73 protein-coding genes and 1 pseudogene (1 of these 74 only partly in view) are annotated in these 55,059 nt (G+C 40.0%); 14 read left to right on the plus strand and 60 right to left on the minus strand.

The features are described 5' to 3' along the window. From ACTFWY_RS12960 to ACTFWY_RS13125, 34 genes and pseudogenes are all read right to left on the minus strand, one after another. Window positions 1-241, minus strand: a pseudogene (locus tag ACTFWY_RS12960) (phage portal protein); the annotation flags it as partial. Window positions 242-258: 17 nt separating this feature from the next. Next, entirely contained in the window at window positions 259-1,941 is a 1,683-nt protein-coding gene (locus ACTFWY_RS12965) for a terminase TerL endonuclease subunit (RefSeq protein WP_252651056.1), read from the minus strand. Next, the gene (locus tag ACTFWY_RS12970) at window positions 1,938-2,249 is read right to left on the minus strand and encodes a P27 family phage terminase small subunit (protein ID WP_252651066.1); all 312 of its coding nucleotides are present in this window, start codon (window positions 2,247-2,249) and stop codon (window positions 1,938-1,940) included. Before ACTFWY_RS12970 ends, ACTFWY_RS12965 begins: the two co-directional genes overlap by 4 nt. A 138-nt stretch (window positions 2,250-2,387) precedes the next feature. After that, window positions 2,388-2,912 carry a hypothetical protein gene (locus ACTFWY_RS12975; RefSeq protein WP_311809952.1) on the minus strand — a complete coding sequence of 175 codons (525 nt, stop codon included), beginning with the start codon at window positions 2,910-2,912 and terminating at the stop codon, window positions 2,388-2,390. Further along, entirely contained in the window at window positions 2,906-3,220 is a 315-nt protein-coding gene (locus ACTFWY_RS12980) for an HNH endonuclease (RefSeq protein WP_311809951.1), read from the minus strand. Before ACTFWY_RS12980 ends, ACTFWY_RS12975 begins: the two co-directional genes overlap by 7 nt. After that, complete coding sequence (locus tag ACTFWY_RS12985; protein WP_311809950.1) at window positions 3,217-3,528, minus strand: hypothetical protein; 312 nt, start codon at window positions 3,526-3,528, stop codon at window positions 3,217-3,219. Before ACTFWY_RS12985 ends, ACTFWY_RS12980 begins: the two co-directional genes overlap by 4 nt. Before the next feature lie 186 nt (window positions 3,529-3,714). After that, on the minus strand, window positions 3,715-3,798 hold the full coding sequence (locus tag ACTFWY_RS12990; protein WP_277814692.1) for a putative holin-like toxin: 84 nt from the start codon (window positions 3,796-3,798) through the stop codon (window positions 3,715-3,717). A gap of 1,210 nt (window positions 3,799-5,008) precedes the next feature. Then, window positions 5,009-5,428, minus strand: coding sequence for an ArpU family phage packaging/lysis transcriptional regulator (locus ACTFWY_RS12995; protein ID WP_129194888.1), 420 nt, complete (start codon window positions 5,426-5,428; stop codon window positions 5,009-5,011). 75 nt (window positions 5,429-5,503) lie between these two features. Next, the gene (locus tag ACTFWY_RS13000; protein WP_129194887.1) at window positions 5,504-6,208 is read right to left on the minus strand and encodes an ORF6C domain-containing protein; all 705 of its coding nucleotides are present in this window, start codon (window positions 6,206-6,208) and stop codon (window positions 5,504-5,506) included. A gap of 68 nt (window positions 6,209-6,276) precedes the next feature. Beyond that, a complete protein-coding gene (locus ACTFWY_RS13005; RefSeq protein ID WP_154731721.1) occupies window positions 6,277-6,414 on the minus strand; it encodes a hypothetical protein in 138 nt (45 codons plus the stop codon). Window positions 6,415-6,417: 3 nt separating this feature from the next. Then, on the minus strand, window positions 6,418-6,606 hold the full coding sequence (locus tag ACTFWY_RS13010) for a hypothetical protein (RefSeq protein WP_439927347.1): 189 nt from the start codon (window positions 6,604-6,606) through the stop codon (window positions 6,418-6,420). After that, the gene (locus ACTFWY_RS13015; protein ID WP_439927348.1) at window positions 6,596-6,925 is read right to left on the minus strand and encodes a hypothetical protein; all 330 of its coding nucleotides are present in this window, start codon (window positions 6,923-6,925) and stop codon (window positions 6,596-6,598) included. The genes ACTFWY_RS13010 and ACTFWY_RS13015 overlap by 11 nt, the downstream gene beginning before the upstream one ends. Before the next feature lie 38 nt (window positions 6,926-6,963). Next, window positions 6,964-7,167 carry a hypothetical protein gene (locus ACTFWY_RS13020; RefSeq protein ID WP_192189550.1) on the minus strand — a complete coding sequence of 68 codons (204 nt, stop codon included), beginning with the start codon at window positions 7,165-7,167 and terminating at the stop codon, window positions 6,964-6,966. Further along, window positions 7,167-7,478: a hypothetical protein gene (locus ACTFWY_RS13025; protein ID WP_439927349.1), complete on the minus strand. Its 312-nt coding sequence runs from the start codon at window positions 7,476-7,478 to the stop codon at window positions 7,167-7,169. Before ACTFWY_RS13025 ends, ACTFWY_RS13020 begins: the two co-directional genes overlap by 1 nt. A gap of 109 nt (window positions 7,479-7,587) precedes the next feature. Beyond that, complete coding sequence (locus ACTFWY_RS13030) at window positions 7,588-7,791, minus strand: hypothetical protein (RefSeq protein WP_439927350.1); 204 nt, start codon at window positions 7,789-7,791, stop codon at window positions 7,588-7,590. Between the two features lie 41 nt (window positions 7,792-7,832). Beyond that, complete coding sequence (locus ACTFWY_RS13035; protein WP_439945135.1) at window positions 7,833-7,991, minus strand: hypothetical protein; 159 nt, start codon at window positions 7,989-7,991, stop codon at window positions 7,833-7,835. Continuing rightward, window positions 7,991-8,350: a hypothetical protein gene (locus ACTFWY_RS13040; protein ID WP_439948499.1), complete on the minus strand. Its 360-nt coding sequence runs from the start codon at window positions 8,348-8,350 to the stop codon at window positions 7,991-7,993. Before ACTFWY_RS13040 ends, ACTFWY_RS13035 begins: the two co-directional genes overlap by 1 nt. Window positions 8,351-8,369: 19 nt before the next feature. Then, window positions 8,370-8,528 carry a hypothetical protein gene (locus tag ACTFWY_RS13045; protein WP_439945135.1) on the minus strand — a complete coding sequence of 53 codons (159 nt, stop codon included), beginning with the start codon at window positions 8,526-8,528 and terminating at the stop codon, window positions 8,370-8,372. Further along, complete coding sequence (locus ACTFWY_RS13050) at window positions 8,528-8,905, minus strand: hypothetical protein (RefSeq protein ID WP_439927091.1); 378 nt, start codon at window positions 8,903-8,905, stop codon at window positions 8,528-8,530. Before ACTFWY_RS13050 ends, ACTFWY_RS13045 begins: the two co-directional genes overlap by 1 nt. Next, entirely contained in the window at window positions 8,898-9,056 is a 159-nt protein-coding gene (locus ACTFWY_RS13055) for a hypothetical protein (RefSeq protein ID WP_439927090.1), read from the minus strand. Before ACTFWY_RS13055 ends, ACTFWY_RS13050 begins: the two co-directional genes overlap by 8 nt. A gap of 156 nt (window positions 9,057-9,212) precedes the next feature. Continuing rightward, entirely contained in the window at window positions 9,213-9,365 is a 153-nt protein-coding gene (locus tag ACTFWY_RS13060) for a hypothetical protein (protein WP_439927088.1), read from the minus strand. Between the two features lie 47 nt (window positions 9,366-9,412). Then, window positions 9,413-9,598: a helix-turn-helix domain-containing protein gene (locus ACTFWY_RS13065; RefSeq protein WP_060815534.1), complete on the minus strand. Its 186-nt coding sequence runs from the start codon at window positions 9,596-9,598 to the stop codon at window positions 9,413-9,415. Between the two features lie 5 nt (window positions 9,599-9,603). Then, a complete protein-coding gene (locus ACTFWY_RS13070) occupies window positions 9,604-9,915 on the minus strand; it encodes a MazG-like family protein (protein ID WP_439927086.1) in 312 nt (103 codons plus the stop codon). Further along, window positions 9,903-10,118: a hypothetical protein gene (locus ACTFWY_RS13075; protein ID WP_060815515.1), complete on the minus strand. Its 216-nt coding sequence runs from the start codon at window positions 10,116-10,118 to the stop codon at window positions 9,903-9,905. The genes ACTFWY_RS13070 and ACTFWY_RS13075 overlap by 13 nt, the downstream gene beginning before the upstream one ends. A 28-nt stretch (window positions 10,119-10,146) precedes the next feature. After that, complete coding sequence (locus ACTFWY_RS13080; protein WP_156424255.1) at window positions 10,147-10,299, minus strand: hypothetical protein; 153 nt, start codon at window positions 10,297-10,299, stop codon at window positions 10,147-10,149. Continuing rightward, window positions 10,300-10,665: a hypothetical protein gene (locus ACTFWY_RS13085; RefSeq protein ID WP_060815516.1), complete on the minus strand. Its 366-nt coding sequence runs from the start codon at window positions 10,663-10,665 to the stop codon at window positions 10,300-10,302. 53 nt (window positions 10,666-10,718) lie between these two features. Further along, a complete protein-coding gene (locus ACTFWY_RS13090) occupies window positions 10,719-11,561 on the minus strand; it encodes an ATP-binding protein (RefSeq protein ID WP_439927092.1) in 843 nt (280 codons plus the stop codon). A 19-nt stretch (window positions 11,562-11,580) separates the two neighbouring features. Continuing rightward, a complete protein-coding gene (locus tag ACTFWY_RS13095) occupies window positions 11,581-12,390 on the minus strand; it encodes a Lin1244/Lin1753 domain-containing protein (RefSeq protein ID WP_082709594.1) in 810 nt (269 codons plus the stop codon). A gap of 42 nt (window positions 12,391-12,432) precedes the next feature. Then, window positions 12,433-13,374 (minus strand): recombinase RecT, encoded by a 942-nt coding sequence (locus tag ACTFWY_RS13100; RefSeq protein WP_060815518.1) that lies wholly within the window; start codon window positions 13,372-13,374, stop codon window positions 12,433-12,435. 1 nt (window position 13,375) lies between these two features. Further along, a complete protein-coding gene (locus tag ACTFWY_RS13105; protein ID WP_060815536.1) occupies window positions 13,376-14,317 on the minus strand; it encodes a YqaJ viral recombinase family nuclease in 942 nt (313 codons plus the stop codon). Window positions 14,318-14,401: 84 nt separating this feature from the next. Then, the gene (locus tag ACTFWY_RS13110) at window positions 14,402-14,740 is read right to left on the minus strand and encodes a hypothetical protein (protein WP_439927084.1); all 339 of its coding nucleotides are present in this window, start codon (window positions 14,738-14,740) and stop codon (window positions 14,402-14,404) included. 274 nt (window positions 14,741-15,014) lie between these two features. After that, window positions 15,015-15,212 carry a hypothetical protein gene (locus ACTFWY_RS13115; RefSeq protein ID WP_409534348.1) on the minus strand — a complete coding sequence of 66 codons (198 nt, stop codon included), beginning with the start codon at window positions 15,210-15,212 and terminating at the stop codon, window positions 15,015-15,017. A gap of 2 nt (window positions 15,213-15,214) precedes the next feature. Further along, the gene (locus tag ACTFWY_RS13120) at window positions 15,215-15,676 is read right to left on the minus strand and encodes a hypothetical protein (protein WP_409534349.1); all 462 of its coding nucleotides are present in this window, start codon (window positions 15,674-15,676) and stop codon (window positions 15,215-15,217) included. 24 nt (window positions 15,677-15,700) lie between these two features. After that, window positions 15,701-15,922: a helix-turn-helix domain-containing protein gene (locus ACTFWY_RS13125; RefSeq protein ID WP_409534350.1), complete on the minus strand. Its 222-nt coding sequence runs from the start codon at window positions 15,920-15,922 to the stop codon at window positions 15,701-15,703. A 103-nt stretch (window positions 15,923-16,025) separates the two neighbouring features. On the opposite strand from ACTFWY_RS13125, the gene ACTFWY_RS13130 reads away from it, so the two are divergent. Then, window positions 16,026-16,238 carry a helix-turn-helix domain-containing protein gene (locus ACTFWY_RS13130; protein WP_409534351.1) on the plus strand — a complete coding sequence of 71 codons (213 nt, stop codon included), beginning with the start codon at window positions 16,026-16,028 and terminating at the stop codon, window positions 16,236-16,238. A 19-nt stretch (window positions 16,239-16,257) separates the two neighbouring features. Here the strand turns inward: ACTFWY_RS13130 and ACTFWY_RS13135 are convergent, their stop codons facing one another. Next, window positions 16,258-16,407, minus strand: coding sequence for a hypothetical protein (locus ACTFWY_RS13135; protein ID WP_409534352.1), 150 nt, complete (start codon window positions 16,405-16,407; stop codon window positions 16,258-16,260). A gap of 77 nt (window positions 16,408-16,484) precedes the next feature. Between ACTFWY_RS13135 and ACTFWY_RS13140 the strand changes: the two genes are divergently transcribed. Beyond that, window positions 16,485-17,027, plus strand: coding sequence for a hypothetical protein (locus tag ACTFWY_RS13140; RefSeq protein ID WP_368264746.1), 543 nt, complete (start codon window positions 16,485-16,487; stop codon window positions 17,025-17,027). 154 nt (window positions 17,028-17,181) lie between these two features. On the opposite strand, the gene ACTFWY_RS13145 is transcribed toward ACTFWY_RS13140, so the two are convergent. Genes ACTFWY_RS13145 through ACTFWY_RS13155 form a run of 3 tightly spaced genes read right to left on the minus strand, consistent with a single transcriptional unit; the run spans window position 17,182 to window position 17,861 of the window. After that, on the minus strand, window positions 17,182-17,376 hold the full coding sequence (locus ACTFWY_RS13145; RefSeq protein ID WP_439927081.1) for a hypothetical protein: 195 nt from the start codon (window positions 17,374-17,376) through the stop codon (window positions 17,182-17,184). A gap of 12 nt (window positions 17,377-17,388) precedes the next feature. Further along, on the minus strand, window positions 17,389-17,670 hold the full coding sequence (locus ACTFWY_RS13150) for a hypothetical protein (protein WP_439927079.1): 282 nt from the start codon (window positions 17,668-17,670) through the stop codon (window positions 17,389-17,391). Beyond that, window positions 17,670-17,861, minus strand: a complete 192-nt coding sequence (locus ACTFWY_RS13155) for a helix-turn-helix transcriptional regulator (protein WP_060815527.1) — start codon at window positions 17,859-17,861, stop codon at window positions 17,670-17,672. The genes ACTFWY_RS13150 and ACTFWY_RS13155 overlap by 1 nt, the downstream gene beginning before the upstream one ends. 315 nt (window positions 17,862-18,176) lie before the next feature. Between ACTFWY_RS13155 and ACTFWY_RS13160 the strand changes: the two genes are divergently transcribed. From ACTFWY_RS13160 to ACTFWY_RS13175, 4 genes are read left to right on the plus strand one after another with little or no spacing between them, the layout of a single operon-like run. Continuing rightward, window positions 18,177-18,527: a helix-turn-helix domain-containing protein gene (locus ACTFWY_RS13160; protein WP_439927077.1), complete on the plus strand. Its 351-nt coding sequence runs from the start codon at window positions 18,177-18,179 to the stop codon at window positions 18,525-18,527. After that, window positions 18,528-18,968 carry an ImmA/IrrE family metallo-endopeptidase gene (locus tag ACTFWY_RS13165; RefSeq protein ID WP_249024295.1) on the plus strand — a complete coding sequence of 147 codons (441 nt, stop codon included), beginning with the start codon at window positions 18,528-18,530 and terminating at the stop codon, window positions 18,966-18,968. A gap of 38 nt (window positions 18,969-19,006) precedes the next feature. Further along, window positions 19,007-19,324 carry a hypothetical protein gene (locus ACTFWY_RS13170; RefSeq protein ID WP_060815532.1) on the plus strand — a complete coding sequence of 106 codons (318 nt, stop codon included), beginning with the start codon at window positions 19,007-19,009 and terminating at the stop codon, window positions 19,322-19,324. A 7-nt stretch (window positions 19,325-19,331) separates the two neighbouring features. Next, complete coding sequence (locus ACTFWY_RS13175; RefSeq protein ID WP_439927076.1) at window positions 19,332-20,489, plus strand: tyrosine-type recombinase/integrase; 1,158 nt, start codon at window positions 19,332-19,334, stop codon at window positions 20,487-20,489. An 85-nt stretch (window positions 20,490-20,574) separates the two neighbouring features. On the opposite strand, the gene rpsI is transcribed toward ACTFWY_RS13175, so the two are convergent. Together rpsI and rplM are read right to left on the minus strand one after the other, a co-directional pair. Beyond that, a complete protein-coding gene (gene rpsI / locus ACTFWY_RS13180; RefSeq protein ID WP_003128901.1) occupies window positions 20,575-20,967 on the minus strand; it encodes a 30S ribosomal protein S9 in 393 nt (130 codons plus the stop codon). 15 nt (window positions 20,968-20,982) lie between these two features. Next, the gene (gene rplM / locus ACTFWY_RS13185) at window positions 20,983-21,429 is read right to left on the minus strand and encodes a 50S ribosomal protein L13 (RefSeq protein WP_301337271.1); all 447 of its coding nucleotides are present in this window, start codon (window positions 21,427-21,429) and stop codon (window positions 20,983-20,985) included. Between the two features lie 399 nt (window positions 21,430-21,828). Between rplM and ACTFWY_RS13190 the strand changes: the two genes are divergently transcribed. Then, window positions 21,829-23,043, plus strand: coding sequence for an argininosuccinate synthase (locus tag ACTFWY_RS13190; protein ID WP_003128896.1), 1,215 nt, complete (start codon window positions 21,829-21,831; stop codon window positions 23,041-23,043). Between the two features lie 59 nt (window positions 23,044-23,102). Continuing rightward, a complete protein-coding gene (argH, locus tag ACTFWY_RS13195) occupies window positions 23,103-24,482 on the plus strand; it encodes an argininosuccinate lyase (RefSeq protein WP_041120323.1) in 1,380 nt (459 codons plus the stop codon). A gap of 318 nt (window positions 24,483-24,800) precedes the next feature. Here the strand turns inward: argH and ACTFWY_RS13200 are convergent, their stop codons facing one another. The 11 genes from ACTFWY_RS13200 to ACTFWY_RS13250 all read right to left on the minus strand — a co-directional run bounded on the left by ACTFWY_RS13200 (window position 24,801) and on the right by ACTFWY_RS13250 (window position 32,994). Continuing rightward, a complete protein-coding gene (locus ACTFWY_RS13200; protein WP_003128893.1) occupies window positions 24,801-25,397 on the minus strand; it encodes an SIS domain-containing protein in 597 nt (198 codons plus the stop codon). A 15-nt stretch (window positions 25,398-25,412) separates the two neighbouring features. Continuing rightward, window positions 25,413-25,886: a PTS sugar transporter subunit IIB gene (locus ACTFWY_RS13205; RefSeq protein WP_005469787.1), complete on the minus strand. Its 474-nt coding sequence runs from the start codon at window positions 25,884-25,886 to the stop codon at window positions 25,413-25,415. Beyond that, complete coding sequence (locus ACTFWY_RS13210; protein WP_003128888.1) at window positions 25,879-26,964, minus strand: PucR family transcriptional regulator; 1,086 nt, start codon at window positions 26,962-26,964, stop codon at window positions 25,879-25,881. The genes ACTFWY_RS13205 and ACTFWY_RS13210 overlap by 8 nt, the downstream gene beginning before the upstream one ends. A gap of 82 nt (window positions 26,965-27,046) precedes the next feature. Continuing rightward, window positions 27,047-27,937, minus strand: coding sequence for a 4-hydroxy-tetrahydrodipicolinate synthase (gene dapA, locus ACTFWY_RS13215; protein ID WP_005469785.1), 891 nt, complete (start codon window positions 27,935-27,937; stop codon window positions 27,047-27,049). A gap of 3 nt (window positions 27,938-27,940) precedes the next feature. Continuing rightward, window positions 27,941-28,357 (minus strand): PTS sugar transporter subunit IIA, encoded by a 417-nt coding sequence (locus ACTFWY_RS13220; protein WP_003128886.1) that lies wholly within the window; start codon window positions 28,355-28,357, stop codon window positions 27,941-27,943. Continuing rightward, window positions 28,354-29,301, minus strand: coding sequence for a phosphoglycerate dehydrogenase (locus ACTFWY_RS13225; protein ID WP_003128885.1), 948 nt, complete (start codon window positions 29,299-29,301; stop codon window positions 28,354-28,356). Before ACTFWY_RS13225 ends, ACTFWY_RS13220 begins: the two co-directional genes overlap by 4 nt. Window positions 29,302-29,322: 21 nt before the next feature. Next, complete coding sequence (locus ACTFWY_RS13230) at window positions 29,323-30,162, minus strand: PTS system mannose/fructose/sorbose family transporter subunit IID (RefSeq protein WP_003128884.1); 840 nt, start codon at window positions 30,160-30,162, stop codon at window positions 29,323-29,325. Beyond that, complete coding sequence (locus ACTFWY_RS13235; RefSeq protein ID WP_005469783.1) at window positions 30,159-30,908, minus strand: PTS mannose/fructose/sorbose/N-acetylgalactosamine transporter subunit IIC; 750 nt, start codon at window positions 30,906-30,908, stop codon at window positions 30,159-30,161. Before ACTFWY_RS13235 ends, ACTFWY_RS13230 begins: the two co-directional genes overlap by 4 nt. Before the next feature lie 18 nt (window positions 30,909-30,926). Further along, window positions 30,927-31,412 (minus strand): PTS system mannose/fructose/N-acetylgalactosamine-transporter subunit IIB, encoded by a 486-nt coding sequence (locus ACTFWY_RS13240; RefSeq protein WP_003128882.1) that lies wholly within the window; start codon window positions 31,410-31,412, stop codon window positions 30,927-30,929. An 88-nt stretch (window positions 31,413-31,500) separates the two neighbouring features. Continuing rightward, window positions 31,501-32,130, minus strand: coding sequence for a ketohydroxyglutarate aldolase (locus ACTFWY_RS13245; protein WP_029487380.1), 630 nt, complete (start codon window positions 32,128-32,130; stop codon window positions 31,501-31,503). Between the two features lie 375 nt (window positions 32,131-32,505). Further along, a complete protein-coding gene (locus tag ACTFWY_RS13250) occupies window positions 32,506-32,994 on the minus strand; it encodes a Dps family protein (RefSeq protein ID WP_003128880.1) in 489 nt (162 codons plus the stop codon). A 140-nt stretch (window positions 32,995-33,134) separates the two neighbouring features. Between ACTFWY_RS13250 and ACTFWY_RS13255 the strand changes: the two genes are divergently transcribed. Continuing rightward, complete coding sequence (locus ACTFWY_RS13255) at window positions 33,135-33,785, plus strand: hypothetical protein (RefSeq protein ID WP_029487379.1); 651 nt, start codon at window positions 33,135-33,137, stop codon at window positions 33,783-33,785. Window positions 33,786-33,828: 43 nt separating this feature from the next. Here ACTFWY_RS13255 and rpoC read toward each other — a convergent pair whose 3' ends face one another. Together rpoC and rpoB are read right to left on the minus strand one after the other, a co-directional pair. Next, the gene (gene rpoC / locus ACTFWY_RS13260; RefSeq protein WP_003128876.1) at window positions 33,829-37,479 is read right to left on the minus strand and encodes a DNA-directed RNA polymerase subunit beta'; all 3,651 of its coding nucleotides are present in this window, start codon (window positions 37,477-37,479) and stop codon (window positions 33,829-33,831) included. 93 nt (window positions 37,480-37,572) lie between these two features. Next, window positions 37,573-41,190, minus strand: coding sequence for a DNA-directed RNA polymerase subunit beta (rpoB, locus tag ACTFWY_RS13265; RefSeq protein WP_005469779.1), 3,618 nt, complete (start codon window positions 41,188-41,190; stop codon window positions 37,573-37,575). 439 nt (window positions 41,191-41,629) lie between these two features. On the opposite strand from rpoB, the gene ACTFWY_RS13270 reads away from it, so the two are divergent. Further along, entirely contained in the window at window positions 41,630-42,589 is a 960-nt protein-coding gene (locus ACTFWY_RS13270; RefSeq protein WP_005469778.1) for a biotin--[acetyl-CoA-carboxylase] ligase, read from the plus strand. Between the two features lie 100 nt (window positions 42,590-42,689). On the opposite strand, the gene menA is transcribed toward ACTFWY_RS13270, so the two are convergent. From menA to pplA, 3 genes are all read right to left on the minus strand, one after another. After that, entirely contained in the window at window positions 42,690-43,649 is a 960-nt protein-coding gene (menA, locus tag ACTFWY_RS13275; RefSeq protein WP_029487376.1) for a 1,4-dihydroxy-2-naphthoate polyprenyltransferase, read from the minus strand. 13 nt (window positions 43,650-43,662) lie between these two features. Continuing rightward, window positions 43,663-44,739 (minus strand): FAD:protein FMN transferase, encoded by a 1,077-nt coding sequence (locus ACTFWY_RS13280; RefSeq protein WP_005469775.1) that lies wholly within the window; start codon window positions 44,737-44,739, stop codon window positions 43,663-43,665. A 249-nt stretch (window positions 44,740-44,988) separates the two neighbouring features. Then, window positions 44,989-45,930, minus strand: coding sequence for an extracellular electron transfer flavoprotein PplA (gene pplA, locus ACTFWY_RS13285; protein ID WP_439927072.1), 942 nt, complete (start codon window positions 45,928-45,930; stop codon window positions 44,989-44,991). Window positions 45,931-46,198: 268 nt separating this feature from the next. Between pplA and ACTFWY_RS13290 the strand changes: the two genes are divergently transcribed. From ACTFWY_RS13290 to ACTFWY_RS13305, 4 genes are all read left to right on the plus strand, one after another. Then, on the plus strand, window positions 46,199-48,142 hold the full coding sequence (locus ACTFWY_RS13290; RefSeq protein WP_005469767.1) for an NAD(P)/FAD-dependent oxidoreductase: 1,944 nt from the start codon (window positions 46,199-46,201) through the stop codon (window positions 48,140-48,142). A gap of 165 nt (window positions 48,143-48,307) precedes the next feature. Further along, window positions 48,308-48,724, plus strand: a complete 417-nt coding sequence (locus tag ACTFWY_RS13295) for a NusG domain II-containing protein (RefSeq protein WP_003128860.1) — start codon at window positions 48,308-48,310, stop codon at window positions 48,722-48,724. Between the two features lie 10 nt (window positions 48,725-48,734). After that, a complete protein-coding gene (locus tag ACTFWY_RS13300; RefSeq protein ID WP_003128859.1) occupies window positions 48,735-49,295 on the plus strand; it encodes a Gx transporter family protein in 561 nt (186 codons plus the stop codon). Between the two features lie 11 nt (window positions 49,296-49,306). Next, window positions 49,307-50,293, plus strand: coding sequence for a polyprenyl synthetase family protein (locus ACTFWY_RS13305; RefSeq protein ID WP_029487375.1), 987 nt, complete (start codon window positions 49,307-49,309; stop codon window positions 50,291-50,293). Window positions 50,294-50,453: 160 nt separating this feature from the next. On the opposite strand, the gene gor is transcribed toward ACTFWY_RS13305, so the two are convergent. The 4 genes from gor to ACTFWY_RS13325 all read right to left on the minus strand — a co-directional run. Next, complete coding sequence (gor, locus tag ACTFWY_RS13310; protein ID WP_409532041.1) at window positions 50,454-51,800, minus strand: glutathione-disulfide reductase; 1,347 nt, start codon at window positions 51,798-51,800, stop codon at window positions 50,454-50,456. Window positions 51,801-52,012: 212 nt separating this feature from the next. Beyond that, window positions 52,013-53,254 (minus strand): peptidase U32 family protein, encoded by a 1,242-nt coding sequence (locus ACTFWY_RS13315; protein ID WP_005469760.1) that lies wholly within the window; start codon window positions 53,252-53,254, stop codon window positions 52,013-52,015. Window positions 53,255-53,266: 12 nt separating this feature from the next. Then, window positions 53,267-54,187, minus strand: a complete 921-nt coding sequence (locus ACTFWY_RS13320) for a peptidase U32 family protein (RefSeq protein WP_003128854.1) — start codon at window positions 54,185-54,187, stop codon at window positions 53,267-53,269. Window positions 54,188-54,486: 299 nt separating this feature from the next. Continuing rightward, window positions 54,487-55,059 carry the end of an ATP-dependent Clp protease ATP-binding subunit gene (locus ACTFWY_RS13325; protein ID WP_081131176.1) on the minus strand. It continues 1,902 nt past the right edge of the window, so the window shows 573 of its 2,475 coding nt (coding positions 1,903-2,475); its start codon lies off the right edge, out of view; its stop codon occupies window positions 54,487-54,489.

Genomic DNA, 55,059 nt, shown 5'->3' on the forward strand with positions numbered 1-55,059 from the left:
AGAACGTAGCGGCTGACATATCCGAATTAGGACGCACATTTAAAATATAATCCCAATCGGCTGTGTTATTCTTACCTTGAAATTTCACTTCCAGTGTTGACATCGTTCTTGCTACAAAATCAAGAACAGTATTTTTCGCCATAGTTTTTAAATAAGATCGTTGCGCTAAGTTTTCTACAAACTCATAATCTAGCATCCAATCGATCTCATTATTCTTTTTAAAAATATCTAAGATTCCCAAATATTTTCACCACCTTTCTAAAAATCAATTTCATCTAACATATCGAAGGCATCATCGTAGTCGTAGTCAATGATTTCATCAGCACGCCATAAGCAGTATTCAAAAGCCTTGAATCCGTCTGTTTTACGCCGAACCTCTTCTTTCTTCTTGTATGATTTGTTGCCGTCGCCATTGGTTTTCACGAGTACATTGTTCGTATACCAGCGCATCAATGGATTATCACCAAAGATAATGTGATTATTTGCAAATGCATCTTCAATCCTTGGCGCTAGTAAATTATCAGCAGCTGTTGGATTTCTGATCACTTCGATTTCAAATCCTTCCTCCAAAAACAATGGTCTCAGTAAATCCATCCGGAAATTATCGGCTACTATTTTCGTTATGCCGTATTTTTCACGTTGCTCAACAAACCAGCCGACAACTGTTTTAGGATCGATTGTGGGTCCATCTACGACCGTCAACAATCCTTTTTCTTCCCATTCCCTTATCGGTGCGAATTTTTCTTTTGTAGTTTCAGAAGCCTTTCGTGAATACCCGTAATAAATGTCCACAAATTGCTTTCTAACAAACGAATGGGTCTTGAATACATAATCATCCCCATCTCGAAATAAAAGCCCACAGGCGGCGAAATCACGCAGACTGGCATAGTCTAAACCGCCAATGGCTTGTTTGCCGATTAGGTTTGTTGGGAATGGTCTGTTGGTTGCCAGAATCTCTTCACGACTAGCCACCGATCGTTCTAAGTCTGTGACAGGTAAATTCATACGTTTAGTCATGAACTCTTCTCGGTTGCTTGGATCGTCTTCCAAATCCTCGTATTCTTCCATAACAGTTTCGTAAAGATTGTCCGCATACTCAGATAGCGGATGATGAAACATAGGATTTGCCAACTCCCAATTGTCAGGATCATTGACCTGGTCTTCTGAATCAAGTTTGCAAATGAAAGGAAAAAGAGCATTGAAACGGACTGAACCGCTCAACACTCTTTTCGCTTTTTCTTTCATGTTGTCCAAAAATCCCTCACGAACATAACCGTCAGTACCCACATAAAACTCCCTTGGGTTCGGTCGTTTACCAAGTCCACTAATATGGACTTTTACATCTTTGTTCGATTCGTATCGATGGATTTCATCAAAAGCTACTGCTCCATCACGCAATCCATCTTTTGTATCGCCATTACTAGTACGGAATTTTATTTTACTTCCAGTCTTTTTGCTGGTGATCACTGACTTCCCATATTCGAAAGCTTTTTGTAACGTCTTATTCCGCTTGATTGTATTGTATATCTCTTCGAATGATGTTTTCGCTTGATCCTCACTATTGGCAACGATCGAAACGTTGTAGTCCATGATGCCGTGCATTTCAGTCTGAAGGAAATTCAGCACAACTGATAACAATCCGTTTTTACCTCCACCACGACCAAACATCCAAAGGAACTTACGGTAAACATTCCGATCATTCTTTTTGAAATAAAAAAAGATAAATGCGATTAAAAACTTCTGGAATGGCTGCATTGGGAAATACCATTTCTCACCATAAGCAATGCACTTATCAATCATCGCATCATCGAAGTAAACATCATCCCGACTAAGAACATCACGTTCTAAATACTCAATTAAATCTGCTCGCTCTTTGTTAAACTTTATTTTCCCCGATTTGAATTGTTCGATATAGTAATCAACGTGTTTTTGATGAATCATGTTAGATCACTCTCATCGTAATCATCTCGATTATCAGTGACTACTTTACCGTTCGAATCATCAAGGTTAAGGTCTTTACCAAGAGCAATAATTGCACGAGAAATCGTAACTTTTTGAGCGATTGCTGGGTTAGTTTTAAGATACGTTTGAGTGCCGTTAAAGCCTTCGACAATTGGTCCGTATTGCTTAACAGCTTTATCCATTTTTCGATAAAGCCTAACTAAATCAAGGTATCTCTCAACTTTTTCAAGTTCCATCTGATCGTTTACGTCAATCTGTCTCAGCAACTGTTTCTTTAAATCTGACATCTTCAAAGGCTCTCACCCCCCTAGCAAAAAAATTTTAGTCATAAATTTGGACAGTTGACCCCATCCACCGGTTCCCTAGATTGGGATTTGACTCCGAAATAATTCGACCGGGGGTATGTTTGTCCCCACTTTTATTTGTTATTTGGTCTGATTTTGGGATTTGATTTCCACGTAATCGATCGACAGCGAGATGTAATCATACGTTGCTTGTTCCCTGTCTGGTGCTGGATGAGATACATAGTAGTCTCCATCCTTGATGATTACCTGATCCTCATCGACTCGCTGCTTAAATGATATCAACTTGTCAATTGTATCTTGAATCCAAGCGCTGGATTTGTGTCTTGATTCATTTAACATTCCAACCGGTTGTTGTTTAGACTTGCCATTAATCAGTGCATCATCCATTGCATGACAGAATTGTTTTTGAAGTTCTTCAGTTGCTTTCCCAATTTGATTAAACGCCTGCTCCCATTCCTCACATCCCTTTAAAGAAAAGTTAACAGTCACATTACTTTCTGGTTCACTTACAATTCGTTCCGTAATCTCAAACCCTAATTCATCGATAACCGCTTTATTTTCCCCTAACATGATAGCTTTGTTGATTTCTCTTTCTAATCGTTTATATGATAAATAATTAATCAATGATTTAATTTTCTTTACCACCACTCATCATCCCACTTTCTTTTCTTTGGTTGCCCACGATAGTTCATTCGATCATGTCGCTTGTTGTGACAGTCTTTGCATAACGTCCTTAGATTGTCTGGATCAAACGCAAGCTCTGGATTTGTTTCCAATTCTTTGATGTGATCAACCTCCAGTATCGAATCATACTGTGTAGTCAGTCTGCCTTCTGCTTTACACCATAGGCATTCATAGTGATCTCTCTCAAGTATTTGCTGCCTTAGATTGCGCCACTTGGTCGATCCATAAAACCTTGCCCGATCCGCTTTTGTTTTGACAATCGGAATCATTTCTTTAGTTTACCAACGTAGATATTTACTAATGCTCGTTGTATTTGTAAGATTCCATCGATACCTAAATCATTGATATCAATACCCATTCGCTCTCTTAAGAACTGATCATTGTGTTTAGCTTTCAATGTTCGTTCAATAATGTAATAATTAAGGGCAGAAACTTCATCCATTTTCAATCCACAGATTCCAATGATTGTCATAAACAATTCAGCAATCTCCCCCAAATCTTTTGACTCACGAATATCTCTTAAAATTCCAAAATAGTCTGATTCTGATTTCTTTGCATGACTACTCTTCTTGTTCATTCACTAAGCTCCTTTACAACAAAAAAACACCGCCGAAGCGATCTTGATTGATTTTCTATTTTCACATGATATAATAGACATAGAAAAAGGACGTGCTGCAAACACGCCCTAAGTAGAACCGTTAAAAAGACGGTAGCTTAGTAAATAGTTTTGATAACCATCTACGCCTGCTAAAGTGTTAGATGGTTATTTTTTGTTCTTATGATCTGTAATCAGCAACACTAACGTCGCAAAAGCAATCATCAGCGTTAATGCTTCAAATACAGACATGCCTACTCCCTTCTAGGGATAAAGCTATGAACCATAGGCATCACCCCTTTGTTAAGAGATTAGCCACCATCTTTTCACTTTTCTACAAAATGTATTATATCGAAATTTTCTTTCTCAGACTAGATTAAATTGTGCCAAATCGCCTAGCCAATCTGACACGTATTTAACAATACTAGGTTGCTCGCCACTTACTGTTTCCGCAGTGTGGCTTATGTAACAAGTTTTCGCTGACAGGCAGTCGGGATAACTATAAACCCTATGTCACTGGAGTGGCACTGCCCCCCTCAGTAATACGGACTGGGACCTCTCTGCTCCGTTGATTACACTCTATATCTCGTGAATTCTCACGCCCAGATTGTGCGGATCTTCCGCCACAGTGACAAATTTAAAAACTCAAAACTTAACAGATTGTGGGCTTTTCTTCCTGCTTCATACACACTCACTGCATTCAGTCACATACTCAAAGAGGCTGAACTATCGGGAGCTACCCAATAGCTTCTCTTTGCTTTTCATGTATAGTCTAGCACGGTGGCTAACAACGTTCACCTAAACATTCAGCTTTTAAAGTATTTATTACATAAACCCATCTGTTTTTATAATAATATCCCTGAAACTGACTTAGGCTACTTGTACCAAGTTCTCTTGTTAAACCTGCATTTCTGCAGTTCTCGTCAAAGGGAGTCTTTTGAGTTTTCTAAGGTCTGCCAAGCTTCTCACACTTCACCTAACTTAGATTCTTCTCCACAGGAGCGTCTATTGTATCCCCCAAGAGTCTTGTACCTTACAATCCATGTGCACTCCACATAGCACTTAACTGATATTAGCTTTTACTAATAGTTCCTCACATGTCACCATGCAACATACCTACAATCAAAGACACTATCGCACCTTTAATCATATTCAGATTTATGCCATGCTATCCTAGCACGCTGTTCAAACGTTCTACACTAGGTTCACAATCTATTAAGTTTTCAATCTTTAAATAATGTAAAGACGCCAAGAATGAAGATAAGGAGTGAACTCAACTCCATTCTTGTTTAATTTGCTGTTTTCTGCCAAAGAAGGATTAGCGATAAGGAGCTTTCCCCCTTTCGGTTTTTGAATTATTGTGAGTAGTCCAATCACCGACCACCTACTCTTTCGACCCTATCATAATAACACGCGAAATCGCATAAAAACCCTACAATTTCCCTACAAAAACCCTACAAAATCAGCGATACTGAATAAGACTTCCTTTTTTATATGCTTCCGCAAATTCAATCAATGCGATAGATTTTAATTTCTCCACATTTTTTTCGCCATAACCACTAATTAATTGACCTATCTCGTAATTAGAGTGTTTCTCCACGTCGCAGAAACTGTAATACAAAATTTGACGGCTAATAAGACTAAGAGCCTTTAAAGCAGCTTCAATTGCGTCTCTTTCTACCTCAGCATCAACTTTTTGTATTGTTGCATTCTCTGTTTTATTACCATTAGTGGGAGTTCTAGGCATGTCAGAAATAATTGGAGATTTAAGGTTTATTGCCGAACGACCTGCAATCCGTTCTAAACGGCGGAAATTTTTGAGCACATTTCTTGCATTTGCTCTAGTCTGTTTAAAATCTACTTCTTTAATTACATCTTTCAAACCAATCCGCTCCTTTTTATGCTATAATGTCTTTATCAACCACATTTCACACAGTCGGAGCTATCCGGCTTTTTTTTATGCTGTTTCCCACAAATCAGAAACACCGTTTGCTTGATTAATTCTTGCTTGTAACTCTAATGTTGGTTGCCACCGAGGAATAAGGTCCATCGCCTCAGTAAATCTTGCTTTTGGGATATCCAAATAAGAAGCTACATCAAACACTGCTTTCAGCTGATTGTAACAACTGCTGAAGGCAGCTTTATTTATGCTTTGATTTTTATAAGCATTGCTGTTCTTGCCTCCTAATACTTTTATAACAACAGATCGAACGCTACCTTGAATCTTCCTGCGTTGACTTGAGCTAATTGTGGTTTCCGTCTCAAGCTTATCCAATCGCTCGTTAACTACTTTCAAATTACGCTCATGTTTTAGTGCAGTTTCTAAAAGCAATTCAGTATTGTTCGTTGGCAATGGAACTTCTTTCAGTTGATTTTCCATTTGATTAAATCGTTCAATATAAGCTAAGGCAAACTGAGTTCCTTTTGCTCCCGTCATTCTAGTTGCATAGAGTTCACAGCCTTTTTTCGTTAATAAGTAGTTTGGTAAGCTTCGTCCTGTTGAATCTTGATAAGCTGATTCAATAAATAAATCACTCACCACACTTTTGTGTTCAGTAAGATGTTCGATAATTTTGGCAATATCTCTCAACACTTGGTCATGTCTCCGGTCTACCATTTCTGCTACTTCATTACTCGTAATCGTTCTTTCAATTGCTTTCATCTGTTTTCTTCTCCTTCTTTAGATATTTGTTACTTATTGTTCCATTTGCCTGTGCTTTCTCCAACAGTTTACGCTTTTTCTTCTTGATTTTTGATTTCGTCTTTCCCAATAAAATCATGCTCCTTTTCATCAACAGACTTACCGATTATAATGCTTACAAAAATAATCCCAACAACTGCTACGAAGCCTAACACTATAAAAGTCATTAGTTACCCTCCTGCTTCAAACGCATCCTTAGCCAACGGATCGTTTTTGATAATTTCGTACTTCCTTTGCACTTCCTGTAACTGCTGTTCTAACTGATCAATTTGCTGTTGCTGGTCCACAATTGTATAGGATAGCCAACTCAAGCCTGCGATCGTTAGCAGTATTATTAGGATTGAGTGGCTAGTTTTCATTGACTTCCTCCTGTTCATTAAATGTTTCAGTAACAAATTCATCAAATTCTTTTAGATGCATAACTTTTTTGAAACAATTTTTGTTATCGCACTGTTCCAGCCCTTGACTTTCAAGACTTTTCCGCCAAAAATTAGCGGTGGCCTCATGGGAAGTATTGATTAGTACAAAAATGGAGATTTCTATACCTGAATACTCGTATAAACGGCAATATCCCAAAGTTATGCGTAAGTTTCCTCCTAATATGGCCTTGTTATATGCATCAAAATTATTTCTTTTGACTTCAACGTACTCAATTTTTTTCTTGAATAATCCGAACATCTTATTCCTCCATTCATTTATCGCTGACGATTGCGGAATTACTGCACACTTTTTACTAAAGACTTAAACTGATATACACTTTTGTTTGTTTGACGATAGATCAACATTATTCGGTCATTGTTAATAGCCACTAAATCTAAATATTCAAAAACGTCATCTGGATTTTTTTCTGCCTGATCTTTAAAAAAATCAGTTATCTGAGCATCAATAGATGGTGCTAAAAATTCCTTGAATTTTGTCATCACTCTTCCTCCTGTTCCAAAGCCCATTTAGCAAACACTTCTAGAACTTGGTTTTCCTCTCCAATGCTTAATTCCTGTAACGCTTCGATATGTTCCGGAATTTCCTCGCTGTACTCTTGCCAGTTATCGTTGATATTGTCGTCAACAAGACAATATGCAGTCACCATTGCTGATACGCCTAATTTCGGTGGGCACATTTCTTTTAAATACTCCAACACAATTCGCTGATTATCGTTGAGTTGCGGTTGGTCTGATTCTTCTATTTCTCGCAAATCCTTAATAGCATCGACATAGCCAACTTTTAAAGGCATTGGATATCCCCTCTTTTCATTCAATTTTTTTGTCAGTTGTAATCCGTATTCTTCACTCACATTTATTCCTCACTTTCTGCTATTTCGTTAGATAGTGGACTGATTGCTATTAAATACTCTTTAGTTTTTCGTATACTGAAATCTCCCAATCAGCTAATAATTTGACCGCTCCTAAATATAGAGGTTGGTCATTGCTGTACCAAATACCATACTCACCATCTAAATCTTTAAAAACCTTTGCGACCAATTTTCCGTCAAAATATAATTTGTTTTCAATTTCATCAAAATGAAATTTATCTTGCAATTCATTCATTATAAATTCCTCCTTTTCCTTTATCGCTGACGATTGCGGAATTACTTCTTCCGTTTTTTCGGTTTAGTTCGTTTGCTTTTTCTGATGAAAGTTGGATCTGGATTTCCACCTCTATATAGATTTATTTGTGCCATCTCCGAGTCCCAGTAGTGAAAAGTGTTTCTTCCCAGACTTGTAGCTGAAGCAATCTTTTTAGCCATCACTCTTCCTCCTGTTCCAAAGCCCATTGAGAATATTCTCGAAGGATTTCAATTTGTTCATCATTAGTTAAATTTTCGATTGCTTGGGACAATCTATCCGTAAAACTATCTCGTGTATGGTAGTAATACATCATGAAAATATTCCACATTGCTTCGTGATCGCCATTGCAATCATAATTTAGTTTCAACCACTCCAACACAATCTGTTGATTCTCGTTGAGTTGCGGTTGATCTACCATTCGCACAGTGTGTGTGCCTCCATATGACCTGTATCCACTGATTTCGATATTTCCTTTTGATCGCTTAGCATTTTCGAATTCTCCCCAAGCTTTACCTTGGATGATTAATTTCCCACCCACATTCATTCCTCGCTTTCTATTACTTCTTCCGTTTTTTCGGTTTAGTTCGTTTGCTTTTTCTGATGAAAGTTGGATCTGGATTTCCACCTCTATATAGATTTATTTGTGCCATCTCCGAGTCCCAGTAGTGAAAAGTGTTTCTTCCCAGACTTGTAGCTGAAGCAATCTTTTTAGCCATCACTCTTCCTCCTGTTCCAAAGCCCATTGAACGAATGCTTGTAGAACTTCTGTTTGGTCTTTTTTAGTCAACGCCATATACGATAAAAGTACAGAATCAATAGCTTCTCCAAGTCTTAAAAGATATATTGCATCCATTGAACTATTACCTTGATCTTCAAACGACCATTTAAGCCAATCCAGCACTTGTTGCTGATCCTCGTCGAGTTGCGGTTGGTCAAAGATTACAGACTTTGCCTTTTCATAGCCTGATTGGCTCAGGATAGAAGCGGTCATTCCGCCTTTAGTCATTGATCCAAATTTCAAACTTAGATATGCTTCCAGCTCATCTTTTGTGTATTCGTTAAACTCCATTAAGACTGCTAATTTATCACTCACATTCATGCCTCGCTTTCAATTCTTCCAAATCCTTCTCAGCATACTTTCTATTCCCATGCCATTTCGTGATAAATTCGTGGTCATTTGTTTCTAACGCTTTTTCAATCGCAGCGATTTTATTTTTTAGAATCTTTTTGGTAGTTTCGCTCATCAAACCTGCCCTCCTGTTGACATTTTTTTCGAAAAAAGGCAAAGTGTTAACATTGCACGTGGTGTTAGAGTATTTTTTTGCTTTCAGTTGCAAAACTCATCTGATTTTTGTAATTTGGTTGCAACGACACTTTCTGCTGTTTGTCGCATAGCTGACTCAATCATCATTCATATTTGCAAGTACGCTCCCCAATATATACTCGACATTTTCTGCATCTAGCTCTTCTGGAATCTTAAAACCCACTTCTTCTACACAATATTCCCCAATCTCAACATCAATTACTATTTGCTTTATCTTTTTATCAGTCATTGTTAAACCGCCTTTATTATTTGTATATTTCTTCCACTGATGAAAACCTATCTAAACCTATCCATACTGACTTCTAAAGCATCAGCGATTTTTTTAATCAGTTCAAAACTAGGTTTCTTTATTCTTCCTTTTTTCAACTCAGTGATAGTACCAGTTGAAACGCCCATTCTCTTTGCTAGTTCATATTGTGATATATCCTTTTCAATTAATATTTGTTCAATTTTATGCCACATCTTAATTAACAACTTTCTTCTAGATCACTGGATTTTACGAAAACACCATTGACCATCTGTCCAGTGCGCCCTTTGATTTCGTCATAGGCTGTTTGCAAACACTCGTATAGATCCATGTCATTTTGCAAAGCTAAAATAATCAATGTCACCGTCACATCACCGATGCCGTCACGTAGTGCATCTTGGTCATTTCTAGCTAACGCTGCCGCGACTTTACCAGTTTCTTCTACAACTTTCAGCATTTGTTTACTAGGCTCGGCTTTATCCAACCCTTTATTCCTAGACCATTGCTCAACTAATTGAATTAATTCATCCATGTTTCTTCCTCCACTTGCTCAAATAAACTGGCGTAATCATCAATACCTAAAATTTCTGCAATCTCTTGTACTTTCTTCAGTGTGATATTTGCTGTTTTGTTCTTTGCACCCGTCGTATTCCCACCCATTAACGCTGTGAATGTGACCCCTTTTTCTTCTGCTTGGTAATGAACATTGGTCCAAAATACTTCGAGAATATTCATGTTCCCGCTCCTTGTTTCGAATGCTCACCTATTGAACTTCTATGATCTTCATGATCTTGAACACACCTTGCGCTACCATCGCTTGTTTTTCGACTTCTGATCTACTGTAGCCGTGCAGATACATCACCGCATGGCGACCTTTCCAATCCACATAATCGACTCTGTATTGTCTCAGACCCATCTACATCACCTCTAACAAATCACGAACGACGCCTTTCGTTAATCCAAGTGATTTCTTCCATCGAGCTAAAGCATATGCGGTGATGTTGAAAATATACTTAATCTCACGGTCCAGATAGCCCTGTTTTTTTAGCTGTATATAACTATTTACACTCAGTTCCTCCATCGTGCAGATTGGTCGATCACTAGACAACTGTTTTTCTTGCGATCCCACTCGTTCTAGTGCTTTGCTCAGCCGTTGGACTTTCTCCACAATCTCTGGATCATTGTCCCAACCTTCTAAGTAGGTCAATTCACTGATTTTTTGACGTAAAAACCGTTTTTGATAGGTGGATCGAGACGATTGAGTTTTCTTTGCTTGCTTCATCCGGTCTTCTCCTTTACAGTTTTTGTGCCTCCTCCCTTGGTTGGTCTGTTGTTTCAAGCGCTAACTCCCTGAACTCGTTTATCAGCAGTACGATTCATCTTGATGCTAAAACCATCAGAATGGCTATATAGACGTGAAACAATTCTTGAACCGTATGATTCGCTCAGCTCTTTACTTGATAGATTCGTCGTGACTACTGTTGCACGGTCTTGACGGGCCTCAAGAAATGAATTTAACGTACTAGCTCCAAATTCGCGGCTTGTTCCAGCAGATTTTCCAAGCTCTGCGCCGATATCATCAATCACAACTAGATGAGCAGTCTTAATATCTGCAACCAAAGAGCCCTCGATCATACGCCGTAGCTCTTGATTGTTGTATGAAAATCGAATCTGTTCAAGCATCTCTTGATAGCTGATAAACAAGATTTTCTTCGCATAATTTGACCGTTTTAAAACTTCCCATGCGATCGACATCGCTAAATGGCTCTTGCCAACACCCGCTTTTCCACTTAAGACTAGATGTACAGGCTTTCCTAACAGGACAGCCGTGATATAACGTTTTGCTGTCTCTAGTGCGATTTTCGTCTCCTGATCAACAACCTTAAAATTTCTTAAACTACAATCAAAGAGCGACTTGTTACCAACGACCGATCCGTTCTTGAAAAAGCTGATTGCTCGTGCTTTCAAGCTCTCGTTATAGATACGGGCTGTTTGCTGATCTTCCTTGAGTTTGAGATCGGAATATCCGCATTGCATGCATGTTGGCGCACAGCGAGCTGATCCGTCTGGATTCTTCGTACGCCAACTATAAAGCGGCTCATTGCACTCTGGACAGACTCCTCGTTTAATTAACACTTTATCGATCAATTGACTAATCCCCAAAGCCACCGACTGCATACTCTGACACCTCCTTCGATCATAGGTCTTCGTACTCATCAAGATTCTCGTATTCTAGACCTTGATGCTTGTTTTTAGGCTTTTTGGAGTAATTCCCCTGCAAGTAATTCGTAACTTTTTCGGGCGTATCAAGCCCTTGGCTTTCCCAAGTTTTTAGGATTTTGTCGAGGTATTTGTAACTTTTCGCATTATTCCTCAGCATTTCCTTAATCGCCTCAATCACAATCAAGTCTTGTCCGTTAAAGTCACTGACCCAGTAATCGATTGATTCTAGGATCATCGGCGCTTCGACAGGGTTTACCTGATTCAACCAAAATACGCGCGCACTATCTGGATTAAGATCTAGACTAGGGATAGATGATGCTTTACTTTTATTTACTTTCCTTTTATTTACTTTCCTTTGTGGATTATTGTTGACATTAACTGCGCTTGTTTGTTGATTATTGTCTACATTAATAATGTATTTCGTCGGTTTTGGTAATTTCCGCCTTTTTGTCGCTTCAAGATAAGTGGCTTGGATATTTTCGCTAGTTAGTACCCTAACCGAGTTAAACAGTTCTTCGTTAAAGAATCCCCATGAAACCAAGCGGTTTACTATCTGGTTAATCATTTCCTTACTTGACCCGGGCAGGCGTTTCAAAAGGGTTGCTTGCGTGAGATCATCCCACAGAATGAAATATCCTCTCTTGTATATCGCACAAAGCAGTTTGATAACCGCAAGTTCTCCTTTTGTGCCAAACTCCCCGGCAATAGCCTCTATTTTCTCATCCTCGAAGATATCAACATCGAGGGGGAAATAATCAAGACCGTTCTTTTTCGGTCTTGCCATGTGTAGCCTCCTAATCTAATAAGGGGAATCATCCCCTCAATATTATTTTTCTAATGGTGGATTCATATCATCGAATAATGAATCTTGTTGTTCATTTGTGACAAATGTTTCTTTAAATTCATCAAATGCTGATGAATCATCTTCAACTTTTTCTGCTTCTTTAAGATCCTGGGGCAGTGGCTCCATGTCTGATAAATTAGTTTCTTCAATCAAATCGTTGTTTTCGTCTACTCGAAAAACTTTCTCATCCGATGTGATTGCTGATTGCATTTCAACAGATAAAATTCCCCATTTGGAAAGCATGTTGCGAAGCACTGTTTTAATCGCCATTGCGTCGTAGTTATCCGCCCAAGCACCCGTTAGACTTTGCTTGTCCTTAGACTTCGAGTGCTTAATACGATGGCTTTCGATTTCTTGCTTTGTCCAGTAAACAGTCTTTTTAAACCCATTAAGTAGTTCAAAGAATCCTACGTAACCGATTACTTCATCAGATACCTTAGCTTTGTAATCAAATGTAAATTCCTCAGTAAGAGGATTCCAATCAACCAATTGCCCTTCGTATACAGCTAGAGCATTAAACGCCTTATATTGACCGCTGCGCTGTGCTAGTTGAATGTAACCCTTGTAACCTAGAATGAATTGTGCTTCATTATGAGTAATCCAAACTTTTCCAATCTTTTCTTTTCGATTAAATGGAACAATATAGGCATATCCTAAATTTTTGTCTATCGGTAAATCCATCGTTGCTGCTTTTAAAGCTGATGCAATGATCGTCATTGGCTCGGCTTGTGATAGGTAATTATCTCCACCCACTAGGGTCATAAGCGATCCCATGAACGAATCTGATTTTTCGTGCAAGATATCATAAAACTTCTTTTTCATCGATGGTGTGTTCATCAAAGCTTTAAAGCCTAATTTCGTTGGATCAACGATCTGTGTTTCTTTTGCTGCTAATTGATTTTTTAGTTCTTCGTTTGTTGCCATATCATTTAATCTCCTTTTCCGTCAGACGTCTTGATTCGATAACGGTGTATATTTCATCATCTTTTACTACTTCAGGATATTTTTCAGCAAGTTTCTTGCTGTTCATTCTTCTAGTGGATACTAACTTCCAAGATACAATGTTCTTTGGAGCGATACCGATACTCGCATTTCTTTTACCTAGTGCGCTGATGATTTCGTTATCCACTTGGCGAATGGCTGTTTCAATCTCCTTTTTTGCTTTCTTAAGTTCTCTTTTTTGATCAACCAAATCATCAAATGAAGATGGTAATGTGATTTCTTTTTCATCAAGATTCAAATAACGATCTTTTAAAAATTCCGATGTAACTTCACTACCATCTATTGTTGGTTCTTTTCCAGCTAAAACATTTTCCTCCCAAAAACAAACTAAGCGTTCAGTAATCATATCAATTAGTTCTTGGTCACGATCAACTCGTTTCCAAATGAACTTTTGTCCACCAACCAAAACGGCAATGTAACAATATTTTTTATTTAAAACGTTCATGTAATGCTGAACCTGACACAAATAACTAAGAGGAACTTCTTCGCCTTCCCACTCTTTACCAAGGAAAGCATTGGCTGTTTTACATTCCAAAATAGCATTTTCCCCAACAACATCCCGATCGATGTTCGCTCGCAGGAACGGATGTAACGGATGCTCGAATACCTGATTTCTTCGGCGAACTTTTTTACCTGTTCTTTCTTGAAATTCTTTAGCGACAACTTCCTCTAAAACCTTCCCCCAGTACGCTGGTTCGCTCTCAGTGTGTTCTAAATCGATTTGACCAGTCTTTTCTAGCCATAATTGATATGGCGACTTCCATTTGTTTAACCCAAGGATTGTAGCAACATCTGAGCCACCTATACCCTTTCGACGATCCAATAACCATTCGTCATGAGTCATTTCAAGAGTTGATTTACTCATCATTTTCTGACTCCTCTCCCTCAGTCGGCTGTCCCCAACCAGGTGTAGTCAAATACTGATCTAAAGCACTCTCAAATGAATCCATCATTTAAATTCACCTCGCAAAGCACGTGAAATAATATCAAGCACATCGTTTGGGTTGTCTGTCACGAATGTATGCGTTTGTTTCGTTGATTCTTCTGTTTCAATGCCAAATATTCTTTTTAAGGCTCTATGCCTATGACAATTACAATCCGTTTCTAGCAACTCTCGTTTTTCTTGATCGTATTGTTCAAGAACAGCTAATGCAATAAGCGTTTTATTTCCCACTTGTGCTAATGCCATTTCGCCAGTAACATCTAATGTTGCTAAAGACAACGCAACATTTTCCTTCTTGCATTCTTCTGCTAGTTCCTCAATTAATCTTTGAATTCTTTCGTTCATTTTGTTATACTCTCCTTGAATGAATTTAATGATTTGCTGCTTAGCTCACACTAGCGGAAACTAGCGTGAGCGCTTTTTTGTTTTCCTTAGTCGTTTTTACGCAATAATGGTTACTACTTCTTTTTTAAGCAATTCATCTAATTCACTATTCAAAAACTCGTGAATATTCTCCATTGCTGATACCACTCAAAGGAACATTAATATTTTTTGACATTTTGATTTTTTCCTCCTGTCTGTGTTATACTTTTTTCGACATTTTCATTTTTTTCAGAGCTTACACTGGCGGAAAACGGTGTAAGCTCTTTTGGTTCTCCAGTTCAAATAACGCCTCATCGTAGATCATTAGCAACCACATGACGGCTGTTGGATAGCCGATTCTAACCCACATCGGTACTTGTCCTGTGATTAGTGCGCCTAATGCGAAAATCGTAAGGATGAATGCGATCCGCCGGACCCAGTAGATTTTTTTCATAGTTACACCTCCATCGATTTATCTCTATCTAATTGCATCAATCTCTCATCATACTTTTGTAAGAATAAATCTTTCAGCGCTTGATAAGTTTCTCTAACAAGCCTGTACTCTGTTACATCTAAATCTGTATTTTTTGTCGCTCCTGTAACTCCTAAAGCGAGTTTTCGTAATGCATCATGTAAATTAGTCGTTGAAACGTTATAATGTGGAGATTCATTTTTCACTAATCCATGTGCTCTTGGATGAAGCGTATAGATTCTTGAAAAAGGTAATCCTTCCCATGATTCGAGTTTCTTTGTTGTGTCGTGGTTTTGATTAATACGTAAAATATCAGCATCATCAAAAGCAATGTCTTTAAACAGCGTATTCTGAGTTACCTTTTCCATCGGACGTTTCAACAATTGGATTTCAAGTCTTAATCGTTCATTTTCTTGTTTGTATTCTTCTAAGGTTTTCGTTTCCATCTCTATTCCTCCGTGGTATACTATTTACAAATAGTTTTTCATGTAGTTCGGAACTTCCTCAGCGTTCTTCGCCAAAAGTACACGCTGAGGTTTCTCGAACAAGTCTTCTAGTGCGTTTAGCACTTTTTGAGTGGCGAATGATTCGCCTGCTTCAATTCTTTGGTATTGACGCTCGTTAATACCAATCTTCTGTGCTACCTCTTTTTGAGTTAGCTTTTTTTGTTTACGATAATTCTTTAATAACACATCAGCCCCTACTTTCTAGATTAACACGCAATTTCATGTCGTGCTTATTTACAATATACACGCTATGATATGTCGTGTCAATATATTTTTTTGGAGGAATATAATGACTAAAAGACTTTCAGAAAACCTTGCTAAACTAAGGAAAGAACAAGGTTTAAAACAAACCGATATGGCATTGTTTTTAAAAATTAATAATAGGCAATATCAACGTTATGAATCTGGGGACAGTGAACCAAAGCTTGTTACCCTCATCGCCCTAGCCGACTACTTCGGGGTCAGCTTAGATTATTTGGTCGGTAGAACCGATAAGAAATGATCGCTCAGGCGGTCTTTTTTCATTCAAACTGCGCCTCCGTCAACTCGTAGTCTACTTTTTGTTGCGCTTGTTCAAACAACTTTGCTAGATTATCCTCTGTCGCAAAAGGGATTATCTTTTCAACATTCGGAAATACCGTTTTGATAAAATCTATTTTTTCTTTTGACATTTTTATCCATTCCTTTCCGTTGTATAATTTCCTTATCAGGGTGACAGGCTGAAATATTGATAAGGAGGTGAATAATATTGGTTGCAGTTTTTATCGTTTTATATCTTTTATTTTATGGTTATCAAATACTGAATTATTTTTTGACTAAATCAAAATTTATAAGTACCATCTCCAAGTTTCAAGAAACGGATAATGAACTTAAAGAGCGTCGAAATGCTGTAGATATAAGGTATAACGGCGAATTCGAAGAAGATGCCCGTAGAATAATTTTGAAAAATCTTATGAGTGAGATGCCAAGGTTAAGAGAATTACTACCTAGTTCATATTCTTCCGGATTCAGCACTAAATATGATGCTCGCCGAATTATTACAAATTACAGTGAATTGTCTAGCGATCTAATTACCGCATATAACGAACATATCTATCGAATGAAATCTTGTTTTAATCCAATTAATCCTCTAAAAGAAATTTTTCTTATACCTAGTAAAATTTTGGCTTGGTTTGGTCTATCTTTAGATACGATTGCATCCAGAGTATTTTCGTTAATTACAATAATCTTAGGATTCATAATTAAATACTTTGGAGAAGACATTTTTAATTGGCTGAAAAATTTACTCTGACAAATGTAGATTTGCCACCAAATAAACAAGTAAATAAATTATCAAAAAATCTATATCGCCGAAGGTAAGAAAACTATCTAGAAAAAAAGTTATGATTAGCGTTAATACCGATGTTAATGCTAATCTTTTTTTACCTTTTTTAACCCCCACCTTCTCACCTCACTTCTATTTGACGATTAAGCCTGTTTTGATAAAGCAACTCTTGATACTCTCTGCATTCACGAATCAGCGCTTCTCGCTGTCTGTCGCTTATTACACTGCCTTTGCCGTAAAGCTCCTGTTGCAGGTCGCGAACTTTTTCTTTTGCTAGAGTGTTGATTAATAGTTCATGGGAATAGGTATATGTCATGCTGTGACACCCCTAAATCTTCATATTGTTTATGTGCGCTCTAATATCATCACGATCAAATCGATCTTCTTTTTTACTCCAAGGAATAACCGGAAGTCCATCTGCAATCCAATCTTTTAGCATGTCGTCCCCCATACCTAAAATAGTTTTGACTTCAGTCTTATTCGGGTATGGTGGTAGTTCCTTGGTCTTTGTCAGCATCGTCATCCTCTTTTCAAATTCAGAGACTGCTATTTGAACAAACTGAGGAATAATCTGATCTGCAACGACATCATCAGGAATACGTATCTTCATCAATCTTCCCCCTCTTTCAATGCACTTAGTGCCTCTTCAATCGGCTTAACTTGTTTATCCGGTTTTCTTTTGCCATTCATGATATCGGACATGTACGCTCGGGAAATCCCGATAGTATCCGCTAACCAATTCTGCGTCTTGTTATACTTAGCTAATTGGATTCTGACCTTTAAAATAAAATCTTGTGACATATTATTAAATCTCCTTTCTCATATAATTTGTAAGCTAATTAAATTCGCTAATTATCGTTGACATTTATTAAAACTAGTTTTAATATAGAAGCATAGCTAAATAAGCACAGAATCCCCCCGATTAAATCAACATTCTTGGCTTGGCGACGTCGAATTGTTTAATTTAAAATGGACATGTTTCTTATTGCTTGTTGGCTTATTAAATTAGCTTACGAACACAGTATATTAAATCTGGTTTTAATTGTCAATAGATTTTTCGTTTGTTTTTACATCTAGTTTTAACTGTGTTTGAAGCGATACTGGAGGATCTTTAATATGACGGCGTTTGACAGGTTAAAATTACTTTGTGAGAAACAAGGGATGTCTGTAAATGATTTAGAGGAAAAGATCGGAATTGGTAAAAACTCGTTGTATTCTTGGAAAAAGAATATCCCCAAAGGCACAAATTTATTGAAAGTAGCTGACTATTTCCAAGTATCCACCGATTATTTGCTAGGAAGAACCGATAACCCCACAGCAGGTCTATCTAAGAAACCTCAGTTCACTGTTGAAGAAGCTCTTGAATCAGTCATGAGTTGCGATGGTAAGCCTTTAACTGAGCATGACCGTAAAGTTTTGACTGGTATTATTGAAGCATATCTTGAGAATAATTCTGATACTAAATAGGTGATTTGTTTGGATTTAAATAATGAAGTAAATGAGATTATAGACGAGCTTGGCGTCACTATTATAGAAACGCCAAGGCTCGATTCTGATGCTAGGTATATAGCTATGATAAATACGATTGTGTTAGATGCTCGTCTATCTGATCATGTCAAAACGCTGAGACTACTTCATGAATTAGGCCATGCAGCTAAACATAAAAATAATTATGTACTTTACCAAAAAACTTTTGCACTTCATTCAAAAATGGAAAACGAAGCAGAAGAATTTATGATTGAGAAGATGCTTGAAGTAACAGTAAACAATCCGGACTTTGATCCTAGTTCATTTAATTATGTGAATTTTTTAGAGAGCTACGAAATCGAATTAAGATACGAACGATTTGTTAAACAATTCATGGCAAAGTATCTCGTTGGAGCCAATTCCGACAATATATTTTTTTAGCAAAAATAGAACATACATTCGAGAAAGGAAAGATTTACATGCTTTATCCAGAATTCAAAAAATACTTAGAAGAAAACGCTGACGGATATAAAATGTTTATTGAGAAAGCTTTAGAGAATGAAAAAGCTAAAAATAAAAAAAGACAACCAGCTAAACGTTGGAATGATGCAAAACTAGAAAAAAGTGTTAATGACTCATGGAAACAAGTATCGCTTAATGCATACAATCAAATTCGACCTCATGTCGGAGTACCTAAATACAATGGTAAAGAAAAGTGGATAGATTTTATGGACGAAAACAATTTTATTGAAATGTTCAATGACGGAATTGCTGAAATGGAATTTGATCAGGAGTGATAGAAATATGGCAATGATAAAACAATACAAGAAGAAAAATGGAGAAAAAGCATGGTATTTTAAAACTTATCTCGGGATCGATCCTATCACACGAAAAAAGAAATACACGACTAAGAGAGGATTCAAGACTCAAAAGGAAGCAAAAATAGCCTTATCAAGACTGGAATTAGAAATTGAAAAAAACGGGTTTTCTGTTGAGAAAAAAGAAATTCCTACTTTCAAAGAAATTTATGGTCTCTGGTACGAACAATACAAAAATACCGTCAAAGAAAGCACATTGTTTGTACAAAGAAATGCGATTGAAAAACATATTTTGCCAAAATTTGGATCGCTCCCATTAGACAAAATAACCGTTACTTACTGTCAGTCTCAGGTAAATGATTGGTTCTCTTACTATAAAAAATATTCGAATCTCATCGGGTTAACAACGAGAATAATTGATTATGGTATCAAAATAGGCCTTCTCTCAACTAACCCCATGAACCATGTCATACGCCCAAGAAAATCTGAAAGAATTGATCAAGAAAAATATGTTTCTCCTTTTTATAATAAAGAGCAATTGAAGCATTTTCTAGATATCATTAAACAGCACGAAGATGCCCAACTATTTACTATGTTCAGACTATTATCATTCACAGGTTTAAGAAAAGGAGAATTACAAGCCTTGCGATGGAAAGATTGCGATTTATCAAAAGGTACTATATCAGTCAATCAGACATTAGCCAAAAGTGAATACGGTAAAGAAATATTCCAGACCCCAAAAACGAAACATAGTCGACGAACTATTTCGGTTGACGAGGCAACACTTAAGTACCTTTTATCTTGGAAAAAAGAGCAACGAAGAAGATACCTCAAATTAGGAATTAATACTCTCAAACCTGAACAACTACTATTTACCGACATTGATAATAATCATCTTTATCTCGATTATCTGAATAATTTTATGAAATCTTTTTTGAAAGAACACAACTTAGAAAAGATTACTATTCACGGATTTAGACATACTCACTGCAGCTTATTATTTGAAGCTGGCATCAGCATCAAAGAAGTACAGGAACGAATGGGTCACACCGATATAAAAACCACGATGGATATCTATACTCACGTAACCGAAAAAGCCAAAGAACAGACCGCTGAAAAATATGCCGCGTATATGAATTTTTGAAAGTATGGTCAAAAGTATGGTCAAAACAAAAAAAGAGGCGTCTCTCGAATTGAGAAACACCTCGGAAAGCTTGATATAACAATAATTAACGTTTTGAAAACTGTGAAGCTTTACGAGCTTTCTTAAGACCTGGTTTCTTACGTTCGACCATACGTGCGTCCCGAGTAAGTAAACCAGCGCGTTTAAGAGCTAGACGGAAATCAGGATCTACTTGTAGCAATGCACGTGCGATACCGTGACGGATTGCACCTGATTGTCCAGCATATCCACCACCATTTACGTTTACAAAAACATCATATGATCCTTTAGTTTCTGTAACGCCGAATGGTTGGTTGATTACTTCACGCAGGTCAGCGTGTGGAATGTATTCTTCAACATCTTTTTTGTTAACAGTAATTTTACCAGTACCTGGTACTAAACGTACGCGAGCTACTGCATTTTTACGACGGCCTGTGCCGATATATTGAGCTTGTGCCAATGAAATTCCCTCCTATTAGATTAAGTTTGTGATGTCCAATACTTCTGGTTGTTGTGCAGCATGTGGGTGTTCAGCGCCAGCATAAACATGAAGTTTCATTCCTTGTTTACGTCCTAAAGTGTTTTTAGGAAGCATGCCTTTAACAGAAGTTTCGATCAAACGACGAGAATTTTTAGCACGTAGTTCTCCCGCAGAGACTGATTTCAATCCGCCTGGGAAGTTTGAGTGACGGTAATAAATTTTATCGCTTGCTTTGTTACCTGTTAATTTGATTTTTTCTGCATTAATGACGATTACGAAATCACCTGTATCCACATGAGGTGTGAATGTTGGTTTATTTTTACCACGTAAGATAGATGCCACAACTGCTGAAAGACGTCCCATAGGAACATCCGTTGCATCTACTACGTACCATTTACGTTCTACTTCGCCTGGTTTGGCCATATATGTTGTACGCACGATTTTTTTCCTCCAATTCAATTTCACGAATGTTTGACATACACTTGAGTTTCCGGGGCTCTCGTGGGGCAAACAATACCATATAACATAATACCGTCTTAAGCGCCACATGTCAACGTGTTTCGCAGTTTTTTTGAAATTTCCCTTCAATTCTTTTCCGAAAACTTTCAGTTGTTATTCTGACCAAACAGCCTGCACTTTTATACACATTTTGCGCATAATTTGTATACTTCCTGCAATAAGTATCTCTGGTTTTTATTATTATATCAATCTGTATCTATATCCTTGCTAAACACAAGAAGAATTCATTGTATAAATATTTACTTTTTCTCTTGATTTCTTATTTTTATTCTGTTACGATAGCTTCATCTTACTTGAACTTAAGGATGGGAGTTAATCATTATGAAAGAAAAAGTAATTTTAGCGTATTCTGGTGGACTTGATACGTCTGTTTCCATTAAATGGCTGACAGATCAAGGATATGATGTGGTGGCGTGCTGTCTGGATATTGGCGAAGGCCGTGATACACAATCAATCAAAGACAAAGCACTCGATGTGGGTGCCATCGAATCCTATGCGATTGATGCCCGAGAAGAGTTTGCCCAAGACTTTGCATTGATTGCCTTACAAGGGAATACCTTCTATGAGAACTCCTATCCGCTGGTCTCTGCCCTTTCTCGTCCATTGATTGCTAAGAAGTTGGTGGAATTAGCTATCGCTACAGGAGCGACTACCGTTGCTCACGGCTGTACCGGTAAAGGAAATGACCAAGTCCGGTTCGAGGTCGCGATTGCCGCATTAGCCCCTCACTTGAAAGTCATTGCTCCGGTTCGGGAATGGAAATGGTCCCGGGAAGAAGAGATTGCCTATGCCGCTGAAAAAGGGGTGCCGATTCCTGCCGATTTGGATAACCCTTATTCGATCGATCAAAATCTTTGGGGCCGGGCTTGCGAATGCGGGGTCTTAGAAGATCCATGGGCGACTCCCCCTAGAGGCGCTTATGCCATTACGCAAGAATTGGAAGATACTCCTGATGTACCGACGATCGTTGAGATTACTTTTGATCAAGGGATTCCTACCGCATTGGATGGCGAAACACTGAATCTGGCCGAATTGATTATGAAAATGAATCGTCTAGCCGGCGAACATGGTATTGGTCGGATCGACCACATCGAAAACCGTTTAGTGGGAATCAAATCTCGTGAAGTCTACGAATGTCCGGGAGCGATGGCTCTAATGACAGCTCATAAAGAATTAGAGGATTTGGTTTTTGTTCGCGAGTTGGCCCATTTCAAACCAATCATCGAGCAGCAACTGGCCCAAGTAATTTATGATGGCCTCTGGTTCAATCCCTTAACCGATGCCTTGATCGCTTTTCTAAAAAACACACAAGTCTATGTCAATGGGATCGTACGTTTGAAATTGTTCAAAGGCAATGTCATCTGTGAAGGACGTAAGTCAGAGAACAGTCTTTACGATGAAAACTTGGCGACTTATACGTCTGCCGATACCTTCGATCAACACGCGGCGATCGGATTCATCAAATTATGGGGACTGCCTAGCAAGGTCCACGCAGAGATTCAGGCACAACAGCAATTAACAGAAACACTGATTTAGTCAATAAGGTGACTTTTTCCTTTTGAGGGTGAAGTCAAGTTTCTTTCGAGGTGAGCAAAATGGCAAAATTATGGGGCGGTCGTTTCGACGGCAAAAATGAAGCATGGATCGATGCCTTTGGAGCGTCGATTCCTTTCGATCAATTATTGGCAAAACAGGACATCCAAGGCAGTTTGGCTCACGTCAAAATGCTGATCCACACGGGGATCATTGATGAAGCAGATGGCAACAAAATCATTCAAGGCTTGTTAGCGATCCAAGAAAAATTAGCGGATGGTGAACTGACCTTTTCGATTGAGAACGAAGATATTCATTTGAATATCGAGACCTTTTTACATGAAGAAATTGGACCCGTCGCTGGCAAATTGCATACGGCCCGGAGTCGGAATGATCAAGTTGCGACGGATATGCACTTGTACTTGAAGGATGTGGTAAAGGAAGTCATCGACTTGATTGCGGCGTTCCGTCACGTACTAGTGGAGCAAGCTGAAAGCAATATCTACACGATCATGCCCGGCTATACTCACCTGCAGCATGCACAGCCGATTTCTTTTGCCCATCACTTGTTAGCCTATTACAGCATGTTGACCCGCGATCAAGAACGGTTTACAGAAAGTCTCACTCGGATCGATATCATGCCTTTAGGCAGTGCTGCATTGGCTGGCACCACATTCCCTATCGACCGTGCCTATAGTGCGGAAGCATTAGGTTTTGGCTCGATTTACAGCAATAGTCTGGATGCCGTTAGTGACCGTGATTTTATTCTGGAATTTTTGAGTAATGCCGCGATTTTGATGATGCATCTTTCTCGTTTTTGTGAAGAGTTGATTCTTTGGTGCAGTCATGAGTTTCAATTCGTGGAATTGACGGATACTTTCTCTACAGGTAGTTCAATCATGCCGCAAAAAAAGAATCCTGACATGGCGGAATTGATCCGCGGCAAAACAGGACGTGTCTATGGCAACCTTTTTAGTTTATTGACGGTCATGAAAGGTCTGCCTTTGGCTTATAACAAAGATTTCCAAGAAGACAAAGAAGGCATGTTCGATACCACCGAAACCATTGTGAAAAGCTTGCAGATCATGACCGGAATGATCCAAACGATGCAAGTCAACCATGAGCGAATGAAACGTTCGACAGAAAAAGACTTTTCCAATGCCACTGAACTGGCGGATTATTTAGCAGGTAAAGGAATTCCTTTCCGACAAGCCCATGAAATCGTTGGTAAATTGGTGAGTGAGTGCCTCAGTAAAGGCATTTATCTACAGGATATCCCACTAGAAGAGTATCAAGCAGTCCAGCCAGTGATCGAAGCTGACATTTACGATAAACTGGACTCTTATACGGCAGTCAAGAACCGGCATTCTTACGGCGGTACCGGATTTGACCAAGTCAAACAACAGATCGAAGCCGCCAAGCAATCCTTGGCATTGGCATAAAAAAAAGGCTGCAGAAGAACTAGCTAACCAAAATAATCTCAACGATGATAAATGAATGGTGTGATCCATTACCTATTTGCGAATCGGTTCTGCTAACTGCAGAGACAATCTCATCGTTTGATTATTCTGTTTGCTGAAGGGCTTCTGTCAAAGCCTTTTTTATGTCTATCAGAAATACGAAAGCCTGTGCTTTATAAATTCTGATAGTGAAAAACTTGTTATCGTTTTCCTATACAAGTACCTGTTGGATTAAGAACAACTAACCTTTTGATTGTTACCTATCTTAATCAAAAATCATCTAATCAAAATTCGTATCCTTTAGCAATTTTCCTGCTGTATTAGCGACTCGCCAATCGCTCCCCCTGGATGCCATTGCACATACATTTCTGGGGTTAACTTTCGAGCTTCTTGCAAGAGTAGCGATAGCTTTTGTAAAACAATGATTTGTACCAAAACCGATAAGCGAGGCGGCTTGTTCAATAGATCCCCTTCTTTATGAACTGCCGCGCATAGGGAAACATCCGATAAATGACTGAGCGTAGAGTCACTTCTTTTGGAGACGCCGATAATTTTTGCACCATTATTCTTAAGTGTCTCAACTGTATAGAGTAGTTCTTTGGTTTCCCCACTGTTAGAAATAGCGATCACTACATCACCAGCTTTTACTTGACCACTTGATCCATGGACCGCTTCCGTTCCATCTAAAAAATAGCTTGGCGTACCGGTGGATGAAAGCAATGAAGCAATATATCCCGCAACATAAGAGGGTTTTCCGATCCCCGTTACATGGACGCGCCCTCCGTCAGCTTCTGTTTGGAGAATCGTCTCTTTCGCAGCTTCTAAAGATCCTTCATCGATTTTGTCCATCGCTAAAGCCAACTCATCTAGTACACACTGATCATAACTCAATCCCATTCTTTCACCTGATTTCTATTTATTGAAAACCGAATAATCTTTTGTATCCATAGGTGTCGTTTGGAAGAAAAACTTGACGCCTTTTTCTTGGATTTCTCGTATAGCTGTCATTTCTTCCTGAGTGAAATATTCATCGATTTTCTTCAAGAGAATTCGACTTGCTGGATAAGGAAGTTGCACTTCTTTTGAAGAAAACCCCTTATTCACAGCCTCTCTTAGCGCACAAATATTTTTGAAAATAATCATTACATTGCATTTTTCTTCCGTGTCCTGTGCTAAAAATTCCAATAATTGATCGACTGAGAAGATACTAACTTTACTTTTATTAGAAAAGCTAAGCTGCAAAACTTTCTCCAGGAAAGGATCATCTTTATGAGTAGGATCTACAATCGCGATATAACTAGCATTAATGAAGTTGTTCCAATTCAATGCCACTGTTGCATGCAACAACCGTTTGTCCACTCTGACTAATTTCACTTTCTTACTCATAGATCTCACCTGCCTGCTCACGCTTGTCATTATCACTTAAATAGTTAGCTAGTAAATAAAACTGGATCTTACCTTGAAAACTCCCACGAATATCGATATGAAATAGTTCCTCAAATCGTTTGATTTTATACACTAGAGTATTTTTGTGTAAAAACAAACTTTCTGCTGTCTGTGTCAGATTATAATCATTAGTGTATAAATGTCTTGCAATACTGATCAGTTCAGCAGTATCAATTTTGTTGATTCCTCCATTAAAATAATCAAACAGATTCGTTACTTCTTGGTGAGGAACTCGATTTGCTAGGTAATTAAGGACGTAGTCCCAAAAATGGTAAATCTTTTGTCCTTCCATTGCAAAATTTCTCTTCAGCCAATATGTATGTTGATAGCTTGACTGGAATAGCCGCAACTTATTTTGCACACTGCCTACATAAAAATAGCAGTCACTTAATCCCCATTCTTGCAGATCGCGAATAAAACTGTTGAGATAGTCTTTGACCGTCAGCTCCATCAAATTTTTTGGGATGACTTTAAACATAATTATCTCATTATCTGCCATCAATGAGTAAATAGTCTCATCTTCATTGATTTTGTACTTTAAGTTTGTCACTTCTTGCACATCAAAAGCTGTTCCTTTGACTATACGGATTGCTACTCTTGGCTTTGTTCCATCAATGTGCAGTTCTTGAACAAGACGCAGAACTTCGTCAATGCTAAAATTCCTCTTGGCAATCAGTGCTTTGATCAATTGTTCTTCCAAACTTAAACTTTGTCTAGCAGCTTCTTGATTCATTTCATAAATAATTCTTGTTTTAAGCGACTCTGACAGCAAATTTGCCACAATACTTAAACTATCATCCTGTCCATTTACCCATAAATAACCATAGTCTTTCTCTTCAACAGCAATTTTATAGAAGTGGTCGTCTTTACCTTGTTGACTTAGGTCGATCAAAGTACCATTTTTTCTTTTATCGCTACTGGAAATAACTTTTCCATAATTATCTATAAGGCCAATCGTATATTTGGGATTTTCTTGTACAACAAAAATAAATTCTTTAAAAATTTGCTCCAAATTCATTATATTCACCTCAAGCTAAAAAATACGGATCCAGCATAAACATAACATTTCTTATCAACAAATTTTTAAAGAATCCTCACACTTAATCAATTAAATTGTAATACTTTAGCATAGACAAAATTTTCCTGTCATCGGATGCTGTTGTTTCTTTCACTGGTCGTCGAGCGGGACCTACTTCGGCAATCGCAGCCAATTCAATTGCTCTTTTTAATATTGAAGGTACTGTTCCTAATTTTAATGCACCACGTAATTCTTCAATGTCATTTTGTAATTTCTCCGCTGATTCCCAGTTATTCCCTCTGATTGCCTGATCCAAGCTCACGATCGTTTCCGTGATTAAATTGCTTGTACCAGCAATTGCCCCAGATGCGCCTAGTTTATAGCCGGCTAAAATTTTCGAGTCAGATCCAACCAACACGTTAACCTTTGTGCCCCCAGTTACTTCTAGGTAGTCCTTTAAGTTGTTCAAGTCTCCGCTGCTATCCTTGATTCCTAAAACATTGGGTAATTTTGTCAACTCTCTCAAAACTTCTTTCGAAATATTACATCCAGTATTTTTAGGAATATTGTATAGAATGATTGGGATCTGTACACTGTTCGCTACCTTTTGATAATGCTGCAAAATTTCTTCATCAGATGGGGTTATAAAATAAGGCGTTATGACAGATAAAGCATCGGCTCCCAGTGACTCCGCTTTTTGTGATAGTTCGATCGTTTCTTTTGTAGAACATGCGCCAGTTCCAATATAAACAGGTACTCGTTTTGCCACATGATCAATGACCGCTTTTGAAAAAGCCATTTTTTCTTCTGAATTTAACACATGAAACTCCCCGTTACTTCCTAAGGGGAATATTCCAGACACACCTTTTTCAATCAGATGATCCACCAAGTTTTCCATTGCCTCATAATTGATGGTTTCAGCTGTATCTCTATGAAAAGGGGTGACAATTGGGGTAATTATTCCTTCAAACATCTTTTAGTCTCCTTCACTCAATAACTGTTCATTTGTTAAAACAACACTTTCTTTTGCAACCGTAAAACAACTCTCAACAAACGCATCCAGATCAATCGTCTCGGCAGTTGTGCCTTTCATATATAAATCAATAAACATTGGCAAGTTTACACCAGTCACCACTTTATGCTGGTATTTTTTGGTCAACGCCGTCAGTACATTGGAGGGTGTTCCTCCAAATAGATCAACTAAAGCAATCGTTGGCCCACTAATGGTTTCAAATAATTCATTGGCTTCTGCCAAAAAGTTTTCAAAAGATTTATCGGGAAGCAGTGATAGGCTATAGACATTCACCGTCTTTCCTACGATCATTTCAGCCGAACGAGTCAATTCTGCGCCAAATGATCCGTGAGTTGCCACGACTAGATTCAATTTAGTCATTTTCTCTCTCCTTCATAGTTTAGCAATTTACTCAAAACAATATCCGTTGAAATTTCGCAAGTTCTGGCTTCGGATTCAATCGTTCTGGCACCTGTATGGGGTGTTAGATAGAAGTTTTCCCTCGCAAGCAATGGGTCCTCAGATTTCGGCGGCTCTGAACTAAATACATCGAAACAAGCACTGCGAATGACTTTCCCAGCTAAAGCTTTAGATAACGCCTCCTCGTCAACAATGCCTCCTCGTGCAGTATTGATTAAACAAGCATTATCTTTCATTCTGTTTAATTCAGCAGTTGAGATTAGATTTTTAGTTTTTTCCGTTAAAGGTAAATGTAGGGAGACGTAATCCGATTCCTGCAGCAATGTTTCCAATGCTAGTTGCTCTGCATCATACTGTTTCAGCTCTTCAACCGGCACATCATAAACGTCATAAATCCGAACATGCATCCCAACACCCTGTGCTTGTCGTGCTAACTGTTTCCCAATCGCACCAAATCCAATGATACCAATTGTTTTTCCATATAATTCTCTGCCGGTAGGTTTCTGCCATTCTCCTTCTTTGACTTCACGAACCGTTTCATAAATATTTTTTGATTCACTGTAAATTAACGCCATAACATGTTCTGCGACAGCGATAGAATTAGAGCCAATGGTTCGTCCAACATAAATTCCTTTCGATTCCGCGTAAGCAACATCGATGTTGTCGGTTCCGACACCGAATTTGCAAATCACTTTTAACTGTGGGCACTGATCGATAAATGCCTGATCAATAAGATCGACACCAACAATAATCCCATCCGCATCCTTTGATAATTCAAGAAATTTTTCAGGTGAATAAGCTTGACCAGTGTTGTTATAACTCACTTGAAATCCGTGAGAACGCAGTTTGTCCAATTCCTTTTCCCCATAATTTGCAAAACCGCGAGGTGTAATGACTATCTTCATTTGCGTTTTCTCCAATCTTCCTTACAAAATACCAAAAAAGGTTAGCGCGATTGCAAAGAGCATCGTCGCAATAATGATCTGCAGGTATTTGGGTCCTTTTTTCATGATATAAAAATACATTGCCATAACTAAACAGAAAGGCAGAAAGCTCGGTAGCATACCGTCAATAATTTCTTGAACCGAGGTTGTCCCTGTTTCATTGCTAAATTCAAGAATCGTCGAAAAATTGACATACGCCGCAGACAGACACCCAATCATAAAGAGACCAACAATACTCGCAATGTCGATGACTTTTTTGATTGATCCAGAATTCAAAATATTTAATACAGAACTCTTTCCTAGAGTGTATCCTTTATTAATCAAAAACCATGACCAGCCAAAACTCCATGCGATGTAGATAACTCCTGGGATAAATGCTGCTAGAATTGATCCGTTCAAAGCCATAGGTACAAAAATCGCGAGTGGTATTGTAGCTACGATACCTTGGTCGACGCTATCACCAATCCCTGCTAAAGGTCCCATTAAACCAATTTTTAACGACTCGATGACTTCAGGTGTAATCTCTTCATTTCCATTAGCCCGCTGTTCTTCTAAAGAAATGACGATTCCATGAATAATACTTCCCCAATCACAATTCGTATTAAACATTTGTACATGTCGTTTCATCGCTGCTTGTAATTCTTCTGGGTCATCTTTATAAATTTTTTGAAGTGTCTTATTTAATGAATAGCTGAAAGCTAAAGCCTGCATTCGGTCAAAGCTAACCGGAACCTCGACAGCTAATGTCCATTTCCACCATGCTTTTAACAAATCCAATTTCGTAACCTTTTTTTCAGTAGCAACTGTCATTTCTGCACTCATGCAAATTCCCCCTCATCAGAATTTTGTTTGAATAATGAACTAATCATTGCAATACATACAGCAAAGACTGCCCCTGTCAACATTGAGAATCCTAGAACTGCATACATAAAGAACCCTAAAACGAAAAATGGTAAATATTGTTTTTTACCCATCACGACCAGAGTCAATGCAAATCCTAATGCCGGCAACATTCCTCCTGCATTGGCTAATCCATTCATTAACCATTCCGGAATAACATTTAAGAATGCCTGAATGACATTTGTGCCAAATAAGGTTGCGATAAATACCGGTGTAAAGTATAGAACACCGTTCGTTAACCAAGGAATCACGAAAGAGAATAAAGACAATTGATCATATTTATTCGCTTCAACCAACGCATCAGCACGCGTATTATAAAATGAGTTGATCGTACGACGAACATTGTTGATCAATACACCAAGTACACCGAATGGTACTGCTAAAGCAACTGCTGCGCTAGCCTCTAGACCACTAGCTAAGGCTGCTGGAATAGCGATACATGCTGCTAAAGCTTGATCGCTTGGAATATTCCCACCAGCCTCGATCCCACCCATGTACATCAACTGAATCGTTGCTCCATATAATAGTCCAGCTTGAACATCCCCATATACGAGACCAATAAAAACACCTAAAACTACCGGTTTTCTAAAGGCAAAAGAAACGAAGTAACTCGCACGACCCATTGCTAACCAATAAATTAAACCGACTAAAGCTGATTGAATAACCATGTTTTCACTCCTTACTCTTTATGCTAATTTTTTTACTGCATTTTGAAGTGTTTCTGAAGGGTAATCTGGTGTCGTTTGAAAATAGACATTGATTCCTTTAGACTCAATCGCTAATAATTGATCGGCATCTTTGCGATCAAGCGTAATGGCATTGTTGACTGCCTTTCTACCAGGGCCCCCACCTAAGCCGCCAATTTGAATTTCGGGTAATGCCAAACCGGCGTTGATCGCATTGGTCAATTCTTGAACACTTTTTAGTAAAACCAAAATACGATTTCTCTCAAATTCGCCATTTTCTTGCGCTGCGACAGCTTCTTCGACAGAAAGAATCCGAATCCGAACCCCTTTAGGTGCAGCCATTTTAAAAACATCTTGCATAAACTCATCTTTGCTTAGTGCTGTATCTACTGTCACGATTTCGTTGATATCACATTGCTTTAGCCAGCGAGTGATCACCTGTCCATGAATTAGTCTAAAATCTACTCTTGTCAGTGCAATACTCATATATTTTCCCCTTTTCTTTCCTATTACTTAGTAAGCGGTTTCTAATTGTTGCTTGTTAAATTTCCTTTACCCACTCTTTTTTCCAAAACTACTTACGGTATTTTTGGACGACAGTATGAATCGCTTCCGCATTGGTCCTAATTTCTGCCACCGTTCCTTTTGTCAATAGGCTCCCGATACCACAGACATCAACGCCACGTTGTAGCCATGTTTCTATGTTCTCAAGATTGATCCCGCCACTAGCTAAAATTGGCATATCTGGAATCGGTGTTTTAAAGACAGTTACTAGTTTAGAACCATAAAAATCCGAGATTGGAAAGGCTTTGATGAAAGCAGCTCCCGCACTCAATGAATCGACAGCCTCTGTAAAGGAAGTACAGCCCGGTGCATAAGGTATTTGGTATCGGTTACATATCTTTGCAACCTCTTTTGAATAATTCGGTGCAATAATAAACTGTGCACCATGCAGTATTGCATGTCTGGCTGTTTCGCTATCAAAAACTGTCCCTGCACCCACACATAATTGATCCCCATATTTTTCTGTCAATTTTTTTATGATGTCGCCAGCACTATTCAATGTATAACTCATTTCCATCACTGGTACACCACCGGCGATACACCCATCAGCAATTTCACACGCTCGTTCAAAGGATTCCGTGCGGACAATTGCTAATGCACCGGTTTGATAGATTCTCTGTGTAACACTCATTTTTTTCATCATTTCTCCTCACCTCACCTATAATTTAAATCGAATGGGAAAATATTCATATGTTTGAACAAACGAAAAAAATCTCCTTTTTTGGATGACAGACACAATCCACTTGATACGAAAGCGTTTTCTATCGCTTTTAAAAAGGTATTTTTTAGCAAAACAACCCTGTAGTAGTGGACTTTGGAATAAAAAATTGGAAATCGAAAGAAGCCCTGATCATTAATAAAGGACAGATTTAGCGTAAAATCGTTCATTTAACCGAACTATCTGAAGGACAGGTTCTTTAGCAAAAGAAAAAAACCGGAACAGAAGTCACACTTCTGTTCCGGTTTCCACTCTATTTATACAGTTTGATCAGAAATCTTTTTTATGCTCACTGAATCAATGACGCACACGTGATTTTGCTGGATCGATTTGAGGCGCTTCACCTAGGTGCGCTTGGATCATCCAGATACGTTTTTCAGTATCTGTTTTGAAGCCGATAAAGATATCTTGTGTTGGATCATCGCCTTCTTCACCACTGACTTCAATCCCTTTTTGGTATAAGTCAGCTAGATAACGATAACCTTCAACAAGTGTAGCTAAACGTTCTGGGATCGTACGGTCCCAGTTGCCGATTTCATCAGGGATTTGTGTATTGTCTGCCATTTCCCGTAATGTTGAGTATGGTGAGCCATCTAATGTGATCAAGCGTTCAGAGATCACATCTAATTGATCATTCAAGTCATCCATAAAATCATCCATCATTGGATGTAAAGTTAAAAAGCCAGGTCCTCGCATGTACCAGTGTGTTTGGTGAACGACCATTGCCATTTGACTTAAGTCAGCAACGAGTTGATTCAACACTTCTTTTGTTTGTTCAAATTTCATTACGATTCCTCCTTTAAATTCTCTATTTCAAGCATAGTATGAATCTAAAAAAAAGTACACCAAAACCTACTACTTGAGAAAATTTCTCAGCTTTTCACGTATTTCTTTATGAGGCAAAGGAGGAGGAGACAGTGTATCTGATGTGGGGGTATATTTTAGGTGCAGCGGTATATGCGTTTATTCAAACCATTTACTGGCAGGATGATCCAAGCGAATATTTTGATGATTTTCATAGAAAACCTCCTATTTTCTATTCCGTGGCCCAGCAGCCATTTTTTCCTTTTATCAAGCATGCTCAAGTTTTATTGGATTGCACTGCTGCTAGTTTATTGGCAAAAAGCGTTTATGCTTGGCTGATCTGGCTTGCTTTCCTACAACCATCCGTAGGGGAGTGTTGGCTGGCGTTGGTCTGGTTGAACAGTGCTTACCTCCTCACTTTGACAGATCTCTACGATTATAGTGTCAAGGGAGAGATTCTCTATCCTTCTTTGTTTTTATTGGCTTTTACCAATCTCATGAACGCACAGCCTTTTCATTGGCAGAACTTCCTGCTGCTTCTGCCATTATTCTTTTTCGTTTGGCAAGAACAGCTGGGAGATGGTGACTTATTCTTGATTGGTGGTTGGGCGCCTTGGCTGTCTACTCACCAACTCCTGTGGCTGTTGATTATCGCTAGCTGCTGCGGGCTCTTGTTTTTTTCATTGCATAAGCTGTTTGTCAGAAACCAATTACGAATGCTGCCCTTTGTTCCTTGTTTGAGTTTAGCATTAGTCATCGTGCGTTTCCTTTAACAAAAAAGCCCGCTGTTTCATTAGCGAAACAGCGGGCTTTTGTTTAGTTTTGGTTGTTCAATGCATCTTCTGCAGCCATTTGCGCTTCAATGTCGGAAATACTATAGACATTTTCACTCGCAACAGTGACTTCTTTTGGTTCCATTTCACGGTAGCGAGCCATACCAGTACCTGCAGGAATAATCTTACCGATGATAACATTTTCCTTCAATCCTAGTAATGGATCTTTCTTCCCGCGGATCGCAGCATCTGTCAACACGCGCGTTGTTTCTTGGAAGGATGCAGCAGATAAGAAGCTGTTTGTTTCCAAGGATGCTTTTGTGATACCAAGTAAGACTGGGCGGCTGGTAGCAGGAACCCCGCCGGCAACTAATGTGTTGTAGTTGCGGTCTTTAAAGTCAGCGATATCCATCAATGTTCCTGGCAAGATGTCTGAATCACCTGGATCCATGACACGAACTTTACGCAACATTTGACGAACCATTACTTCGATATGTTTGTCGCCGATTTCTACCCCTTGCATACGGTAAACGCGTTGTACTTCACGCAATAGATAGTTTTCAACAGACAAGACGTCACGTACTTGCAGCAATTGTTTTGGATCGATTGATCCTTCTGTCAATGGTGCACCACGATGGATAAAGTCTCCTTCGACCACTTTCATACGTGCGGTAAATGGTACAGTATAGGTCCGAGTATCAGTTTCCCCTTTGATCGTCACTTCTTTCGTACGAGTAGACGCATCTTCAGAGATATCGATTACTTCACCGGTAACTTCAGTGATGACCGCTTGACCTTTCGGATTACGGGCTTCAAAGATTTCTTGGACACGAGGCAGACCTTGAGTGATATCATCACCGGCTACCCCACCGGTATGGAATGTACGCATGGTCAACTGAGTACCTGGTTCACCGATTGATTGGGCAGCGATCGTACCAACTGCTTCACCAACTTCAACTTCTGAACCAGTTGCCAAGTTACGACCATAACAATGTTTACATACACCATGTTTTGTATTACATGTAAAGACGGAACGGATCGAAACAGTTTCGATTCCTGCGTCAACGATTTCTTTGGCAAGGTCTTCAGTGATCAATTGATCTGGTCCGACAATGACTGCACCAGTCTCTGGATGGATCGCTGATTTACGTGTGTAACGTCCAATCAAGCGTTCTTCCAATGATTCGATGATTTCGTTACCTTCACGAATAGCTTGAATATCTAAGCCACGGTCGGTTCCGCAATCTTCTTCACGAATGATGACATCTTGCGCCACGTCAACCAAACGACGAGTCAAGTAACCAGAATCGGCTGTCTTCAAGGCGGTATCGGTCATTCCTTTACGAGCCCCGTGAGTAGAGATAAACATTTCTAAGACAGAAAGTCCTTCACGGAAGTTTGAAATGATCGGTAATTCCATGATTTGTCCATTCGGCGCAGCCATCAATCCACGCATCCCAGCAAGCTGAGTAAAGTTGGAGATGTTACCACGGGCTCCAGAATCAGACATCATGAAGATTGGGTTTTTCGCTTCCAATGATTCCATCAGTTTCAATTGGATCTCATCTTTCGCGGCATTCCAGACACCGATTACGCGTTCATAACGTTCATCATCAGTGATCAAACCACGACGGAATTGTTTCGTGATCGTTTCAACTTGTTTGTGGGCATTTTCGATGATGTCATGTTTTTCATGCAAGTTCATGATATCTGCAATACCTACAGTGATACCGGCCATTGTAGAATGGCTATACCCTAAGTCTTTCATGCGGTCAAGCATCCGTGATGTTTCAGTGATGCGGAAACGTTTGAAGACTTCAGAAATAATATTTCCTAAGTTTTTCTTCTTGAATGGTCCGACTAGTTCTTGTTCTTTGATGAAAGCAGGAATATCTGTTCCAGCTTCGACAAAGTACTTATCTGGTGTTTGGACTGTCAAGTTGAAATCTGTTGGTTCATTCAAGTAAGGGAATTCTGTTGGCATGATCGAGTTGAAGATCACTTTCCCAACAGTCGTTACCATCAAGCGTTCTTTTTGTTCTGCAGTAAATGGTTTGTCTCCTAATGTGTTTGGATTGATCGCAATACGGGTGTGTAAATGCACGTAACCATTGCGCCAAGCAGTTACTGCTTCGTCCATGTCGCGGAAGATCATGCCTTCCCCTTCGCGGCCTTCTTCTTCCATCGTCAAGTAGTAGTTCCCTAGGACCATATCTTGAGATGGCGTTACAACTGGCTTACCGTCTTTCGGATTCAAGATGTTTTGTGCTGCTAACATCAACATCCGTGCTTCGGCTTGCGCTTCTTCATTCAATGGCACGTGGACAGCCATTTGGTCTCCATCGAAATCGGCATTGTAGGCTTCACAGACTAGTGGGTGCAAACGAATCGCACGGCCTTCAACCAATACAGGTTCAAATGCTTGAATTCCAAGTCTGTGCAACGTAGGTGCCCGGTTCAAAAGAACAGGGTGTTCTTTGATGACGTCTTCTAGGACATCCCAAACTTCATCTTCTTGGCGTTCGATTTTACGTTTCGCATTTTTGATGTTTGACGCGATTTCACGAGAAACCAATTCACGCATCACAAATGGTTTGAACAATTCGATCGCCATTTCTTTTGGCAATCCACATTGATACATTTTTAGGAATGGACCAACGACGATAACGGAACGACCAGAATAGTCAACACGTTTACCTAGCAAGTTTTGACGGAAACGACCTTGTTTCCCTTTCAACATATGAGAAAGAGATTTCAATGGACGGTTACCTGGTCCAGCAACTGGACGACCGCGACGACCATTATCGATCAAGGCATCCACTGCTTCTTGGAGCATCCGTTTTTCATTTTGAACAATAATATTCGGTGCATTTAAGTCTAATAGACGTTTCAAGCGATTGTTCCGGTTGATTACACGGCGATAAAGATCGTTCAAGTCACTTGTTGCGAAACGGCCACCTTCTAATTGGACCATTGGGCGCAAATCAGGCGGGATAACTGGAATAACATCCATGACCATCCAGCTTGGTTTGTTTCCTGAAGCACGGAAAGCTTCTAAGATATCCAAACGACGGATCGCACGTGTCCGTTTTTGTCCGGTCGCATTTTTCAATTCTTCTTTTAGTTCGGCCACTTCGCCGTCTAGATCCACACCATCCAACAATTGTTTGATGGCTTCAGCACCCATCGCTGCTGAAAATTCTTGACCGTATTGGTCACGTTTTTCACGGTATTCCCGTTCAGTCAATAATTGTTTCTTCTCAAGACTAGTGTTTCCTGGCTCGATCACGACATAAGAAGCAAAATAAATGATTTCTTCCAAGGCACGTGGGCTCATGTCTAACACTAGACCCATCCGTGAAGGAATGCCTTTGAAGTACCAAATATGTGATACAGGTGCCGCTAATTCAATGTGACCCATCCGTTCACGACGAACTTTTGAGCGAGTGACTTCAACACCGCAACGGTCACAAACGATTCCTTTATAACGAATTCGTTTGTATTTTCCGCAGGCACATTCCCAGTCTTTGGTTGGGCCGAAAATACGCTCGTCAAACAACCCTTCGCGTTCAGGTTTCAACGTACGATAGTTAATGGTTTCAGGTTTTTTTACTTCACCGTAAGACCAGCTTCTGATTTTTTCAGGAGAAGCCAAACCGATTTGCATACTTTCGAATTTATTTACATCGATCAAAAAAGGTTCCCTCCATTTCATTTCATGGACATATCCGATAGAACACGAGGTTGGGACCTCCGTCTGATTTTGACGGGTGTCCCCTCGTTTCTATTATTGCAAGCGATCTTCTGCTGTCTCGATTTGTTGGTTCAAATCATCGGCGGCATTTTTAGCTTCTGTTTGTGCTTGTTGCTCAATTTCACGAGCATTTTGTTGTTCGGCAAATTTTGTTAAGGCGTCAACGGTGATCAAGTCATCATCGTCATCATCCATATCACGCAATTCAATCTCTGCATCATCAATGTCTAAGACACGCATGTCTAAACCAAGTGATTGCAATTCTTTGACTAATACGCGGAATGATTCTGGTACGCCTGGTTTTGGAATTGGTTCCCCTTTAACGATCGCTTCGTATGTCTTCACACGACCAACAACGTCATCTGATTTGTACGTCAAGATCTCTTGCAAGGTATAAGCAGCACCGTATGCTTCCAGTGCCCAAACTTCCATTTCCCCGAAACGTTGTCCACCAAATTGTGCTTTACCACCCAATGGTTGTTGCGTAACCAATGAGTATGGTCCAATTGAGCGGGCATGTAATTTATCATCGACCATGTGGGCCAATTTGATCATATACATGACACCTACGGAGATTCGACCATCAAATGGTTCTCCAGTACGGCCATCATACAAAACGGTTTTGGCGTCGCTAGCCATGCCGGCTTCTGCAACTGTTGCCCAGACATCTTCATCGCTGGCACCATCAAAGACTGGTGTAGCCACGTGGATTCCTAATTGGCGGGCAGCCATTCCTAAGTGTAATTCCAATACTTGTCCAATGTTCATCCGTGAAGGCACCCCTAATGGGTTCAACATGATATCAACTGGTGTACCGTCTGGTAAGAAAGGCATGTCTTCTTCTGGCATAATGCGAGAAACGACCCCTTTATTTCCGTGACGGCCGGCCATTTTATCCCCTTCATGGATTTTCCGTTTTTGAACGATATACACGCGAACGAGCATATTGACACCTGGTGACAATTCATCGCCAGCTTCGCGGGTAAAGATTTTCACATCATGGACGATTCCGCCACCACCGTGAGGTACGCGCAGAGAAGTATCGCGGACTTCGCGGGCTTTTTCACCAAAGATTGCATGAAGCAAGCGTTCTTCTGCAGATAGTTCCGTTACCCCTTTAGGCGTTACTTTACCAACCAACAGATCGCCATCTTTGACTTCCGCACCAATTCGGATGATACCCATTTCGTCTAGATCTTTCAATGCGTCTTCCCCGACATTCGGGATTTCACGAGTGATTTCTTCAGGTCCTAATTTTGTATCACGAGCTTCTGATTCGTATTCTTCAATATGCACAGAAGTGTAGACATCATCTTTCACCAAACGGCGGCTCATGATGATGGCATCTTCATAGTTGTACCCTTCCCAAGTCATGAATGCGACTAGAACGTTTTGTCCTAATGCCATTTCACCATTTTCCATGGATGGGCCATCTGCAAGGATGTCGCCTTTTTCTACTTTTTCGCCAAGGGCTACAAGCGGGCGTTGGTTGTAACTTGTTCCTGAGTTAGAACGACGGAATTTCGTTACCGAATAAACATCTAATGCGCCATTGTCGCGACGAACGCGAATTTCAGCAGCATCCACATATTCGACGATTCCATCTTGTTTACACAATAATGCAGCACCTGAGTCATGGGCTGATTTGTATTCCATACCAGTACCAACCCATGGTGATTTAGGGTTGATCAATGGAACTGCTTGCCGCTGCATGTTGGCACCCATCAAGGCACGGTTGGAGTCATCGTTTTCCAAGAATGGGATACAAGCTGTTGCGACTGCGACTACTTGTTTAGGTGAAACGTCCATGTAGTCCACTTTGTCGATCGACACTTCTAAGTTTTCAGAAGTCGCACGAGCCATAACAACGTCATTCACGAATGTACCGTCTTCATTCAGCAAGCTGTTTGCTTGGGCAACGACGTAATGGTCTTCGATATCTGCAGTCAGATAGTCGATTTGATCTGTCACACGGCCAGTCTCCCGATCAACACGACGATAAGGGGTTTCGATAAAGCCATATTTATTGACTTTGGCATAAGACGCCAAGCTATTGATCAACCCGATGTTCGGTCCTTCAGGCGTTTCGATCGGACACATCCGGCCATAGTGGGAATAGTGAACGTCCCGTACTTCATATCCAGCACGGTCACGCGTCAAACCACCAGGTCCTAAGGCTGATAAACGACGTTTATGGGTCAACTCACCCAATGGGTTGGTTTGGTCCATGAACTGTGACAACTGAGAAGAACCAAAGAATTCTTTGATACTTGCTACAACAGGACGAATATTGATCAATTGTTGCGGTGTCAATGTTTCTGTGTCTTGGATTGACATCCGTTCACGAACGACACGTTCCATCCGAGCAAGTCCAATCCGGAATTGATTTTGCAATAATTCCCCAACTGAACGAATGCGGCGGTTTCCTAAGTGGTCGATATCATCAACATTGCCGATACCTTCCATTAAGTTGAAGAAGTAGCTCATAGAAGCAATGATATCCGCTGGACGTACTGTACGAACGGTCGTATCTGGATAGCCATTACCGATAACATTCACTTCTTGTTCTGGATCTTTTGGTGAAAAGACTTTGATGACTTGAACAGTCATTGGTTCTGTAACAACACCGTCTTCTGATGGGTAGTAAGTAACACTATTTAAACCATTATCGATAAAGGCACCTAATGTTTCCATCACTTGGTGAGTCAACACAGTTCCTTTTTCGACGATGATTTCGCCAGTTTCAGGATCAACCAATGTTTCTGCTAATGTCAAATTCAATAGACGTGTTTTCAAGTCTAATTTTTTGTTTACTTTGTAACGACCAACATTTGCTAAGTCATAGCGTTTTGGATCGAAGAAGCGAGCATTCAACAAGCTGCGTGAGCTGTCAGCCGTTTTGGGTTCGCCTGGACGCAGACGTTCGTAAACATCTTTCAGTCCTTCTTCTGTCCGAGAGTCGCTTGCATTTTTGTGCAAGTCTTTTTCGATTGTGTTGCGTAATGAATCACTGTCTCCAAAAATTTCAAAGATCGTGTCATCTGAACCAAACCCTAAGGCACGCACTAACACAGTCAAAGGAATCTTCCGAGTACGGTCAATACGTACATAAGAGATGTCTTTCGCATCTGTCTCCATTTCTAACCACGCACCGCGGTTAGGGATCACAGTTGAGCCGAATCCTTCTTTTCCGTTCTTATCGACTTTGCCATGGAAATAAACACCTGGTGAACGGACTAACTGAGAAACGATGACCCGCTCTGCCCCATTGATGATAAACGTACCTTGTTCCGTCATTAATGGAAAATCGCCAAAGAAGACTTCTTGTGACTTGATTTCGCCAGTTTCACGGTTTGTTAAACGCAATGTGACATGCAAAGGTGCCGAATAGTTGGCATCATGCGCACGTGCTTCTTCCACTGTATACTTAGGTTCTTTCAATTCATAGTCTACAAATTCTAGGGACAAATTGCCGTTAAATCCTTCGATTGGCAAAATATCTTCAAACATTTCTCTTAGGCCCTCATCTAAGAACCATTGGTAAGAGTCGGTTTGAATTTCAATCAAATTCGGTAATTCTAATACTTCACTGATCCGTGCGAAACTTCTACGTTCGCGGTGCTTTCCGTATTTTACTACGTGTCCAGCCAAGCTCTTCACCTCTTCATAAAGTCTTTCAAAAAGGCTATCCGATTATTTACAAAACTGTAACAAATATTAAATATAGATTACAGAAAGCATTTTTTGCGGCTTTTAGGCAAAAAAAAACCAAAAATAGAACGGATGCAATAGGCATTTTCTACTTTTGTTTCCTTATTCCCAAGCCGAAACGGACAATATTTCGTTTCTGCTTTTTTCTTTCAGATAGTTTTTGCAACTCCTTATTATACAGATGAAGCACATTGATGTCAAGCTTTCATTGAAAGTTGCAACACTTTTCCGATGCATGCAAATTCTAAGTTTTCTTTAAGAAAGGATTCTCTAAAATTAGAAAAAATGACGAGAAATTTCTTTGCATTTTCTTGTTTTCTTGCTATGCTAGCAAAAAAAGCATGAGCGTTACACGTGAAACATTTTGAAAGGAGCAACTATGACAACTAGAGAAAAGATTTTGGCATTGTTGCAACAAGAAACCTCCGTTTTATCCGGAGAAAAAATTGCCCAAAAATTGGACATATCACGGACTGCCGTCTGGAAAGCGATTAAAGAATTAGAGAAAAAAGGCTACCGCTTTGAACATTCAGCCAGCGGCTATCGCTATTTATCAGCAGATCGTTACGAACAACGCACGTTACAGGAAGCACTGCCGATGGTAGCAACGATCCAGATCGCTGACCAAGTTGAGACCACGATGAAAGAAGCAAAGCTAGCTGCTTTATCTGAACTTTCGACTCCGGCTCTATTTTTAGCAGAAACACAGGTAGGCGGGCATGGTCGATTCAATCGTCCTTTCTTTTCACCCAAAGGAAAAGGAATCTATATGAGCTTATTGCTGAAGCCAAATCATACCTTCAGCGAGTTGCCTCAATACACATTATTGGCAGCGGTAGCTGTGGCACAAGCAATCGATGAGTTGACCGGCAAAGAAACACAAATCAAGTGGGTCAACGATATTTACTTAGAAGGAAAAAAAGTCTGCGGTATTTTATCTGAAGCCACTAGTGACTTTGAAAGTGGCCGCATCGCTTCGATCGTCATCGGCATAGGCATCAACTTTGCGATCCCTCAGACAGCTTTCCCAGAAGATATCCAGCAAAGGGCAACCTCTCTCTTTCCAACTGGGGAAGCTCCTGTCAATCGTGCGCGCTTGATCGCAGCAGTATGGACACGCTTCTTTGACTTGTTGGATCAATTACCGGCTGATGATTATCTAACTATTTATCGTCAGAAATCATTTGTTCTTGGTAAAACCGTTTGCTTCACACAACAAGGCATCCGCTATGAAGGAGTCGCAGAGTCCATCACTGCTACTGGTGAATTAGTGGTTCGGACAACAGATGATGTCAAAGTCCTTTCTTCTGGTGAAATCAGTCTGGAGAAATATTCTTAGCAGCATTTTTTTCAAAAAACCAAACAAAGACCCGTCAGATCAAGAAAGACTGCTCTTACGATGCAGCCATTCTTTGTCTGACGGGTCTTTGTCTTGCTATTTAGTGAACGAGCATTTGCCAGATCAGGCATAAAATTAGGCCTAGAGCATAGCTACTGTTAAATAAAATCATGTTTTTGATTGAATAACCAAAGCTTCTTGGGTGCGGCAAACTTGCTTGATGCTCTTTCAAGTTTTGGCGAATCTTCGGTAAGGTTAGAAAGACGAGTAAGATCGGCCACTGATAAAGACCAAACAAAAATCCGATCAAAATCGCACCGTAGGATGCCAGCATCAATCCTTGGAAAAGATGAATGCCGTTGGTCCGACCAATGTAATAAACCAATGTGTACCGGTGGTTCTCAATATCTGTTTCTAAATCACGCAAGTTATTTGCCAACATAATATTGGCAATCGTAAATACAAGGGGCAAGGATGCTAATACAATGGCACATACCGCCCACAGATGACCCACTAATCCGAAGGTTCCGGTCGCAAAATCAATGTCTAAATAAAAAACTTTTTGTGTGACAGTGTTCAGATAGATGGTGATGGCAAAAATACCTAATCCCATCGTCACTCCACTAAAGACTTCCCCCAATGGCATCCGAGATAAGGGAACCGGCCCAAAGGTATAAAACACCCCGATAAAGCATACGACTAATCCCATCAGCAATAAAAGCCAGCCTGTCATCCAAGTCAGATAAAGACCGATCAACAACGTCAGCGCCAACATGCCAAAAATCATGTTCCGTACAAGGGTTTCGGGAATCTTTTCCCGACCGATCACATTTTGTTCATACTTATAAACCTTAGACTTTGCTTTTTTGAAATCCATGTAGTTATTGATCGATGTTGTCGTTAAATCAAACAAGATCATCCCTACAAAAAATATAATGGTGTTCAATGGATGGAATTCATGGAAGTATACGAGAGAAAACAAGATTCCCATAATAAACGGAAAAATACTTGCAACCTTAGTCCGAATCTCAACAACTTCTAAAAATACTGCAAGAGACACAAGATCCCTCCTCTTATTTTAAATCGGCACGATCGCCCATCGTGTAACCTGATTCTTCAGACAGCTTAAAGGTATCTTTGATTCCATCCGTAACATAGACGATCCCTTCTTTCGTGATGAAGATCGCATCTGTTCCTTTGTCGGTGTGCTGTTCGATATATTCTAAACCAGCTTTGATCCCTTTATCAAAAACCACCGTCGTCAAACCATCGCCATCGATCGACTTATCTGTGATCACAGATACACTGGCAATGTCATTGTCATACGGATACCCTGTTTCTGAATCAAAGATATGGTGATAGGTTTTGCCGTCGACTTTCAAATAGCGTTCATAGATTCCTGAAGTGACCACCGTTTTGTTGGTTTCTTTGATACTGCCAATAATGGAACCGCGGGCTTCGTTGGGATCTTGGATCCCCACATTCCAAGGTTCGTCTTCACCACGATTGCTATGTCCTAACACATAGACATTGCCGCCTAAGTCAACGATTGCCGAGGTAACCCCTTGTTCCTTCAATACTTTGACTACTTCATCCGTGATATATCCTTTAGCGATCGCTCCTAAGTCAATGATCATATCTTTGTCTTTTAAATAGACGGTCTTCTCATCATCATTGAACTCAACTTTCCGATAATCGATATGTTTTAGTGCTTCATCAATTTCCGATTGTTCCGGTTTGCGAGCATCATCAAATCCAATCCGCCACAATTGGGTGATCGCACCGATAGCCATATTGAACCCGCCATTAGATTTTTTGCTATAGTCATAGGCATCCTTCAATAGAAAATAAATATCATCAGAAACTTTGACTGGTTTGATTCCAGCTTGGGCATTGATCTCGTCAACTTCTGATCCTGCTTGGTTGATCGTAATCTTGTCTCCCAATTCTTTGATGCGGGCAAACGCTGGTTTCATCGCAGATTCTTTGCCTTCATCGTAAATTCTGATGCGTGTATACGTGCCTAATAAAAATTCTTCTTGAAAATATGGTTCGTCTCTTAATTGAACAGTTTCTTTTTCACTGCCGCAAGCGGATAATATTGTGATAAAAAAAACAATCAATGCAAAAAACGGTAATTTCTTTTTCATGGTCTTCCTCTTTTCTGTTGTATTCAATTTTATTATAATAGCTTTTTTTTTCTAAAATGAAAAGGGTTGGCGCCAGAATCTTAGTTTCTTTTGCGATTCTTTAATCTCTTCTGTTTCTTTATCAGACAGAGGGAGTCCACGTAGGAAGGTTTTCTACTAGAATTTTTTTATTATTGGTAGGTTATTTAGCGCTTTTGAACATAAAAAAAGCGGTACTCTACATCAGAATACCACTTGTTCATTTATGAATTATTCAGTGACGATGTTGTCCACTTGGATAGGTGTTTCGTCCCCTTTTTCTGCTGCGTTCAACAATTGTTGTGCATAGATCACGAAGCTGTGGAAGCTGTGTGTCGCACCAGAAACAACATCCATATCAGCAACTGAACCATCTTCAGCATTTACTGCTGTCACGAATGCTTCGTTGAAGTTTGGAATAAATTCTTCTGGGTTTGTGCCAGATTTTGCTTTCATGTTTTCGTTGTATTCCGCATCATCTTTTTTAGATTTGCCATCTTCGTTAACATAGTCATAGTTAGATTCAGACACTTTGCCGTCTTTGACAGTGATTGAGAATGCTACACGGTAGCCATTTGAATAGTTCTTTTCTTCTAAGCTATACGTACCATCTTTCAAGTCTGCACCGTTGTCGATCTCGATTGTATCTGTGTTGCCTGCTTGAGCAGCTTGGATCAATTGTTGTGCATAGTTTTGGAATGAATCGAATGAGTGTGTCGCACCAGAAACAACTTCAATTGCTGAAGGGCTTTGTGCCGCAACCAATTCTTCATTGAATTTAGGAATAAATTCTTCTGGACTGATTCCTGCTTTGGCTTTCATGTTTTCGTTGTATTCCGCATTTTTTGTTTTTGATTCGCCGTCTGCATTGATGTTGTCATATTTAGATTCAGTGATTTTGCCATCTTTAACAGTGATTTCAAAAACTACGCGGTAATCATTTGAATAATTTTTTTCTTCTAATTTATATGTGCCATCTTGCAATGGTGCTCCTGCGACTACTTTCGCTTCTGATTCAGAAGTTGCTGTTGCTGATTCGCTGCTAGCGACTTGTGAAATACTTTCTTTTGTTGACGAAGAAGCTGACGTGTTGTTGTCAGATCCACAACCTGCTAATACTAACGCTGAGAATGAAAATACCGCCATACCTACCATTAATTTCTTTGCTTTCATAATGCTCCACCTTTTACTAATTATTTTCCCACAAAAAAAGTTTGTGATTCATCTAACATTTTAAAGTAAATTAGAAATATGTCAACCGCTTCCCTATGGCTTTTGTGAATATTTTTGAACTTTTTTTGATTTTCGCAAATTTTCACGAATTTCATGAAATATCGTATTTTCCTATCAGAAAAGTTAGACAAACGATGGATTTCTATATATAATAGGAACGATTGTGTATTTATTATCATAGATTATTTTTTTTAAGGAGAGATTTGCAATGGCAAAGAAAAGCATTGTCGTTGTCGGTGCAGGGTATGCCGGTGTTTCAGCAACCAAGTACATGGCAAAAAAATTGAAAAAAGACAATGATGTAGAAATAACATTGATCGATCGTCACTCTTATCACACCATGATGACCGAACTGCACGAGGTTGCCGGGGGACGTGTCGAGCCGACCGCAATCCAATATGACTTGCAACGTTTGTTTTCACGTAAGAAAAATGTTCGCTTAGTAACCGACACGGTAACTGCTATCGATAAAGAAAAGAAAGTCGTACAAACAAAACAAGGCAGCTATTCCTTTGATTACTTGATCTTAGGTATGGGTGGCGAACCAAATGATTTCGGCACTCCAGGAGTAAAAGAACACGGATTTACTCTATGGTCATTTGAAGATTCTGTTCGCATTCGTGAACACATCGAAAAAACTGTTGCTAAAGCAGCAATCGAGCCTGATGCAGCACTTCGTAAAGCAATGTTGACTTTCGTTGTCTGCGGTTCTGGCTTTACCGGTATTGAAATGATCGGTGAACTGATCGACTGGAAAGAGCGTTTGGCTGAAGACTACAAATTGGATCCAAGCGAAATCACTTTGAAAGTGGTCGAAGCAATGCCTACGATCCTTAACATGTTGGATCGTAACGATGCTGCCAAAGCAGAACGCTACTTGAAACAAAAAAATGTCGAATTAGTTCTGAACGCACCAATCGTTGAAGTGGCTGAAGATCACATCAAATTAAAAGATGGTTCAACGATCCCAACTTATACACTGATTTGGACAGCTGGTGTGAAAGGAACGAGCGACGCTGCAGACTTTGGTCTAGAAACTGCTCGCGGTTTCCGCCTTGTTGCTAACGAATATATGGAAGCAAAAGGTTATGAAGACAAAAATATCTATATCATTGGTGACTTGGTCTTCTATGAAGAATTTCCAAATACACCAACACCACAAATCGTTCAAGCCGCTGAACAAACTGGTCATACAGCTGCATCAAATATCGTCGCAGCGATCAAAGGTGGCGAAAAACACAAATTTAAAGGAAATTACCAAGGATTCATGGTATCGATTGGCGCTAAATGGGGCGTAGCCAACTTATTCAATAAGATTCACCTTAGCGGTTTCTTAGCAATCATTATGAAACATATCGTCAACTTGAAATACTTCTTTGACATTCGTTCTGGCTACTACATGTTCCAATACTTGATGCATGAAATCTTCCATATCAAAGATGATCGGACAGTGGCGCGTGGTCATACTTCACGTTACGGAAACGTTCTTTGGAGTGTTCCACTGCGAATCTTCTACGGTCTGGTATGGTTCGTTGAAGCCTTCAAGAAAATTCTAGGTACAAATGGTGAAGTCTTTAAGCCAGGAACATGGTTTGGCGAAGGTTCTTGGTTCCAAGGAAACAGCGTATTCCCTTGGACTTGGGAATATCAAACTGTTGCTGATGCAGCAAGCGGCGCGAGTGAAGCAGCTGACGCTGCCAGTGCGGCAAGCGGTGCAGGCGATGCTGCCGGCGCAGCAGCAACTCAAGCAGCTCACTTTGGTTTAAGTTATGCCTACGGCGAACAACCAATGGTCGTGATCGAAAAATCACCAGATTGGTTTACAAAAGTGATGCAATTTATTATGCCTAACAACGATGTAGCAATGTTCTTCCAAAAATTCATGGTCTTCTTTGAAATTGCTTTAGCTTTAGCATTGATGGCTGGTTTGTTTACTTGGTTAGTGAATGCAACGACAATCGTTTTAGTCTTGACATTCTGTATGTCAGGTATGTTCTATTGGGTTAACATTTGGTTCATCCCAGTAGCCTTTGCATTAATGAACGGTTCTGGCCGTGCCGTTGGTTTGGATCGTTGGGTGATCCCATGGTTACAACGTACACTTGGTAAATGGTGGTACGGTACACCTCGTTCCTTATACGGTAAAAAATAATCGCTTTTTAAACGAGACTGAGGCAGCCTGATCCTTTGATCAATGTCTCAGTCTCTTTCCAAGTTAAGCACTTTTTTATCTACTAGAAAAACCTTCTCTTAAAAGTAGTAGAAAACCAGCGGATTATGCTAGAATGAGACACAGAACTTCAAAGGAGTCTTTCTGATGAAAGTAAAAGAATTTATCCGTCGTGCCCACCTGAAGCCTTGGGACGGGGTCATCATTCTGGTACTGATACTTAGCTCGTTTTTACCAATTTTGATTTTTGGGCAATCACAAAGTACCCCTACTGCCGCCAAACAAGCTGTTTTGCGAGTTGATGGCAAGGAGATCAAAGAGTTTGATTTGATCGAAGGACAAGATAGCTACACGTATCGATACGAAGATCCAGATGGTGATTACAATCTCATTGAAATCGCTGGTGACCGCATCCGCATCAAAGAAGCTGACTGTGGCGATCAAATTTGCGTCCGCCGCGGCTGGGCCTCAAAAAATGGCGAAACAATCGTATGTTTGCCACATAAATTAGTGATCGAAGTTCGTGCAACAGATGGGAGTGAGACAGACGATCTAATCTACTGATCGTGATACTATGAGTCGTTTACAGAAAATCATTTTCATCTCATTATTAGTTGCTCAAGGAGTCGTTATCGGTTTGATTGAAAATATGATTCCGTATCCTTTTGCCTTTGCTCCCGGAGCTAAATTAGGTTTAGCCAATCTGATCACGATCATTGCTTTGTTCACTATGCCTAAACGAGACAGTTTTTTGCTGATATGGCTACGTTTGATCTTAACTACACTCTTAGGCGGAACTGTTTCAACATTCTTATATAGTATGAGTGGTTCACTTTTGAGCTATTTTGGTATGTTGCTAGTAAAACAACTAGGACCTAAGCGCGTCAGCATTATCGGGATCAGTGCAGCTGGTGGTTTTTTACACAATGTTGGCCAATTGGTCACAGCTTCTTGGATTGCTCAATCCTGGAGTGTCATGCTTTACCTACCCGTTCTCGCATTTTTCGGTATTCTATCAGGGATCGCCATCGGCATCGCCGCCAACTATCTTTTGCAAAGAGTAGACACATTACGGCGATTTCAGCTTGATTATGAACGGCAAACCAATGTCAAGTGGCGTTCTGATTCAAAATAAAGGAGTCATTTATGAAACTTCATCCAATGTGGCAAGCATATCCTGCGTTGCAAAACGATTTATCTGAATCGCTGCAATTAATGGAACAATCCTTGAAACTAAAAAATAAAGCAGTAGAACAAGCGATATTAGCGATGATCCATTCTGGCGGCAAGATGCTCCGCCCGGCCTATCAGTTGTTGTTCTCTGAATTCGGAGAAGAGAAAGATTCTCAAAAAGCAGTAGCACTATCCGCAGCGATCGAAATGCTCCATACTGCTTCACTGATTCATGATGATATTGTTGATCAAGCCGATACTCGGCGAAGCTTGCCTACTATCCGTGCACAATTCGGTAATGATGTCGCCGTTTACGCGGGTGATTATCTCTTTGTATGCTGTTTTAAACTAATGGCGGATTACGCTGGTTCTCTCAAAAGTCTGCAAATCAATTCTCGCAGCATGGAAACAATTTTAGCTGGAGAATTAGGACAAATGAGCAAACGCTACGACCTGAATGTGACGATTGAGGACTATCTGGAAAACATTTCCGGTAAAACAGCTGAACTGTTTGCTCTAAGCTGCTTTATCGGGGCTTATGAAAGTGGGGCTTCTCTACGTTTAGCCAATCAGGCAAAAACGATTGGTCAATCCATCGGGTTAGCATTTCAAATCATGGACGATATCCTTGATTACAGCCAAAGCGAAAGTGCCTTGGGTAAGCCTGTCCTTGAAGATGTCAAGCAGGGGGTCTACTCACTGCCGTTGTTGTTGGCACTGAAAAAAGAGCGGGCAGTGCTAACACCATTACTGGAGAAAAAAGCCGAGATGACCGATCAGGAAGCGCAGCAAGTCTACCAAATCGTTCACGACAGCCATAGCGTTGAAGAAGCACATCAATTAGCTGCTCGTTATACAAAAAAAGCCCTGCAAGGAATCAAGAAATTACCTGATCCTGGAAAAAATACCAAAGACTATTTGTATCAGATCACAAACCAAATCCTAGCTCGCACAAATTGAGTGGTTTTTCTATAAATAATAGTTTGATAAGTGATTTAGAGGTAGCTGCTTTCAACTAGCTGTCTTTCAGACAAAAAAGAACGATCTCCGATTGATTAGACGACACGTCTTCTATAATCGGAGATCGTTCTTTTTCTTTACTTCACTTTCTCTTGACTGTTTATCGCATTGTAACGAACTCTTCTGCTCCAGTCGGATGGATTGCAACGGTATTGTCGAAATCTGCCTTAGTTGCTCCCATTTTGATGGCGACGGCGAATCCTTGCAGCATTTCGTCAACACCAATTCCAATACCGTGTAGACCAATGATCTTCTCTTCTTTTCCTAAACAAACAAGTTTCATTTCACATTTTTGACGATAGTCATTCAATGCAAAGTACATTGGTGTAAAGCGTGAACGATATACTTTGATTTCTTCTTCGCCATATTTTGCGATTGCAGCTTCTTCTGAAAGACCGATCGTTGCAATTGGTGGGTGCGTAAAAATGACTGTCGGCACCAGATCATAATCTAAATGTGCCTCAGTTTGACCATTGAACAATCGTTCAGACAAGCGACGACCCGCTGCAATCGCTACTGGCGTCAACTCTAATTTGCCGATCACATCTCCAACTGCAAAGATCGATTCAGCAGTCGTATTTTGGTACTTATCAACAATGACAAAGCCTTTTTCATCTAGAGAGACATCTGTATTTTCCAAACCAAGGTGTTGGGTATTGGGCACTCGTCCCCCAGCAAACAATACACAGTCCCCCGTCAGTGTTTGACCATTTTCAAAGAAAACCGTATATTGTCCATCACGTTCTTCGATCCTTTCAGCTACATAGCCGGAATAAAGGTCCATTCCTGCTTCTCGATAAATTTCTACTAAATTGTCAGTTAACATATGATCAAACGCCCGTAATGGACGTTCTTTACGATAAGCCCAAGAAACGTGACTGCCAAATTGCTGACTCATTCCGCTAAGTTCTGCCGCAATGTATCCTGCTCCTAAGACGATCATTTCTTTAGGCACTTCTTTTAAGGCAAAAAAGCCATTGGAATCAATCGCATGTTCACCACCAGGAATCGACATGACACTAGGTTTTCCTCCTGTAGCAATTAAGATCTTTGGCGCTCTGTATTCTTGTCCACCGACCGTCACAGTATGGTTATCCACAAACTGTGCATAACCGTGGATAACTTCTACTCTGTTGCTATCTAAGCCTTTTTGATATGCTGTGTGTAAAAAATCAATATATTTTTCACGGTTATCCACAAGTTGCTTGAAATCAAATTTATCCACATGTGGATAAATACCATAGCTCGTGGCATCACGCTTAATCATTTCTAACATTTCACTTGCTTGCCACATCACTTTTTTGGGTACACAGCCCACATTGACACAAGTACCCCCCAGCTCATTGCCTTCAATCAATAAAACTTTAGCTCCATGCATTCCTGCACGGTTAGCAGAAGCAATCCCGCCACTGCCACCGCCAATCACTATGTAATCATACTCTTGCATTATTGGTCTCCTCCTTAGGAACAACTTCATTTTGGTGTATATCGAAGGATTTTTCAAATCTTACAAAAAAATGCGACAGAAAGCACCGAGTCAATGATAAAGGGAGAGGAACATAACATGTACGAGATTCAAACTCGCTTTTAGCACAGTGCGCTACCCCTCGAATCTCATTATTTTTCCTTTATCAGCCTTGGATACTTCTGTCACAGTTTTTATTTTTTCTTCCGGATCATGTCGCCAACCTGAACAGGTTCAGCGACGGGCATCGTTAGAAGCATCATCGGATTTGGCGCGCGATCGATCGATTCACCGTCTTCATTATACATGACTTCCACCTTTTGATGGAAATGATGGAATCCAGGTCCATAAAACTCGATCTCGTCCCCCACCGAAAACAAATTCCGCTGCCGGATCGTGGCCATCTTTGTTGCGTCATCATAGGCCATGACTTCTCCGATAAACTTGTATTGCGGGATTTTACGCCGAGGACCAAATAATTGCTCATTTTCACTCGGTGTATGGTAATAAAATCCGGTAGCTAGTTCTCTTTGCGCTACCTTCCATAATTCATCAATCCACTCTTGTTTGCAGACATAGTTCTCTGGATCTTCCATATAACTGTCAACTGCCGCTTTGTACACATTCGCAACAGTTGAAACATAGTGGATCGATTTCATCCGTCCTTCGATCTTAAAACTATCGACGCCGTTTTCAATCAAGTCAGGAATATGTTCGATCATGGACATGTCGACTGCACTCATTGAGAATTCTTCTTCGATCGTTCCATTCTTTGTCAAACTCTTTCTTTCTTGTGCAAAAGGCATATCAAAAAGATCATATTTCCAACGACAAGATTGTGAGCAACCACCACGATTGGCATCTCGCATCGACATGTGATTGGACAATGTACAACGTCCAGAATAAGAGATACACATCGCCCCATGAATAAAAGCTTCAATCTCCACACTCGTATTTTTGCGGATTTCGGCGACTTCTTCCATGGATACTTCTCGAGCCAAGACAACTCGCTCAAGCCCTTCTTCTCGCCAAAATTCTAGCGTTTCATAATTTGTCGCGGAAGCTTGCGTTGAAAGATGGATCGGCAATCCTGGTGCTTCTGTCGCACAGATCTCGATCAAAGCAGGATCAGACACGATCACCGCCGAAATTCCCACGTCCCGCAATTGACGGAAAAATTCCCCAGCTCCTTCTTGATTGCCTTCATGGGTGACCATATTTGCTGCTACATATACTTTAGCATTATGAGCTTTAGCAAATGCAACCCCTTCAGCCATCTCTTCATAGGTAAAGTTTCCGGCACGACTGCGTAAGCCATAGGCGTTGCCGCCTATATAAACAGCATCCGCCCCGTAATGAATGGCTGTTTTTAATTTTTCTAATGTACCGGCTGGTGCCAATACTTCTGGCCGTTTCAATTTTTGTTTGACTGTCATTTCCATTGCTCCTTACTTGATATCCTCTGGATTGATCGCATAAAAACCGGTATCTAACCCCCGTTGAGCTGGATGTAGCTGACGTACTTGTTCACTCAAGCTAGCTGCTTGTTCAGCAGTCCATGTGCCTTCAGTAAGCAATTGCTTCGCCTGTGCAAAACAAGCTACGATCGAGACAAACGCTGTCCCTGGAGTAAATAAACCGTCTAACTTCCAAGTCTGGTACCCCGTTTCAAAAAGAGACTGCAATTCATTCATCAAATTGATGTCATTATTGGCGAAAATATGCGTGCCATGACTGTCTTCATAAATCGAGTAGTGGGTATCCTCCTTCTTGGGTTCTGATAAAAATAAACCTCGCTCACGAGATTTTTCATCTTCCTGTTGCGTATAATTATAATAATTTTGAAGCAATGGACGTTTCGACTGATGGATGCACGTTGCCCCATAGACAAGCACTTCCGCAGGAATCGTTAGCTGTGGTGCTAAAACTGTCATTTCTCCAAAGGGGACTTCTCTTGCTAAAACTGCTCCAATCGCCCCTTTTTGCCCCCAAAAATTGATTTGTCTAGCACTGGTGACCAGCGTCTCTCCATCGTATACAAACGGCAATGCCAATTCCGGATTCTTTTTCATACGATAAATGATTCCTGGATCGCCGATAGAAATTTTATCAACATGGTTGGCCTTCAAAAAAGCCAAGTATTCTGGAACTAGCGTCATTTTTTGCGGGTGCATGATGCCATTGACTGCCGCCATCGCTTGTTTCCCTTCTGCTTGCGCTAAGCGGATCAATTCGCTTTGTTCCTCTCGTGAGAAAGATGTCGGCAAACGCAAACCGAAAGTTTCTTCTCCGAAAAAAATAGTATCTACATAAGGTAAGAGCTGTTTTGCTTGTTCGATCGACTCCACCGTTGCGATAATCTCAACCATGATATTCCTCCTCTATAACTCACTAATAGTATCACAGGCAACACGGCTTTCCAAGACTTCCTTTTGAACTTTTTTCACTAAAAAAAGGAATACTCAGCGATGAGAACTGGTAATACAACTTTAACACTCTTTTAAATTTGTGAACTTTATGAGTTTTTATCTCCATTTCAATTGTTCGAAATCCAACAAATACTATTTGCCCACAAAAAAACTATCCAAGCAGCAAACGATGGTTCAGCCTGCATTCTGCTGACCATCAGTCGTTTGCTAGTTAGATAGTTTTATTTTTCTTTATGAGCTTATACTTGTTGAAGAATACGAGATTGGCCTTCTTTTACATTCAATGTAATTGAGCCTTTCGATGCCCCAATCGTCACCCGGTCACCTAAATGGATTTGTCCCGACAATAGTGCTTCGCTTAAGCGGTCTTCGACCTCTTTTTGCAATGCTCGACGAATTGGGCGAGCCCCATATTCTGGATCAAAACCAGCTTTACCGATGACATCAATCGCTGCAGATGTGATCTTCAGTTGAATGTCTTGATCACTGAGACGTTTGATGATCGCTTTACTCATGATTTTAACGATTTCATGAATTTCATCTTCACCTAATGAACGGAAGACAACTGTTTCATCCACCCGATTCAAGAACTCAGGACGGAATGCTTTCTTGAGCTCTTCCAGAATCCGTTTTTGCATCGCTTGATGGTCTTTGCTAAGATCCACCACATTGAAACCTACATTCTTTTCTTCACGAATCTGTTGTGCACCGATATTTGAGGTCATAATCAGGATTGTATTACGGAAATCGACTTTCCGCCCTTTGGCATCTGTCAAATGACCATCATCAAGGACTTGTAAGAGAATATTGAA

Origin of the sequence: Enterococcus sp. 125944 (assembly GCF_051909435.1) — a bacterium.
Lineage (GTDB): Bacteria > Bacillota > Bacilli > Lactobacillales > Enterococcaceae > Enterococcus_D > Enterococcus_D gallinarum.

Bases quoted from the DNA above. Each gene is read 5' to 3' on its own strand.
- ACTFWY_RS12965 (WP_252651056.1), bottom strand. From the start codon at position 1,941: ATGATTCATCAAAAACACGTTGATTACTATATCGAACAATTCAAATCG.
- ACTFWY_RS12970 (WP_252651066.1), bottom strand. From the start codon at position 2,249: ATGTCAGATTTAAAGAAACAGTTGCTGAGACAGATTGACGTAAACGAT.
- ACTFWY_RS12980 (WP_311809951.1), bottom strand. From the start codon at position 3,220: ATGATTCCGATTGTCAAAACAAAAGCGGATCGGGCAAGGTTTTATGGA.
- ACTFWY_RS12985 (WP_311809950.1), bottom strand. From the start codon at position 3,528: ATGAACAAGAAGAGTAGTCATGCAAAGAAATCAGAATCAGACTATTTT.
- ACTFWY_RS12990 (WP_277814692.1), bottom strand. From the start codon at position 3,798: ATGTCTGTATTTGAAGCATTAACGCTGATGATTGCTTTTGCGACGTTA.
- ACTFWY_RS13000 (WP_129194887.1), bottom strand. From the start codon at position 6,208: ATGAAAGCAATTGAAAGAACGATTACGAGTAATGAAGTAGCAGAAATG.
- ACTFWY_RS13005 (WP_154731721.1), bottom strand. From the start codon at position 6,414: ATGACTTTTATAGTGTTAGGCTTCGTAGCAGTTGTTGGGATTATTTTT.
- ACTFWY_RS13010 (WP_439927347.1), bottom strand. From the start codon at position 6,606: ATGAAAACTAGCCACTCAATCCTAATAATACTGCTAACGATCGCAGGC.
- ACTFWY_RS13015 (WP_439927348.1), bottom strand. From the start codon at position 6,925: ATGTTCGGATTATTCAAGAAAAAAATTGAGTACGTTGAAGTCAAAAGA.
- ACTFWY_RS13020 (WP_192189550.1), bottom strand. From the start codon at position 7,167: ATGACAAAATTCAAGGAATTTTTAGCACCATCTATTGATGCTCAGATA.
- ACTFWY_RS13025 (WP_439927349.1), bottom strand. From the start codon at position 7,478: ATGCCTTTAAAAGTTGGCTATGTCGATGCTATTAAGGATTTGCGAGAA.
- ACTFWY_RS13030 (WP_439927350.1), bottom strand. From the start codon at position 7,791: ATGAATGAATTGCAAGATAAATTTCATTTTGATGAAATTGAAAACAAA.
- ACTFWY_RS13035 (WP_439945135.1), bottom strand. From the start codon at position 7,991: ATGGCTAAAAAGATTGCTTCAGCTACAAGTCTGGGAAGAAACACTTTT.
- ACTFWY_RS13045 (WP_439945135.1), bottom strand. From the start codon at position 8,528: ATGGCTAAAAAGATTGCTTCAGCTACAAGTCTGGGAAGAAACACTTTT.
- ACTFWY_RS13055 (WP_439927090.1), bottom strand. From the start codon at position 9,056: ATGAGCGAAACTACCAAAAAGATTCTAAAAAATAAAATCGCTGCGATT.
- ACTFWY_RS13060 (WP_439927088.1), bottom strand. From the start codon at position 9,365: ATGACTGATAAAAAGATAAAGCAAATAGTAATTGATGTTGAGATTGGG.
- ACTFWY_RS13065 (WP_060815534.1), bottom strand. From the start codon at position 9,598: ATGTGGCATAAAATTGAACAAATATTAATTGAAAAGGATATATCACAA.
- ACTFWY_RS13070 (WP_439927086.1), bottom strand. From the start codon at position 9,915: ATGGATGAATTAATTCAATTAGTTGAGCAATGGTCTAGGAATAAAGGG.
- ACTFWY_RS13075 (WP_060815515.1), bottom strand. From the start codon at position 10,118: ATGAATATTCTCGAAGTATTTTGGACCAATGTTCATTACCAAGCAGAA.
- ACTFWY_RS13080 (WP_156424255.1), bottom strand. From the start codon at position 10,299: ATGGGTCTGAGACAATACAGAGTCGATTATGTGGATTGGAAAGGTCGC.
- ACTFWY_RS13085 (WP_060815516.1), bottom strand. From the start codon at position 10,665: ATGAAGCAAGCAAAGAAAACTCAATCGTCTCGATCCACCTATCAAAAA.
- ACTFWY_RS13090 (WP_439927092.1), bottom strand. From the start codon at position 11,561: ATGCAGTCGGTGGCTTTGGGGATTAGTCAATTGATCGATAAAGTGTTA.
- ACTFWY_RS13095 (WP_082709594.1), bottom strand. From the start codon at position 12,390: ATGGCAAGACCGAAAAAGAACGGTCTTGATTATTTCCCCCTCGATGTT.
- ACTFWY_RS13100 (WP_060815518.1), bottom strand. From the start codon at position 13,374: ATGGCAACAAACGAAGAACTAAAAAATCAATTAGCAGCAAAAGAAACA.
- ACTFWY_RS13105 (WP_060815536.1), bottom strand. From the start codon at position 14,317: ATGAGTAAATCAACTCTTGAAATGACTCATGACGAATGGTTATTGGAT.
- ACTFWY_RS13110 (WP_439927084.1), bottom strand. From the start codon at position 14,740: ATGAACGAAAGAATTCAAAGATTAATTGAGGAACTAGCAGAAGAATGC.
- ACTFWY_RS13115 (WP_409534348.1), bottom strand. From the start codon at position 15,212: ATGAAAAAAATCTACTGGGTCCGGCGGATCGCATTCATCCTTACGATT.
- ACTFWY_RS13120 (WP_409534349.1), bottom strand. From the start codon at position 15,676: ATGGAAACGAAAACCTTAGAAGAATACAAACAAGAAAATGAACGATTA.
- ACTFWY_RS13130 (WP_409534351.1), top strand. From the start codon at position 16,026: ATGACTAAAAGACTTTCAGAAAACCTTGCTAAACTAAGGAAAGAACAA.
- ACTFWY_RS13135 (WP_409534352.1), bottom strand. From the start codon at position 16,407: ATGTCAAAAGAAAAAATAGATTTTATCAAAACGGTATTTCCGAATGTT.
- ACTFWY_RS13145 (WP_439927081.1), bottom strand. From the start codon at position 17,376: ATGACATATACCTATTCCCATGAACTATTAATCAACACTCTAGCAAAA.
- ACTFWY_RS13150 (WP_439927079.1), bottom strand. From the start codon at position 17,670: ATGAAGATACGTATTCCTGATGATGTCGTTGCAGATCAGATTATTCCT.
- ACTFWY_RS13155 (WP_060815527.1), bottom strand. From the start codon at position 17,861: ATGTCACAAGATTTTATTTTAAAGGTCAGAATCCAATTAGCTAAGTAT.
- ACTFWY_RS13160 (WP_439927077.1), top strand. From the start codon at position 18,177: ATGACGGCGTTTGACAGGTTAAAATTACTTTGTGAGAAACAAGGGATG.
- ACTFWY_RS13170 (WP_060815532.1), top strand. From the start codon at position 19,007: ATGCTTTATCCAGAATTCAAAAAATACTTAGAAGAAAACGCTGACGGA.
- ACTFWY_RS13175 (WP_439927076.1), top strand. From the start codon at position 19,332: ATGGCAATGATAAAACAATACAAGAAGAAAAATGGAGAAAAAGCATGG.
- ACTFWY_RS13190 (WP_003128896.1), top strand. From the start codon at position 21,829: ATGAAAGAAAAAGTAATTTTAGCGTATTCTGGTGGACTTGATACGTCT.
- argH (WP_041120323.1), top strand. From the start codon at position 23,103: ATGGCAAAATTATGGGGCGGTCGTTTCGACGGCAAAAATGAAGCATGG.
- ACTFWY_RS13200 (WP_003128893.1), bottom strand. From the start codon at position 25,397: ATGGGATTGAGTTATGATCAGTGTGTACTAGATGAGTTGGCTTTAGCG.
- ACTFWY_RS13205 (WP_005469787.1), bottom strand. From the start codon at position 25,886: ATGAGTAAGAAAGTGAAATTAGTCAGAGTGGACAAACGGTTGTTGCAT.
- ACTFWY_RS13210 (WP_003128888.1), bottom strand. From the start codon at position 26,964: ATGAATTTGGAGCAAATTTTTAAAGAATTTATTTTTGTTGTACAAGAA.
- dapA (WP_005469785.1), bottom strand. From the start codon at position 27,937: ATGTTTGAAGGAATAATTACCCCAATTGTCACCCCTTTTCATAGAGAT.
- ACTFWY_RS13220 (WP_003128886.1), bottom strand. From the start codon at position 28,357: ATGACTAAATTGAATCTAGTCGTGGCAACTCACGGATCATTTGGCGCA.
- ACTFWY_RS13225 (WP_003128885.1), bottom strand. From the start codon at position 29,301: ATGAAGATAGTCATTACACCTCGCGGTTTTGCAAATTATGGGGAAAAG.
- ACTFWY_RS13230 (WP_003128884.1), bottom strand. From the start codon at position 30,162: ATGAGTGCAGAAATGACAGTTGCTACTGAAAAAAAGGTTACGAAATTG.
- ACTFWY_RS13235 (WP_005469783.1), bottom strand. From the start codon at position 30,908: ATGGTTATTCAATCAGCTTTAGTCGGTTTAATTTATTGGTTAGCAATG.
- ACTFWY_RS13240 (WP_003128882.1), bottom strand. From the start codon at position 31,412: ATGAGTATTGCACTGACAAGAGTAGATTTTAGACTAATTCATGGACAG.
- ACTFWY_RS13245 (WP_029487380.1), bottom strand. From the start codon at position 32,130: ATGAAAAAAATGAGTGTTACACAGAGAATCTATCAAACCGGTGCATTA.
- ACTFWY_RS13250 (WP_003128880.1), bottom strand. From the start codon at position 32,994: ATGAAATTTGAACAAACAAAAGAAGTGTTGAATCAACTCGTTGCTGAC.
- ACTFWY_RS13255 (WP_029487379.1), top strand. From the start codon at position 33,135: ATGTGGGGGTATATTTTAGGTGCAGCGGTATATGCGTTTATTCAAACC.
- ACTFWY_RS13270 (WP_005469778.1), top strand. From the start codon at position 41,630: ATGACAACTAGAGAAAAGATTTTGGCATTGTTGCAACAAGAAACCTCC.
- ACTFWY_RS13280 (WP_005469775.1), bottom strand. From the start codon at position 44,739: ATGAAAAAGAAATTACCGTTTTTTGCATTGATTGTTTTTTTTATCACA.
- pplA (WP_439927072.1), bottom strand. From the start codon at position 45,930: ATGAAAGCAAAGAAATTAATGGTAGGTATGGCGGTATTTTCATTCTCA.
- ACTFWY_RS13290 (WP_005469767.1), top strand. From the start codon at position 46,199: ATGGCAAAGAAAAGCATTGTCGTTGTCGGTGCAGGGTATGCCGGTGTT.
- ACTFWY_RS13295 (WP_003128860.1), top strand. From the start codon at position 48,308: ATGAAAGTAAAAGAATTTATCCGTCGTGCCCACCTGAAGCCTTGGGAC.
- ACTFWY_RS13300 (WP_003128859.1), top strand. From the start codon at position 48,735: ATGAGTCGTTTACAGAAAATCATTTTCATCTCATTATTAGTTGCTCAA.
- ACTFWY_RS13305 (WP_029487375.1), top strand. From the start codon at position 49,307: ATGAAACTTCATCCAATGTGGCAAGCATATCCTGCGTTGCAAAACGAT.
- gor (WP_409532041.1), bottom strand. From the start codon at position 51,800: ATGCAAGAGTATGATTACATAGTGATTGGCGGTGGCAGTGGCGGGATT.
- ACTFWY_RS13315 (WP_005469760.1), bottom strand. From the start codon at position 53,254: ATGACAGTCAAACAAAAATTGAAACGGCCAGAAGTATTGGCACCAGCC.
- ACTFWY_RS13320 (WP_003128854.1), bottom strand. From the start codon at position 54,187: ATGGTTGAGATTATCGCAACGGTGGAGTCGATCGAACAAGCAAAACAG.